At 69.5% G+C, this 56,514-nt stretch carries 57 protein-coding genes, 2 tRNA genes and 1 pseudogene (1 of these 60 cut by a window edge); 31 read left to right on the forward strand and 29 right to left on the reverse strand.

Annotated elements, in window-relative coordinates:
- Positions 1-43 precede the first annotated feature (43 nt).
- The gene (locus K0O62_RS23180) at positions 44-967 is read left to right on the forward strand and encodes an MPT63 family protein (RefSeq protein WP_097934255.1); all 924 of its coding nucleotides are present in this window, start codon (positions 44-46) and stop codon (positions 965-967) included.
- 77 nt (positions 968-1,044) lie between these two features.
- On the opposite strand, the gene K0O62_RS23185 is transcribed toward K0O62_RS23180, so the two are convergent.
- The 6 genes from K0O62_RS23185 to K0O62_RS23210 all read right to left on the reverse strand — a co-directional run bounded on the left by K0O62_RS23185 (position 1,045) and on the right by K0O62_RS23210 (position 5,981).
- Positions 1,045-1,695 (reverse strand): hypothetical protein, encoded by a 651-nt coding sequence (locus tag K0O62_RS23185; protein WP_073858073.1) that lies wholly within the window; start codon positions 1,693-1,695, stop codon positions 1,045-1,047.
- Positions 1,696-1,726: 31 nt separating this feature from the next.
- Positions 1,727-2,674: a Ppx/GppA phosphatase family protein gene (locus K0O62_RS23190; protein ID WP_165637015.1), complete on the reverse strand. Its 948-nt coding sequence runs from the start codon at positions 2,672-2,674 to the stop codon at positions 1,727-1,729.
- Complete coding sequence (locus K0O62_RS23195; protein ID WP_097934253.1) at positions 2,671-3,162, reverse strand: DUF501 domain-containing protein; 492 nt, start codon at positions 3,160-3,162, stop codon at positions 2,671-2,673. The genes K0O62_RS23190 and K0O62_RS23195 overlap by 4 nt, the downstream gene beginning before the upstream one ends.
- Positions 3,155-3,859, reverse strand: coding sequence for an FtsB family cell division protein (locus K0O62_RS23200; protein WP_220045474.1), 705 nt, complete (start codon positions 3,857-3,859; stop codon positions 3,155-3,157). The genes K0O62_RS23195 and K0O62_RS23200 overlap by 8 nt, the downstream gene beginning before the upstream one ends.
- Before the next feature lie 9 nt (positions 3,860-3,868).
- Positions 3,869-5,158, reverse strand: a complete 1,290-nt coding sequence (gene eno / locus K0O62_RS23205) for a phosphopyruvate hydratase (protein ID WP_073858858.1) — start codon at positions 5,156-5,158, stop codon at positions 3,869-3,871.
- Between the two features lie 94 nt (positions 5,159-5,252).
- Positions 5,253-5,981, reverse strand: coding sequence for a lytic transglycosylase domain-containing protein (locus tag K0O62_RS23210; protein ID WP_073858938.1), 729 nt, complete (start codon positions 5,979-5,981; stop codon positions 5,253-5,255).
- 277 nt (positions 5,982-6,258) lie between these two features.
- Here K0O62_RS23210 and K0O62_RS23215 point away from each other — a divergent pair, with 277 nt between their 5' ends.
- From K0O62_RS23215 to K0O62_RS23245, 7 genes are all read left to right on the forward strand, one after another.
- Positions 6,259-7,194, forward strand: a complete 936-nt coding sequence (locus tag K0O62_RS23215; protein WP_073858859.1) for an EfeM/EfeO family lipoprotein — start codon at positions 6,259-6,261, stop codon at positions 7,192-7,194.
- 10 nt (positions 7,195-7,204) lie between these two features.
- Complete coding sequence (locus K0O62_RS23220; RefSeq protein WP_073858860.1) at positions 7,205-8,443, forward strand: Dyp-type peroxidase; 1,239 nt, start codon at positions 7,205-7,207, stop codon at positions 8,441-8,443.
- Between the two features lie 45 nt (positions 8,444-8,488).
- Entirely contained in the window at positions 8,489-9,034 is a 546-nt protein-coding gene (locus K0O62_RS23225; protein WP_073858939.1) for a hypothetical protein, read from the forward strand.
- 106 nt (positions 9,035-9,140) lie between these two features.
- Positions 9,141-10,511, forward strand: coding sequence for a PepSY-associated TM helix domain-containing protein (locus K0O62_RS23230; protein ID WP_073858861.1), 1,371 nt, complete (start codon positions 9,141-9,143; stop codon positions 10,509-10,511).
- Entirely contained in the window at positions 10,504-10,971 is a 468-nt protein-coding gene (locus K0O62_RS23235; RefSeq protein ID WP_073858862.1) for a copper chaperone PCu(A)C, read from the forward strand. The genes K0O62_RS23230 and K0O62_RS23235 overlap by 8 nt, the downstream gene beginning before the upstream one ends.
- A complete protein-coding gene (locus K0O62_RS23240) occupies positions 10,964-12,154 on the forward strand; it encodes a Dyp-type peroxidase (RefSeq protein ID WP_073858863.1) in 1,191 nt (396 codons plus the stop codon). The genes K0O62_RS23235 and K0O62_RS23240 overlap by 8 nt, the downstream gene beginning before the upstream one ends.
- Before the next feature lie 381 nt (positions 12,155-12,535).
- Entirely contained in the window at positions 12,536-13,843 is a 1,308-nt protein-coding gene (locus K0O62_RS23245) for an HNH endonuclease signature motif containing protein (RefSeq protein WP_073858864.1), read from the forward strand.
- Between the two features lie 104 nt (positions 13,844-13,947).
- On the opposite strand, the gene K0O62_RS23250 is transcribed toward K0O62_RS23245, so the two are convergent.
- The 3 genes from K0O62_RS23250 to K0O62_RS23260 form a co-directional block, all read right to left on the reverse strand.
- A complete protein-coding gene (locus K0O62_RS23250) occupies positions 13,948-14,871 on the reverse strand; it encodes a nucleoside triphosphate pyrophosphohydrolase (RefSeq protein ID WP_073858865.1) in 924 nt (307 codons plus the stop codon).
- Positions 14,868-18,494 carry a transcription-repair coupling factor gene (mfd, locus tag K0O62_RS23255; protein ID WP_073858940.1) on the reverse strand — a complete coding sequence of 1,209 codons (3,627 nt, stop codon included), beginning with the start codon at positions 18,492-18,494 and terminating at the stop codon, positions 14,868-14,870. Before mfd ends, K0O62_RS23250 begins: the two co-directional genes overlap by 4 nt.
- A 114-nt stretch (positions 18,495-18,608) precedes the next feature.
- Positions 18,609-19,199, reverse strand: a complete 591-nt coding sequence (locus tag K0O62_RS23260; RefSeq protein ID WP_079244614.1) for a TetR/AcrR family transcriptional regulator — start codon at positions 19,197-19,199, stop codon at positions 18,609-18,611.
- Between the two features lie 86 nt (positions 19,200-19,285).
- Here K0O62_RS23260 and K0O62_RS23265 point away from each other — a divergent pair.
- From K0O62_RS23265 to pth, 8 genes are all read left to right on the forward strand, one after another.
- Positions 19,286-19,357, forward strand: a tRNA-Gln gene (locus K0O62_RS23265).
- A 149-nt stretch (positions 19,358-19,506) separates the two neighbouring features.
- Positions 19,507-20,898: a bifunctional UDP-N-acetylglucosamine diphosphorylase/glucosamine-1-phosphate N-acetyltransferase GlmU gene (gene glmU / locus K0O62_RS23270; RefSeq protein WP_234800266.1), complete on the forward strand. Its 1,392-nt coding sequence runs from the start codon at positions 19,507-19,509 to the stop codon at positions 20,896-20,898.
- Between the two features lie 90 nt (positions 20,899-20,988).
- Positions 20,989-21,969, forward strand: a complete 981-nt coding sequence (locus tag K0O62_RS23275) for a ribose-phosphate diphosphokinase (RefSeq protein ID WP_073858868.1) — start codon at positions 20,989-20,991, stop codon at positions 21,967-21,969.
- The gene (arsC, locus tag K0O62_RS23280; RefSeq protein ID WP_073858869.1) at positions 21,970-22,311 is read left to right on the forward strand and encodes an arsenate reductase (glutaredoxin); all 342 of its coding nucleotides are present in this window, start codon (positions 21,970-21,972) and stop codon (positions 22,309-22,311) included.
- On the forward strand, positions 22,308-22,982 hold the full coding sequence (locus K0O62_RS23285) for an LpqN/LpqT family lipoprotein (RefSeq protein WP_073858870.1): 675 nt from the start codon (positions 22,308-22,310) through the stop codon (positions 22,980-22,982). Before arsC ends, K0O62_RS23285 begins: the two co-directional genes overlap by 4 nt.
- Before the next feature lie 59 nt (positions 22,983-23,041).
- Positions 23,042-23,908 (forward strand): oxidoreductase, encoded by an 867-nt coding sequence (locus K0O62_RS23290; RefSeq protein WP_073858871.1) that lies wholly within the window; start codon positions 23,042-23,044, stop codon positions 23,906-23,908.
- 121 nt (positions 23,909-24,029) lie between these two features.
- On the forward strand, positions 24,030-24,680 hold the full coding sequence (locus tag K0O62_RS23295; protein WP_073858872.1) for a 50S ribosomal protein L25/general stress protein Ctc: 651 nt from the start codon (positions 24,030-24,032) through the stop codon (positions 24,678-24,680).
- 9 nt (positions 24,681-24,689) lie between these two features.
- Entirely contained in the window at positions 24,690-25,265 is a 576-nt protein-coding gene (pth, locus tag K0O62_RS23300) for an aminoacyl-tRNA hydrolase (protein WP_073858873.1), read from the forward strand.
- Between the two features lie 2 nt (positions 25,266-25,267).
- On the opposite strand, the gene K0O62_RS23305 is transcribed toward pth, so the two are convergent.
- The 8 genes from K0O62_RS23305 to K0O62_RS23340 form a co-directional block, all read right to left on the reverse strand.
- On the reverse strand, positions 25,268-25,930 hold the full coding sequence (locus K0O62_RS23305) for a DUF998 domain-containing protein (protein ID WP_073858874.1): 663 nt from the start codon (positions 25,928-25,930) through the stop codon (positions 25,268-25,270).
- Positions 25,931-26,000: 70 nt separating this feature from the next.
- Positions 26,001-26,237, reverse strand: coding sequence for a hypothetical protein (locus K0O62_RS23310; RefSeq protein ID WP_073858875.1), 237 nt, complete (start codon positions 26,235-26,237; stop codon positions 26,001-26,003).
- Positions 26,238-26,260: 23 nt separating this feature from the next.
- On the reverse strand, positions 26,261-26,710 hold the full coding sequence (locus K0O62_RS23315; RefSeq protein ID WP_073858876.1) for a hypothetical protein: 450 nt from the start codon (positions 26,708-26,710) through the stop codon (positions 26,261-26,263).
- A 115-nt stretch (positions 26,711-26,825) separates the two neighbouring features.
- Positions 26,826-28,463: a fatty acyl-AMP ligase gene (locus tag K0O62_RS23320; RefSeq protein ID WP_073858877.1), complete on the reverse strand. Its 1,638-nt coding sequence runs from the start codon at positions 28,461-28,463 to the stop codon at positions 26,826-26,828.
- 260 nt (positions 28,464-28,723) lie between these two features.
- Complete coding sequence (locus tag K0O62_RS23325) at positions 28,724-29,686, reverse strand: 4-(cytidine 5'-diphospho)-2-C-methyl-D-erythritol kinase (protein WP_073858878.1); 963 nt, start codon at positions 29,684-29,686, stop codon at positions 28,724-28,726.
- Between the two features lie 213 nt (positions 29,687-29,899).
- Complete coding sequence (rsmA, locus tag K0O62_RS23330; RefSeq protein ID WP_073858879.1) at positions 29,900-30,841, reverse strand: 16S rRNA (adenine(1518)-N(6)/adenine(1519)-N(6))-dimethyltransferase RsmA; 942 nt, start codon at positions 30,839-30,841, stop codon at positions 29,900-29,902.
- Complete coding sequence (locus K0O62_RS23335) at positions 30,838-31,965, reverse strand: resuscitation-promoting factor (protein WP_073858880.1); 1,128 nt, start codon at positions 31,963-31,965, stop codon at positions 30,838-30,840. Before K0O62_RS23335 ends, rsmA begins: the two co-directional genes overlap by 4 nt.
- A 98-nt stretch (positions 31,966-32,063) precedes the next feature.
- A complete protein-coding gene (locus K0O62_RS23340; RefSeq protein WP_073858881.1) occupies positions 32,064-32,921 on the reverse strand; it encodes a TatD family hydrolase in 858 nt (285 codons plus the stop codon).
- A gap of 24 nt (positions 32,922-32,945) precedes the next feature.
- Here K0O62_RS23340 and metG point away from each other — a divergent pair, with 24 nt between their 5' ends.
- The 5 genes from metG to K0O62_RS23365 all read left to right on the forward strand — a co-directional run bounded on the left by metG (position 32,946) and on the right by K0O62_RS23365 (position 39,253).
- Positions 32,946-34,505, forward strand: a complete 1,560-nt coding sequence (metG, locus tag K0O62_RS23345) for a methionine--tRNA ligase (RefSeq protein WP_073858882.1) — start codon at positions 32,946-32,948, stop codon at positions 34,503-34,505.
- Between the two features lies 1 nt (position 34,506).
- Positions 34,507-35,853 carry an NADP-specific glutamate dehydrogenase gene (gene gdhA, locus K0O62_RS23350; RefSeq protein WP_073858883.1) on the forward strand — a complete coding sequence of 449 codons (1,347 nt, stop codon included), beginning with the start codon at positions 34,507-34,509 and terminating at the stop codon, positions 35,851-35,853.
- 109 nt (positions 35,854-35,962) lie between these two features.
- The gene (locus K0O62_RS23355; RefSeq protein WP_073858884.1) at positions 35,963-37,126 is read left to right on the forward strand and encodes an NAD(P)/FAD-dependent oxidoreductase; all 1,164 of its coding nucleotides are present in this window, start codon (positions 35,963-35,965) and stop codon (positions 37,124-37,126) included.
- On the forward strand, positions 37,123-38,007 hold the full coding sequence (locus K0O62_RS23360) for an RNA polymerase sigma-70 factor (protein ID WP_073858885.1): 885 nt from the start codon (positions 37,123-37,125) through the stop codon (positions 38,005-38,007). The genes K0O62_RS23355 and K0O62_RS23360 overlap by 4 nt, the downstream gene beginning before the upstream one ends.
- Before the next feature lie 19 nt (positions 38,008-38,026).
- Positions 38,027-39,253: an aminodeoxychorismate synthase component I gene (locus K0O62_RS23365; RefSeq protein ID WP_073858886.1), complete on the forward strand. Its 1,227-nt coding sequence runs from the start codon at positions 38,027-38,029 to the stop codon at positions 39,251-39,253.
- Here K0O62_RS23365 and rsmI read toward each other — a convergent pair.
- Complete coding sequence (gene rsmI, locus K0O62_RS23370) at positions 39,209-40,081, reverse strand: 16S rRNA (cytidine(1402)-2'-O)-methyltransferase (RefSeq protein WP_234800260.1); 873 nt, start codon at positions 40,079-40,081, stop codon at positions 39,209-39,211. The two genes, K0O62_RS23365 and rsmI, sit on opposite strands and share 45 nt — an antisense overlap.
- Before the next feature lie 24 nt (positions 40,082-40,105).
- On the opposite strand from rsmI, the gene K0O62_RS23375 reads away from it, so the two are divergent.
- Positions 40,106-41,644 carry a dolichyl-phosphate-mannose--protein mannosyltransferase gene (locus K0O62_RS23375; protein ID WP_073858887.1) on the forward strand — a complete coding sequence of 513 codons (1,539 nt, stop codon included), beginning with the start codon at positions 40,106-40,108 and terminating at the stop codon, positions 41,642-41,644.
- Between the two features lie 76 nt (positions 41,645-41,720).
- Here K0O62_RS23375 and arcA read toward each other — a convergent pair whose 3' ends face one another.
- On the reverse strand, positions 41,721-42,920 hold the full coding sequence (arcA, locus tag K0O62_RS23380; RefSeq protein ID WP_073858888.1) for an arginine deiminase: 1,200 nt from the start codon (positions 42,918-42,920) through the stop codon (positions 41,721-41,723).
- A 34-nt stretch (positions 42,921-42,954) separates the two neighbouring features.
- Here arcA and soxR point away from each other — a divergent pair, with 34 nt between their 5' ends.
- Positions 42,955-43,386 carry a redox-sensitive transcriptional activator SoxR gene (gene soxR / locus K0O62_RS23385; RefSeq protein WP_073858889.1) on the forward strand — a complete coding sequence of 144 codons (432 nt, stop codon included), beginning with the start codon at positions 42,955-42,957 and terminating at the stop codon, positions 43,384-43,386.
- A gap of 31 nt (positions 43,387-43,417) precedes the next feature.
- Positions 43,418-44,056 (forward strand): alpha-ketoglutarate-dependent dioxygenase AlkB, encoded by a 639-nt coding sequence (locus tag K0O62_RS23390; protein ID WP_073858942.1) that lies wholly within the window; start codon positions 43,418-43,420, stop codon positions 44,054-44,056.
- On the opposite strand, the gene K0O62_RS23395 is transcribed toward K0O62_RS23390, so the two are convergent.
- Both K0O62_RS23395 and K0O62_RS23400 read right to left on the reverse strand, forming a co-directional pair.
- Complete coding sequence (locus K0O62_RS23395) at positions 44,053-44,709, reverse strand: DUF5642 family protein (protein WP_073858943.1); 657 nt, start codon at positions 44,707-44,709, stop codon at positions 44,053-44,055. The genes K0O62_RS23390 and K0O62_RS23395 overlap by 4 nt on opposite strands.
- A gap of 10 nt (positions 44,710-44,719) precedes the next feature.
- On the reverse strand, positions 44,720-45,388 hold the full coding sequence (locus tag K0O62_RS23400; protein ID WP_073858890.1) for a DUF5642 family protein: 669 nt from the start codon (positions 45,386-45,388) through the stop codon (positions 44,720-44,722).
- Positions 45,389-45,491: 103 nt separating this feature from the next.
- On the opposite strand from K0O62_RS23400, the gene lpqN reads away from it, so the two are divergent.
- The gene (lpqN, locus tag K0O62_RS23405; RefSeq protein ID WP_073858944.1) at positions 45,492-46,190 is read left to right on the forward strand and encodes an envelope biogenesis lipoprotein LpqN; all 699 of its coding nucleotides are present in this window, start codon (positions 45,492-45,494) and stop codon (positions 46,188-46,190) included.
- A 6-nt stretch (positions 46,191-46,196) separates the two neighbouring features.
- Here the strand turns inward: lpqN and K0O62_RS23410 are convergent, their stop codons facing one another.
- Together K0O62_RS23410 and pat are read right to left on the reverse strand one after the other, a co-directional pair.
- Positions 46,197-47,024: a shikimate 5-dehydrogenase gene (locus tag K0O62_RS23410; protein ID WP_073858891.1), complete on the reverse strand. Its 828-nt coding sequence runs from the start codon at positions 47,022-47,024 to the stop codon at positions 46,197-46,199.
- Positions 47,024-48,022 carry an acetyltransferase Pat gene (pat, locus tag K0O62_RS23415; RefSeq protein ID WP_073858945.1) on the reverse strand — a complete coding sequence of 333 codons (999 nt, stop codon included), beginning with the start codon at positions 48,020-48,022 and terminating at the stop codon, positions 47,024-47,026. The genes K0O62_RS23410 and pat overlap by 1 nt, the downstream gene beginning before the upstream one ends.
- A 131-nt stretch (positions 48,023-48,153) precedes the next feature.
- Between pat and K0O62_RS29045 the strand changes: the two are divergent.
- The 5 genes and pseudogenes from K0O62_RS29045 to K0O62_RS23435 all read left to right on the forward strand — a co-directional run.
- Positions 48,154-48,345: pseudogene (locus K0O62_RS29045) on the forward strand (helix-turn-helix domain-containing protein); the annotation flags it as partial.
- 15 nt (positions 48,346-48,360) lie between these two features.
- Complete coding sequence (locus tag K0O62_RS23420; RefSeq protein ID WP_308214470.1) at positions 48,361-48,801, forward strand: HAD family hydrolase; 441 nt, start codon at positions 48,361-48,363, stop codon at positions 48,799-48,801.
- A gap of 37 nt (positions 48,802-48,838) precedes the next feature.
- Positions 48,839-49,219, forward strand: coding sequence for a carboxymuconolactone decarboxylase family protein (locus tag K0O62_RS23425; RefSeq protein WP_073858893.1), 381 nt, complete (start codon positions 48,839-48,841; stop codon positions 49,217-49,219).
- Between the two features lie 29 nt (positions 49,220-49,248).
- Positions 49,249-50,151 (forward strand): NAD(P)-dependent oxidoreductase, encoded by a 903-nt coding sequence (locus K0O62_RS23430; RefSeq protein WP_073858946.1) that lies wholly within the window; start codon positions 49,249-49,251, stop codon positions 50,149-50,151.
- Positions 50,148-50,759: a carboxymuconolactone decarboxylase family protein gene (locus tag K0O62_RS23435; protein WP_073858894.1), complete on the forward strand. Its 612-nt coding sequence runs from the start codon at positions 50,148-50,150 to the stop codon at positions 50,757-50,759. Before K0O62_RS23430 ends, K0O62_RS23435 begins: the two co-directional genes overlap by 4 nt.
- Here K0O62_RS23435 and K0O62_RS23440 read toward each other — a convergent pair.
- On the reverse strand, positions 50,738-52,372 hold the full coding sequence (locus tag K0O62_RS23440; RefSeq protein ID WP_073858895.1) for an alpha/beta hydrolase fold domain-containing protein: 1,635 nt from the start codon (positions 52,370-52,372) through the stop codon (positions 50,738-50,740). The two genes, K0O62_RS23435 and K0O62_RS23440, sit on opposite strands and share 22 nt — an antisense overlap.
- A gap of 242 nt (positions 52,373-52,614) precedes the next feature.
- Between K0O62_RS23440 and K0O62_RS23445 the strand changes: the two genes are divergently transcribed.
- Positions 52,615-52,806, forward strand: a complete 192-nt coding sequence (locus tag K0O62_RS23445; RefSeq protein ID WP_131817461.1) for a hypothetical protein — start codon at positions 52,615-52,617, stop codon at positions 52,804-52,806.
- Here K0O62_RS23445 and K0O62_RS23450 read toward each other — a convergent pair.
- The 5 genes from K0O62_RS23450 to glp form a co-directional block, all read right to left on the reverse strand.
- On the reverse strand, positions 52,803-53,594 hold the full coding sequence (locus K0O62_RS23450) for a bestrophin-like domain (RefSeq protein WP_073858896.1): 792 nt from the start codon (positions 53,592-53,594) through the stop codon (positions 52,803-52,805). The genes K0O62_RS23445 and K0O62_RS23450 overlap by 4 nt on opposite strands.
- Positions 53,595-53,657: 63 nt before the next feature.
- Positions 53,658-53,730, reverse strand: a tRNA-Ala gene (locus tag K0O62_RS23455).
- Positions 53,731-53,781: 51 nt separating this feature from the next.
- Entirely contained in the window at positions 53,782-54,870 is a 1,089-nt protein-coding gene (gene sepX, locus K0O62_RS23460; RefSeq protein WP_073858897.1) for a divisome protein SepX/GlpR, read from the reverse strand.
- Between the two features lie 207 nt (positions 54,871-55,077).
- Positions 55,078-55,731: a GNAT family N-acetyltransferase gene (locus K0O62_RS23465; protein WP_073858898.1), complete on the reverse strand. Its 654-nt coding sequence runs from the start codon at positions 55,729-55,731 to the stop codon at positions 55,078-55,080.
- 133 nt (positions 55,732-55,864) lie between these two features.
- Positions 55,865-56,514 carry the 3' portion of a molybdotransferase-like divisome protein Glp gene (glp, locus tag K0O62_RS23470; protein ID WP_073858899.1) on the reverse strand. It continues 604 nt past the right edge of the window, so 650 of the gene's 1,254 nt are visible here — the last part of the coding sequence; its start codon lies off the right edge, out of view; it ends in the stop codon at positions 55,865-55,867.

Here is a 56,514-nt window from a genome sequence, read left to right on the forward strand (position 1 = left end):
CGGGGGGGACGCCGATTATCGGACGACTCAGGAGTGAAACACCGTGAATACCACCAAGATCGCGGCCGCGTTTGCGGCCGCGGCCATTGCCGCCGCGGGGGCGATCACCGCGGCCACCGCACCGACGGCGATTGCCGAACAACAGATCGCCGTGAACACCACCGAGCTCGGCAGCCAGGCCAAGCTCATCGACGGCGACGTCGTCCAGGGCTGGACGGTGACGGGGCTGCAGGTCAGCACCGACACCATCCCCCACGCGGTGCAGGGCACCCTGTGGGAGGCCACCGCCACCGATGAGGCCCTGCAGGGCAACGCCACCCCGATCGTGTCCAACTTCAACGCGCGGGCCGCCGACGGCCAGACCTACCGCGCGCTGTTCGGTGTCGCGACCCCCCAGGGCGTGAATCCGTCCACCCTGGCGCAGGGGCAGCAGACCAGCGGCAAGATCTACTTCGATGTCACCGGTGCCGCGCCGGACAGCGTCGTCTACGCCACCAACGCCAACGATCTGATCGTCTGGCTCACCCCGCCGCCCGCACCGAGCACCGGATCGGCGGTCGGCGAAACCCGCAGCTACCAGGAGCCGGCCGCCGAGACAGCGGAGACCACGACCACCGAAGCTCCCGAGACGCCGGCCGCCCCCGCCGGGGCCGAGGCGACCGCCCCGGAACCGACCGCGGTGCCCGCCGGTAGCCAGGGCACTCCGCTGCCCGAGGGTGCCCCCGAGACGGCCCCGGTCCCGGCCGGAAGCCAGGGCACCCCGCTGCCCGAGGGCGAGCCCGGCACGACCCCGGCCGGCATCCAGGAGGCTCCGGCCGCGGCGGCCGCTCCGGCCGAAGGCACCGCCCACGGACCGGAGGCGGCCCCGGCTGCGGAGGCCGCACCGGCCGAGGCCGGTAGCCAGGGCACCCCGCTGCCCGAGGGCGCGGCACCGACCACCACCCCGGTCGTCGCGCCGCCGGCGTAAGCACCGGTACCCGCGTCATACGAACATCGGCGCCCCGGTCCGCGACGGACCGGGGCGCCGATTTCGGCTCTGAGGCGTCAGGAGTGGGTGGACCACCAGGTGTACAGGTGGTCCAGCGTCGGCCCCGCCGGGCGACCCTGCACCACGGCGATCATCTGCTCGTCGATGTTGGTCCACGCCAGCATCGGGTTGTCGTTCTGGATGCCGCAGACCAGGGTTCCGGCGACCTCGTGCGGGGTGGCATTGCGCCGCCACGGACCCGGTGACTGGATCCGGCCGGGACAGTCGACCACGGTGGTTGTGGACGCCAGGTCCTCGATGGCCGCATTGAGCGCATCGGATCCGGTCAGCAACGAATAGGTCGCCGACATCGGTCCGCCCGGATCCTTGTTGACGGTGCAGGCGATGGTCGACATCGCACCGGCCAATCTGGCCACCGGTTCACACGCCCCGGCCGGATAGCCCTTCGGGATCGCCTTCATCAGCCGGGAATTCGGATTGTCGGCATCCGACTCGGCGGAAGTGGTTTCCGCCGTTGCTGTTTCGGCCGCCTGCTGCTGCGCGGGTTCGTCCGGCGAGGACGGCCGCAACACCAGATACGTCGCCCCGGCGCCGATCGCCACCACGGCGGCGGCGATCCCGACGATGAGGCCGACGTTGGGCCCCCGCTTCGCCGGGGGACGCGGGACGACGGGCGGCGGGCCCCCACCCTGATTCCAGGTACTCACGCCACTCCCTCCTGAGGTGTCCCGCTCTACGCTAGGTGATGGACAGTGCAATACCGTCCAGGATGTCGTGCTCACTGACCACGAGTTCGTCCAGGCCGGCCCGCTGCGCCATCACCCGGGCAAGTTCCTCCACGATGATCGCCCCACCCGGGATGACGTCCGCACGCCCCTCGTGCATGGGCCCGAGCGCCGAGCGCTCCGGTCCGGTCATCGAGATCAACTCCGCGCACACCGGCAGCAGATCGCTGAAGGCAGTACGGGACAGGTGAATCGCGGCCGGATCGTAGACCGGCAGCCGGTGCGCCAGCGCGGCCAGCGTGGTGAAGGTGCCCGCCACCCCGACCCAGGTGTGCGCACCGTCCACCGGCACCGCCTGCAGCGCTTCGGCCAACCGCTCACGCACGACCGCACGGGCGGCGGCGATCTCGGTCTCGGTCGGAGGGTCCGAATGCAGGCAGCGCTCCTTGAGCCGCACACATCCGATGTCGGCGGAGAAGGAGGCGGTCACCCCGGGGTGCCCCGGCCCGCCGCCGAGCACCAACTCGGTGGATCCCCCGCCGAGATCGACCACCACGAAAGGCGCTGCGGCAGAATCCAGTTCGCCGACGGCTCCACGGAAGGACAGTTCGGCTTCCTCGGTACCGGTGATCACCTCGGCCACCGCGCCTGCCGACACCGTGCCCAGCAGCCGGGCTGTCATCGCGAAGAACTCGTCGCGGTTGCCGGCGTCACGGGCCGCCGAGGTGGCCACCATGCGCACCTTGTCCACCCCGTGTCCGTGCATCAGGTCGACGTAATCGGACAGCGCAGCCTCGGTGCGCGCCAACGCTTCCGGCGCGAACTCACCGGTCGCGTCCACGCCCTGGCCGAGCCGCACGATGCGCATCTCGCGGTGCACGTCGCGCAGTCCGTCCGGGGTGGGTTCGGCGATGAGCAACCGGATGGAATTGGTACCGCAGTCGATGGCGCCGACGGTCACGTCCACACCTCGGGGTCCAGGATGCCGACCATCCCGGGCTCGGCCGCCAACACCGCGAGTGCCTCGTCACCGAACGGGTTCACCCCCGGCCCCTTGGCCAGCGAGTGCGCGATCACCACGTGCAGGCATTTCACCCGGTCCGGCATGCCGCCACCGGTGAAGGTGGTGCCCAGCGGTTCGATGGCGTCCCGCTCGGCCAGGAAGGACTCATGGGCGCGCAGATAGGCGGCGGCCAGTTCCGGATCCTGCGCCAGCCGTTCGGTCATCTCCCGCATCAGTCCCGAGGACTCCAGCCGGCTCGCCGCGGCGGTCAGCGCCGGGTGGGTCAGGTAGTACAGCGTCGGGAACGGGGTGCCGTCTGGCAGCTTCGGCGCGGTCTTCACCACGGCGGGCTCGCCGTTGGGGCACCGGTACGCGATCTCCAGGACGCCGCGCGGTTCACGCCCGAGTTGGCGGGCGACGGCGTCCAGGTCCTCCGGCTCAACCACCGGCGGGCGGGGTCGGCGGGGCGGGCGGGGGCGGAGCATCCGGCGCGGGCGGGATGACAGGAGAACGCGGGTGCGGGGCATCGGCGATGGTGTGCCACAACGAGGTGTACCACGGGTCGGTGGAGACGGCCGTGGGTGCTTGCGGACCGGCCTCCGGTTCGGCGGCGGCCCCCGGCGGCAGCTGCACCTGATACGGGATGTCGCCGGGCATCACGAAGCCCAGCCGTTCCCGGGCCTGGGCGGCGATGAACACCGGGTCGGCCAGCTTGATCTTCTGCTGCTCCAGATCGGCGATCTGCGAACGCAGTTGTGCTTCAACCATTTTCAACTGATTCATCTCGGTTCGCTGGGCGAAGTAGGTGCGCACCGGGCCGGCGATGGTCAACGTCAGGACGCACACCACCGCGGCCAGGATCGCCGCCCGCCGGGCCGCCGACCCGAACCGCTGATCGGCGTGCTGTTCGCTCGCTTCGGTGACCGACCTGCGGATCGCCGCGGCGACGGTGTCCGGTCCGGAATCCTCGGCGCCGGTCTCGGCCGCCTTGGCGGACTCGCGGGCCTGTTTACCCTCTCGGCTCTCGATCGCCCGGGGCTCGCGGCGCGTCGACGCACCCCGCGGACGGCCCGCCGCGCCCGCCTTGCCCGGCCTGGGGGCAGGGCCGCGGCGGCGCGGATCGGGCCGTTTCGCGTCGGGCATGAAACGAAACTACTTGCTCTCCACCGCGTACCGCGGGAAGGCCAGGTCACCGGCGTACCGGGCGGCGTCGCCGAGGGCCTCCTCGATGCGCAGCAGCTGGTTGTACTTGGCCACCCGCTCGCTGCGGGCCGGCGCACCGGTCTTGATCTGGCCGCTGCCCACCGCCACCGCCAGGTCGGCGATGGTGGTGTCCTCGGTCTCACCGGAGCGGTGGCTCATCATGGTGCGGTAACCGCTGTTGTGCGCCAGCGCCACGGCGTCCAGCGTCTCGGTCAGCGTGCCGATCTGGTTGACCTTCACCAGCAGCGCGTTGGCGGCACCCTTGTCGATGCCCTCCTCCAGGCGCTCCGGGTTGGTGACGAACAGATCGTCGCCGACGAGCTGCACCCGGTCACCGATGGCGGCGGTCAGCGCGACCCAGCCATCCCAGTCGTCCTCATCCAGCGGATCCTCGATGGAGACCAGCGGGTAGGCGTCGAGCAGGCCGGCGTAGAACTCGGCCATCTGCTCGGCGGTGCGGGTCTCGTTCTCGAACGCGTAACCGGTTCCCTTGGTGTGGAACTCGGTGGCCGCCACATCCAGCGCCAGGGCGATATCGGTGCCGACCTTGAAGCCGGCCGCCTCGATGGCGGTGCCGATCAGATCGAGTGCGGCCGTGGTGCCCGGCAGGTCCGGGGCGAAGCCGCCCTCATCACCGAGGCCGGTGGACAGACCCTGCTTCTTGAGCACCGCCTTCAGCGAGTGGTAGACCTCCGCACCCCAGCGCAGCGACTCCTTGAACGTCGGCGCACCGATCGGCGCGATCATGAACTCCTGGACGTCGACACCGGTGTCGGCATGCGCGCCGCCGTTGATGATGTTCATCATCGGCACCGGCAGGATGTGGGCGTTGGGTCCACCCAGGTAACGGAACAGGGGCAGCCCGGCACTGTCGGCGGCGGCCTTGGCGACCGCGAGCGAGACGCCCAGGATCGCGTTGGCGCCCAGCCGGGACTTGTCCGGGGTGCCGTCCAGGTCCAGCAGAGCCTGGTCGACGAGCCGCTGGTCGTCGGCGGACTGGCCGATGACCGCGGGCGCGATCTCGTCGAGAACCGCCTCCACGGCCTTCTCGACGCCCTTGCCGCCGTACCGGGTACCGCCGTCACGCAGTTCGACGGCCTCGTGCTCGCCGGTCGACGCGCCCGAGGGCACCGCGGCCCGGGCGATCGTTCCGTCGATCAGGGCCACCTCGACCTCAACTGTCGGGTTACCACGAGAATCGAGGATCTCGCGGGCTCCGACCTGTTCGATGATGGGCACGGGCTCCTCCTAGAAACACGACGATGAGATGACGGGTCTGACGCTCGACCAAGAGCCTAAGGGTTGGCCAACGCGGGGGTGCGTTCAGCGTGAGCTACCGCGGGCGTCCCTCGGCGTAGGCAGTGGCCCAGTCCCGGACGTTGCGTGCGTACTGATTGGACAGGTTGTAGGCGCGTAAAGCTTGCATCCAGCCCTTCGGCGTGGACAGGTCCTTGCCCCGCCAGCATAGATAGCCCGCCGCCGACAGCGCGGCGTCGTCGAAGTTGTCCGGGCTGATCTCGCCGTCGTTGTTGGCGTCCACCCCGTACAGCCGCCAGGTCTCCGGGATGAACTGCATGGGGCCCATCGCCCGGTCCAGCTGCGCGTCACCGTCCAGTTCGCCGTTGTCGGTGTCGAGGATCTCCATGTTGCCGCGGGTGCCGTCGAGCTGCACGCCGCGGATCAGCGGTGTGATGTCGCCGTTGGCGGCGATGGCGGAGCCGTGATAGGTGCCGTGGTGGCTCTCGATCATCCCGATACCGGCCAGCGTCGTCCAGGCCAGGTTGCACTTCGGGTTGACGACCTGGGCCACCCGGGCGGCGTAGGCATAGGCCTCCAGCGCCTTGGCCGGGATCCCGACCACCGGGGACAGGTCGGCGGCCCACTCGCTGAGCGCATCGGCGGGCCGGCCGGTGGCGTTGGTGTCGATCTCGGGGACCGGGGCGCCCGCCGGAGGCGGCACCCCTTCGGGGATCGGATTGCCGGTCTGCCAGGAACAGCTGGACGCCAGCAGGAGCAGCGTGGCGACCACGACGGCGGTCACTCGCAGCCAGCGGGCCCGCATCGGATGCGGTTCGGTGGGCGTCGCCGACTGCACCGGGGGCGCCGAGGCTACTGCGGGAACGGTCGACGCCGGGGACGACACACTCCCTACGTCGGACAAGGCACTCCCTCAAAACCCCGCGCTTCTGATATCGAAGCGGCCGTTCAACCCCGCTCAAGAGTAACGGGGCGACGGGGGCCCGCACCGGATCGTGGCCCGCGATCCCCCGATTAAGGCAGGTATGCCTATCCAACCTTGATCGAACGGGTACTGTGCACCCAGCCACCTAGGAGGTTCGATGAAACGGCATTTCGCCTGGCAGATCCCGGTTGTCGCAGCAGCACTCGCTCTCAGCGGATGTTCGGGCAGTGGCTCCGACGGCGAGTCGGACACCGCAACCGCCACGACGACCTCGGGCGCGTCGGCCACCACCTCGGCGGCCGCGGCGGCCAACCCGCTGACCGAGAAGGCGGCCGTCGAATACAAGGCCTACGCCACCGCCCAGATCGACCGCCTCGTCGCCGACGTCAAGGTGTTCACCGACGCCGTCCGGGCCGGCGATCTGCAGGCCGCCCAGGACGCCTACGCACCGTCACGCGCGCCGTGGGAACGCATCGAACCGCTCGCCGGGCTGGTCGAGGAGATCGACGGCAAGATCGACGCCCGCGTCGACGATTTCGCCGGCGTCGACGACCCGGCATTCACCGGCTGGCACCGCCTGGAGTACCTGCTGTTCGAGAAGAACACCACCGAGGGCGGCGCGCAGTTCGCCGATCAGCTCGACGCCGACGTCGCCGCGCTCAAGGAACAGTTCCCCGCGGTCGAGGTGAAGCCGGTCGACGTGTCGACCGGTGCGGCCGAACTGATCGAAGAGGTCTCCGAGGGCAAGATCACCGGTGAAGAGGACCGCTACGCCAAGACCGACCTGTGGGACTTCGACGCGAACCTGCAGGGTGCCCGTGATGCGGTCAACAAGCTGAGCCCCGCGTTGGTGGAGGCCGATCCGGCGCTCCTGGGCAAGATCGAGGCCGGCATCAACTCGGTGTTCGAGACCCTGGGCCCGCTGCGCCGCGGCGACGGCTGGGTGCTGTTCTGCACCGAGAACGACCCGTACCCGTCCGCGCGCTGCCCGCAGGTGACCGTCACACCCCAGGTGATCGACACCCTCAAGGCCCAGCTGGCGGGGCTGTCGGAGAACCTGTCGCAGGTCTCGGGAGTACTGAAGCTGCAGTGAGCCAGCCGCAATGAGCCGTGGCATTTCCCGGCGCGGATTCGTCGCCGGGGCGTTGAGCGCCGGGGCAGCAGTCGGAGCGGGAGCGGTGGCGGGCTGCAGCCCCGAGCCGCAGGTTCCACAGCCGACCGAACGATTCATCGACTTCGAGGGTGCGCACCAGCCCGGGATCACCGCGCTGCCGATCCCCGAACAGGGCCTGGTCGCGTCGTTCAACGTGCACGCCAGGAACCGCGCCGAACTCGCCTCGACGCTGCGCGAACTCACCGACGAGATCCGCGGGCTGATGGCCGGCAAACCGCCGGAGACCCGCGACCCGGCCTACCCGCCGGTGGACTCCGGGATCCTCGGCGAGAAGCCACCTGCGGACAACCTGTCCATCGTGGTCGGCGTCGGCGCCTCCCTGTTCGACGACCGGTTCGGGCTGGCCGACCGTAAGCCGCGCGAACTGATCACCATGCCGTTCCTGGCCAACGACCGCCTCGACCCCAAGCTGTCGCACGGAGACATCTCGGTCATCTTCGAGGCCGGCCACAACGACACCATGCAGTTCGCGCTGCGCCAGTTGATGCGGCGCACCCGCAGCGACCTGGTGCTGCGCTGGATGATCGACGGGTACGCCCGCGGCATCGGGGCGGGCGCCGTGTCGGAGGCGGCCACCCCGCGAAACCTGCTGGGGTTCAAGGACGGGACCTCCAACCTCGACGTCTCCGACGACGCCCTGCTCGACCGGCACGTCTGGGTGGGGCCCGATGACGACGAGCCGGACTGGACGGTGGGCGGGACGTATCAGGCCGTGCGCATCATCCGGAACTTCGTCGAGTTCTGGGACCGCACCCAGCTCGTCGAGCAGGAGGCACTGATCGGCCGCGCGAAGGTCAGCGGCGCCCCGCTCGGCATGGCCGGCGAGTTCGACGAACCGGATTTCGCCGCCGACCCCGACGGTCAGCGGATCAAACTCAACGCCCACATCCGGCTGGCCAACCCGCGCACCCCGGAGTCCGAACAGAACCGCATCCTGCGCCGCGGGTTCAACTACTCCCGCGGGTTCGACGGCGCCGGACGACTGGACCAGGGCCTGGCCTTCATCTCCTACCAGCGCAGTCTGCAGAAGGGCTTCCTGGCGGTGCAGGCCCGGCTCAAGGGTGAGCCGCTCGAGGAGTACATCATGCCGGTCGGCGGCGGGTTCTTCTTCGTGCTGCCCGGGGTGATGGGCCATGACCGGTTCCTCGGCGATGAGCTCGTGGACTGATCGGTCTACTAGGACCGGTAGTAGACACCCGGTAGAGTCCGGTTGGTGACCTCGCCGACCACACGCGCGCGCGGCCTGCGCGCTGCGCTGGTCGGCGTCAGCGCGGCGGCGGGCACCACCGGCGCGCACGCGGCGGCCTCGGGCTCCTTCCCGCACGGCGCCGCCCTGATGGCCGCACTCCTGGTGTGCGCCACCGCCGGTGCGGCGGCGGCCGGCATCCGGCTGCACAACCGGCACGCCCAGCGACTCGGTCTCATCGCCGCCCTGGGCGCCGCCCAACTGCTCGGGCACCTGACCCTGGCGATGACCGGCGGCCACCACGGGTCACCGGGCCTGGACATGAGCCCGTCGATGCTCGCGGCGCACGCCGCCGCGGCGGTGGTGCTCGGAGTCGCCATCGGCGCCGTCGAACACCTGTACCTGGTCTGCTCCTCGGTGCTGCGCTGGCTGCGACTGTTCGCCACGCGCACCCCCCGCCCGGCGCCCAAACGGATCCGGCGGCACACCAACAACGTTGTCGCACAGTCACTTCTGTGGCACACCGGGCTGGGCATGCGCGCCCCGCCGATGGGTGAGCGCGCGACCGCTTAGCGGTCGTCTGCTCTCACGATGCCGCGGCCCGCCGGTCGCGGCCGTCCGCACGTCCGCGTCCTGCGGCGTCGCGTCCATCTGCCACATCTCAAGCCGAAGGCTGTCCATGTCCCTTCCCGATGACACCATCGCACCTCCACCCACCGATCCCCATCCCCCGCGGCGCAATTGGCGTCCGTTCGTGATGCGCCTGCACTTCTATGCCGGCGTGCTGATCGCACCGTTCATCCTGATCGCCGCGGTCACCGGCGGCCTGTACGCGCTGGCGCCGAGCATCGAACGCGTCGTCTACGGCGACATCCTGACCGTGCCGGCGGCCGAGCGGCCGCTGTCCCTCGGCGACCAGATCACCGCCGCGCAGAACGCGTTCCCGCAGCTGAGCATGACCGGGCTGCGACCGCCGGCGGCACCCACCGAGTCCACCCGGGTGTACTTCGCCGACCCGGCGCTCGACGACGAGCTGCAACGCGCGGTGTTCGTCGACCCGTACACCGGCCGGGTGCTGGGTGACGAGACCAGCTGGCTGGGTTACCTGCCGGTGAGCACCTGGCTCGACGGTTTCCACCGGCACCTGAACCTCGGCGAGCCGGGCCGGATCTACAGCGAACTCGCCGCATCCTGGCTGTGGGTGGTGGCCCTCGGCGGCGTGGCGTTGTGGCTGAGCAGGACGGCCGCCCGGCGTGGCCGCGGCCGCCCGGGCAGCCGGGCCCGCACCTTGAACCGGCACGGCGCCACCGGGGTTTGGCTGCTGGCCGGCCTGCTGTTCCTGTCGGCCACCGGCATCACCTGGTCGACCTACGCCGGGGCACACGTCAGCGATCTGCGGGCGGCGATGCAGTGGCAGCGTCCCCAACTCGACACCGACCCGCACTCCGGTCACACCGGTCACGCTGCGCCACCGGCTTCGGGCGCATCGGGGGTCATCGACTTCGAGGCCGTGCTGCGGGCCGCGGCGACGGCCGGGGTGCAGGCGCCGCTGGAGGTGACGCTGCCCGCCGGGCCCGGCCAGGGTGTCACGGTGGCCGAGATCGACAAGGCCTACCGGCTGACCACCAACGCCGCATCGGTCGATCCGGTCACAAACTCGGTGACCGGTGAGATCGACTACTGGCGTGACTATTCGGGCGTCGCCAAGCTCGCCGACTGGGGCATCCGGGGGCACATGGGCCTGCTGTTCGGGCTGCTCAACCAGCTGCTGCTGCTCGGTGTCGCCGTCGCACTGATCGGGGTGATCATCGGTGGCTACCGGATGTGGTGGCAGCGCCGCCCCACCCGCGGATCGGCGTGGGCGGTGGGTCGCCCACCCATACGCGGTGGGTTGAGACGGTTGCCCCCGGCCGCGATCGGTGCGCTGGTGCTCGCCGCGGTGGCGGTGGGCTGGTTCCTGCCGCTGCTGGGGATCTCGCTGGCCGCCTTCGTGGTCCTGGACCTCGCGATCGCCGCGGCCAAGCGACGCAAGGAGCGCACCGATGCGTAGAGTGCTGATACTCCTTGCCGTGCTGGTACTTTCGGCGTGCGGCTCCCCCGCCGACCAGCAAATGGCCGAGTCGGTGTCCATCCACGACCAGTGGGCCTCGGCCGGTGACGGGCAGATGGCCGCGGTGTTCGGCACGCTGGTCAACGACGGCCCGCGCGAGGCCCGCATCGTGTCCGGCAGCTCCCCGGCGGCCGGCATGGTCGAGGTGCACGAGGTGGCCGGGGCGACCGGCGCGAAGACGATGCGCCCCAAGGCCGGTGGGCTGGTGCTGCCGGCCGGCGGCAGCCACGACCTGGTGCCCGGCGGGGACCATCTGATGCTGATGGATCTCACGGCGCCGCTGTCCGCGGGGGCCGACATCGAGTTGACGCTCCAGTTCGAGGACGGCTCCACGCTGCCGGTCACCGTGCAGGTGCGCGACTTCGCCGGGGCCGGCGAGAACTATCAGCCCCATGGTTGACGTGAACCGGCGGCGCCTCCTGACCGGGGGCGCCGCCGCGCTGGCCGCCGGGGCGGCCGTCACCCAGTGTGGTGCCGCCCAGTCCGCGACCCCGGCCGGTTTCGGCCACACGGTCGAACCGTATTACGGGGAGCATCAGGGCGGGATCGCCACACCCGCACAGGCCCACGCCCTGTTCGTGGCACTCGACCTGGTCCCGGAGGGCGGCCGCGGCGCCCGGGAGACGCTCGCCGCGGTGCTCAAGCTGTGGTCGGCCGATGCGGCCCGGCTCACCCAGGGCCGCCCGGCACTGGCCGACACCGAACCCGAACTGGCACACCGTCCGGCCCGGCTGACCGTGAGTGTCGGGCTCGGGCCGGCGCTGTTCGAGCGGATCGGGCTCGCGCACCGGCGCCCGCCCACGGCGATCGATATGCCCGCGTTCCGCACCGACCGGCTGGACCGGCGCTTCTGCGGGGGCGATGTGCTGCTGCAGATCTGCGCCGACGACCCGATGGTCGTGGCGCACACCGCCCGGGTGTTGCTCAAGAACGTGCGGGCGATGACCGTACAACGCTGGCGGCAGAGCGGTTTCCGCACCGCGCACGGAGCCGACGGGTCCGGGGCGACGATGCGCAACCTGATGGGTCAGGTGGACGGCACCTCGAATCTGCGCACCGCGGCCGAGTTCGACCGCTTCGTCTGGGATGACGGGGCCGGGCAGCCGTGGTTCGCCGGCGGCACCATCCTGGTGGTGCGCAGGATCCGCGCCGAGATGGACACCTGGGACGAACTCGACCGGGCGAGCAAGGAATTCGCGATGGGCCGGCGCCTGGACACCGGTGCGCCGTTGACCGGGACCCGTGAATCCGACCCGCCGGATCTGCAGGCGCAGGTCAACGGGATACCGGTCATCCCGCCGAATTCGCATATCGCGCTGGCCCGTCCGGTGCACGAGGGCGAGCGGTTCCTGCGCCGGCCGTACAACTACGACGATCCGCCGGCGGCCGGGGCGACCACCGACAGTGGGTTGATCTTCGCGAGCTACCAGCGTGACCCGGCCCGCCAGTTCGTCCCGGTGCAGCAGCGGCTGGCCGGAGCCGATGCGATGAACCCGTGGATCACCACCGTCGGGTCGGCGACGTTCGCGATGCTGCCCGGCGTCGCCGAGGGCGGCTGGCTGGGGCAGGGACTGTTCGGCTAGACGGGCGGTCCCGGCCATCATCAATAGCGTTGCAGGACATCGTCTCGGAGGTCGCGACATGGGGCGGAGCACGCACTCGGTGGCATCGAGTCGCGTGCATGCTGTCGACACCGGGCCACACTGGACGCGGCCAATGACTTGACGCATACCGCATCTAGCCACCCGAACTGCCACCGATGTCCTGGGAGATGACACTTGCGCGGCGGTTTGAACCCGCGTAGTATCGAACACACGTTCGAATGCGACGTGGCTCCCATCGCTCCACGGTGAGCTTCAGACCGCGACTCCGGTCGCCGAGAGGTTCTTCTGTCCCGCGGGACTGGTCGAACCGCCTTGCCTGATCGTGCCGTTGTGCACCTTCTGTGAAAGTCGGTATCCGTCATGGACGCCACCCATCTCGAAACGTTCATCGGTGCGTTGATCGACGACCTTGCTGTTGGACCTCCGGATGAAGACGGCGAACGCAGACTGTTTCATCTGCTGGACTGTCCCCGCCGGGTCTTCGATGAGCAGCCCCTGCTCGCGGTGCTGGTGGCCGCAGTCACCGCCCGCAATCTCCTTGATCATGTGATCGCCCAGGCGACCGCGGCCACCGAGCGACTCGGGATCCCGGCCCGCAAGCACCTGCACTCGGGAGCCGATCTGCTGACCAGTTGCGGCGTCTCTCCAGGCGCGGCACACCGGGCGGCGCGGGTCGGCCGGGCTGCGCACACCCTGCCGGCCCTGACCCAGGCCCAGCGCCTCGGCGGGGTCGGCATCGAATTCGCCGACGCCGTCGGACGCGGCGTCACCCACATCAACGCCAGAGTGCCCTTGTCCGAAGAAGACCGGTCCAAGGTCGTCACCAAACTGATGATCCAGACCACCCCGGCGCAGGTGGCCGAGAAGGCCCGCGAGATCGCCATCGACAGAGCCGGGGTACAACCCGAAGACGATCAGTCGGTGCCGGTCGCGGAAAACGCCGACCTCAACGAGATGACGCTCGTCGTCAACGACGAAGGACGCGTTGCAGCCACCCTGGACCTCGATGCACTCACCGGCGAAGAACTGCTCACCGCATTGGACCCGCTGTGCCGGCCCGTCCCGCTGCCGGACGGCTCACCGGACCCGCGCCCTGTCGGTCAGCGTCGCGCGGACGCCCTCGGTCAAGTCGTGCGAACCTACCTGTCGAACTCGCGGCGCCCGACCTCCGGGGGCGTGCTCCCGCACGTCACCCTTATCCGGCCCCAGCCAACAGGGTTCGTCGACACCCTCGGATTCACCGGCCCCATCACCGCCACCACCGCCGACCTGATCACCTGCGACAGCACTGTCGGGGTAGTGACTGTCGATGACGCGGGAGCGCCACTGAATGTGGGGCGCAGCGAGCGACTGTTCCCACCCACAATTCGTCAAGGGTTGGCAGCACGCGACCGTGGTTGCGCACACCCGGGCTGCGGGCGACCGGTGTCCTGGTGCGACGCCCACCACATCACCCCATGGAGCAGCGGCGGCACCACCTGCCTGGACAACGGTGTGCTGCTGTGTCGACGCCACCACACCGCGATCCACCACGGCGGCTGGCAGGTCTACCTCGGCCCCGACCGCCACCCCTGGTTCATCCCGCCCCACAAACCCAATGAAGCAGAACCGGCGCACCTGCGCTCCCACGCACGACGCACCATGACCGACCTACCCACCGCCGCGTAACCAAACCCTCCGCGCACCTTGACAACTACACAGAGAACGCCGAACCAGCGGCGGGAACCGGCACACACGAACGAGCCGGACCCGCCACGACGCCTTGCGTCCGACTAGCCTGGCCAGTGCGCGCGCCACTCGTCGGCGCTGATGGCCTCCGGCGGCGTATCCCCGATCGGGCCGCCGCCGCGGGCGGCCGCGACCGCCTTCTCGGCCGCGCGGATCGTGTCCATGAACTCCAATGTCGCTGTTCGCAGCACATTCTCGATATCGGAGTCCACCGTGATGCGCACCTCGCGCAGGCTGTCCGGCACCAGGTCGTCGGGCAGCCCCGCGGCCGCGGCACGCTCGAGCACCTTCTGGGTCAGCGCGAGCGCGGGCTGACCGGTGGCCACATCGTCCATACAGGAGGCCCGCACCTTCTCCAGCGATTTGCGCTCCTCCCACTGGGCGAGCTGCTCTTCCAGCGAGATCGACTGGCCGGCAAGCACACCGGCGGCCCGGTTGCCCAGTTTGCGCACCAGTGCGTCGGCGACATCGTCGATATCGAACGGGTGCACGGGCGCGTCCTCGGCGATGCGGGCATGGAACAGCACCTGCAGCAACACATCTCCGAGTTCCTCACGCAGCTCCGCAGCGTCACCGCCGCGCACCGCGTCGAACAGCTCGTAGGTCTCCTCCAGCAGATACCGCCGCAGCGAATCGTGGGTCTGCTCGCTCTCCCACGGGCCGTCGGTGCGCAGCTTGTCCATGATCGCCACCGCGTCGACGAGTCGTTCACCGGGCTGCGGGCCGGGCGCGGCGATCAGCGTCGCCCCGGCGCCCAGCCGGGCCCGCACCGCGGGGTGCTCCGGGTCCGAGGACAGCAGCACGGCGGCCGCGTCGTCATCACCGGGCAGATACGGCCGAGCCGACGGCAGCGACCACGGCACCTTGATCGGCATCTCCTCGGTGTACCGCACGTCACCGGCGAGCAGACCGACCGCCTCCACCGGAACCAGCGAGGGCCGGCGCGGGTCGACGAGAACGACTGTCATTGCGCGCCACCTCCAACTCCCAGGTCGGTTATATCAACCTCGTTGACCGGGCGACCGTCCAATGCGAGCAACAGCCCCGCAACCGCTTGCAGCAGTTCGAGATCACGGATGCGCGGGGCGCCCACCCCGGTGCCGGCCCGCGGGATCGGGATCTGCACCGTCGAGGTGGTGGCACGGTAGTTCGCTCCCGGGTACACCCGCTTGAGCCGCAACTGCCCGGAGTCCAGCAGGGTCAGCGGCGCGACCTTCAGCGTGGAATCCGACACCGTGGACACCTCGGTGACCCCGTACTCACGGCACAGCAGCCGCAGGCGCGCCACCGCGATCAGGCGTTGCGCCGGTTCGGGCAGCGGACCGTACCGGTCCACCAGTTCCTCGATGACGCGGTCCACACCGGCACCGTCGGAGGCGGCGGCCAGCCGCCGGTAGGCCTCCAACCGCAACCGGTCGCTGCCGATGTAGTCCGGCGGCAGGTGCGCGTCCACCGGCAGGTCGATCCGCACATCCTTGGGTTCCTCAACGGCGGCAACGGTTTTGCCGTCGACGGCGGCGCGGTAGGCCTCCACGGCCTCGCCGACCAGCCGCACGTACAGATCGAAGCCGACACCGGCGACATGCCCGGACTGCTCGACGCCCAGCACGTTGCCCGCGCCGCGAATCTCCAAGTCCTTCATGGCCACCGCCATACCCGCGCCGAGCTCGTTGTTCTGCGCGATGGTGGCCAGCCGGTCGTGCGCGGTCTCGGTGAGCGGGTTCTCCGGTGGATACAGGAAGTAGGCATAGCCGCGCTCGCGGCTACGCCCGACCCGGCCGCGCAACTGGTGCAGCTGGGACAGACCGAACGTGTCGGCACGCTCCACGATCAGGGTGTTGGCATTGGAGATGTCCAGGCCCGTCTCGACGATGGTGGTGCACACCAGGATGTCGAAGTCGCGGTTCCAGAAGCCCTCGACCGTCTTCTCCAGCGCCTCTTCGGGCATCTGGCCGTGCGCCACCACCACCCGGGCCTCGGGCACCATGGCCTGCACCCGCGCGGCGGCCTGATCGATCGACTTGACCCGGTTGTGGATGTAGAACGCCTGCCCGTCACGCAACAGTTCACGGCGCAGCGCCGCGGCGACCTGCTTGTCATCGTGCGGGCCGACGTAGGTGAGCACCGGGAAGCGCTCCTCGGGCGGGGTGAGGATGGTCGACATCTCCCGGATGCCGGCCAGGCTCATCTCCAGGGTGCGCGGGATCGGCGTGGCGCTCATGGTCAGCACGTCGACGTGGGTGCGCAGACTCTTGATGTGTTCCTTGTGCTCGACGCCGAAACGCTGCTCCTCGTCGACGATCACCAGGCCGAGGTCCTTCCAGCGCACCGCGGTCTGCAGCAGCCGGTGGGTGCCGATGACGATGTCCACCGAGCCGTCGGCCATGCCCTCCAGGGTGGCCTTGGAATCGGCCGGATCGGTGAACCGGGACAGACCCTTCACGGTGACCGGGAAGCCGGCGGTGCGCGCGGTGAAGGTCTGCAGATGCTGGTCGGCCAGCAGCGTGGTGGGCACCAGCACCGCCACCTGCTTACCGTCCTGCACCGCCTTGAACGCCGCCCGGACCGCGATCTCGGTCTTGCCGTAGCCGACGTCGCCGCAGATCACCCGGTCCATCGGGACCGGTTTCTCCATATCGGCCTTGACCTCGGCGATCGCGGTCATCTGGTCCATGGTCTCGGTGAAGCCGAAGGCGTCCTCCATCTCGGCCTGCCACGGGGTGTCCGGACCGAACGCGTGCCCGGGCGCGGCCTGACGCTTGGCGTACAGCGACACCAGCTCACCGGCGATCTCGCGAACCGCCTTGCGCGCCTTGGTTTTCGTGTTCGTCCAGTCGCTGCCGCCGAGCCGGCTCAGGGTGGGCGCCTGCCCGCCCACGTAGCGGGACAGCTGATCGAGGGAGTCCATCGGCACATACAGCTTGTCGGTACCGCCGCCGCGTTTGGCCGAGGCGTACTCCAGCACCAGGTACTCGCGCCGCGCGCCGCCGATCACCCGCTCGGTCATCTCGACGAACTTGCCGATGCCGTGCTGATCGTGCACCACCAGGTCACCGGCGGCCAGTGCCAGCGGGTCGACGACGTTTCGCCGTTTGGCGGCAAGCCGTTTGCCATCGGTCGCGGCCACCCGGTTACCGGTGAGGTCGGTCTCGGTGATGATCACCAGGTTTGCGCCCGGCACCACGAGACCGTCGTGCAACGGGCCCTTGAGAACACCGACGACGCCGGCCGCCGGCTGCGCTCCGGGCTCCAGAATGGTTGCCGGAGTGTCGGATTCGCCGAGCTGCTCGACGACGCGGTGCGCGGTTCCGGCGCCCGGGGTGACCACCGCGGCGAACCCGCCGGTCAGCACGTGGGCCCGCAGCATCGCGAAGATCTCCTCGACGGCGTGCTGGGTGCGCGCCGACGGGGCGGGGCGCACGTCGAGTTCCACTGCGGATTCGTCGTTGAGCTGACTGAGTGTCCACCAGTGCTCGGCGGCCGCCCGGACCTCGTCGAGTTCGCGGAAACCCGAGCCGCCGAGCGCCTCGACGTCGACCGGGGCGGCGCCGCCGATCGCGGCCACCGACCAGGACGCCTCCAGGAACTCGCGGCCGGTGCGGATCAGGTCGGCCGCCCGGGAGCGCACCTTCTCCGGGTCGCACACCAGCACCGGGGTGCCCTTGGGCAGATGGCTGGTCAGCAGGGTCAGCTCGTCGGGCTGTAGCACCGGCAGCAGCGCCTCCATGCCGTCGGCCGGGATGCCCTCGGACAGCTTGGCCAGCATGTCCCCGATGGACCCGGCCACGGTGTTGTCGGTCTGGGGCTGGGCGTCGACGAGTTGGCGGGCCCGTTCCTTGACCGCCTCGGTGAGCAGGATCTCCCGGCACGGGACCGCGACCAGGTGGCTGACCTCGATCTCGGTGATGGACCGCTGGTCGGCGACGGAGAACATCCGCATCTCCGAGACCTCGTCGCCCCAGAACTCGACGCGCACCGGATGCTCGGCGGTCGGCGCGAAGACGTCCAGGATGCCGCCGCGGACGGCGAACTCGCCGCGTTTGGCGACCATGTCGACCCGGGTGTAGGCCAGCTCGACCAGCCGGGCGATGGTGGCGTCGAAATCGGCCTCGACGCCGACCGTCAGCGTGACCGGTTCGAGGTCACCGAGCGCGGGCGCCATCGGCTGCAGCAGCGAGCGGGTGGTGGTGACCACGACCTGCAGCGGCGGGCCGAGGTGTTCGTCATCGGGGTGTGCGAGCCTGCGCAGCACCATCATCCGGGCGCCGACGGTCTCCACGCCGGGCGAGAGCCGTTCGTGCGGCAGAGTCTCCCAGGACGGGAACAGCGTGACGGCCTCCCCGAAGACGGCCTTCAGTTCGGCGGTCAGGTCGTCGGCCTCCCGGCCGGTGGCGGTCACCACCAGCAGCGGGCCGGTACGCGCCAGCGCCGCCGCGACGAACAGCCGGACGCCGGCCGGGCCGACCATCGCCAGCGTGTCCGGACGGGCCTGCGCGCGGTCGATCAGATCGGTGAAGGTGGGCGAGCTCAGCGCCAGGTCGACGAGTCCCGCGATCGAATTTTGGACATGAGTGTGCCCGGGTGCGGTCATGATGCCCCCCATCTTAGGTGGCGGCCCGGGGTGACCTGCCTCGCGCCGGAACGAGCGGGAAAATCGGCGCCGGGGACAAGCGCGGGGCCCGCGACGCCGCGCCCCCGTCCTGAATCAGTCCTCCAGTTCGGGATTGGCTTCCAGGTGTGTCAGCCCGTTCCAGACCACATTGACCACGTGCGCGGCCACCACCTCCTTGGGCGGCTCACGCACGTCGAGCCACCACTGGGCCGTCATCGACACCGACCCGACCAGCGCCTGGGCGTAGAGCGGGGCCAGATCCGGGTCCAGCCCACGCCGGGAGAAATCCCCGGCCAGAATGGAGGCCACCTGGTTGACGGCGTCGTTGAGCAGGGACGCATAGGTGCCCGAGGTGATCCCGGCCGGCGAGTCCCGGATGAGGATGCGGAACCCGTCGGTGCGTTCCTCGACATAGGTCAGCAGCGCCATCGCCACCCGCTCGATGCGCACCCGGGACCGGTTCTCGGTCAGCGAGGCGGTGATCCGGTCCAGCAGCACCGACATCTCCCGGTCGACGACGACCGCGTACAGCCCCTCCTTGCCACCGAAGTGCTCATAGACCACCGGTTTGGAGACATTCGCGCGCTGCGCGATCTCCTCGATGGAGGTGGCATCGAACCCGCGCTCGGCGAAAAGCGACTTGGCGACCTCGATGAGCTGCTGGCGGCGTTCGCTACCGGTCATGCGGGCGCGCGGCGCACGACTCTCTTTATCGGGTGCTGCCACGATGAGGAGCCTAACGGGTTCGACTAGAGTCTCGGGTTGATCGGTCCGTCGTGGTGTAATCGGCAGCACCTCTGATTTTGGTTCAGATAGTTCAGGTTCGAGTCCTGGCGACGGAGCTCAACAGCTGCTCAACCGCGCGAGTGACCCCACACCGACAGCGTCGACGGCGTGTCCTCGTACAGGCACTCCTCGTTCGCGGAGGAGGAGAATCGTGTCCACCACCGACATCGCCGTGATCGTCCTGGCCGCCGGGGCCGGCACCCGGATGCGGTCGGCCACCCCCAAGGTGCTGCACCCCCTCGGCGGGCGCAGCATGCTGGCCCACGCCCTGCACACCGCCACCGCGGTGGAACCCCGGCACATCGTCGTCGTCGTCGGCCACGGCCGTGAGCTGGTCAGCCCCGAGGTGGTCCGGATCGCCGACCGCGCGGGCAGCGACATCACCACGGTGGTCCAGGAGGAACAGCTCGGTACCGGGCACGCCGTCAAAATCGGGCTGAGCGGTCTGCCGGCCGACTTCGCGGGCACCGTGCTGGTCACCTCCGGTGATATCCCGCTGCTGGAGTCGACGACGTTGGCGGCGCTGGTCGACACCCATGACGGCGCCGGGGTGACCGTGCTGACCACGACCCTGGCCGACCCGACCGGCTACGGCCGCATCGTCCGGGACGCCCACGGTGCGGTGGCAGCCATCGTCGAACACGCCGACGCCGACGAAGCACACCGCGCCATTCGTGAGATCAACGCCGGTGTCTACGCATTCGACGCGGTCGCCCTGCGGTCCGCGGTGACCCGGCTGCAGAACCACAACGCCCAAGGTGAGCTCTATCTCACCGACGCGGTGGCCATCCTGCGCGCCGACGGGCACGCGGTACTCGCCCAGCACCTCGACGACGCCGTGCAGGTCTCCGGCGTCAACGACCGCGTCCAGCTCGCCGCGCTGGGCGCGGAACTGAACCGCCGCACCATCGTCGCCCACCAGCTCGCCGGGGTGACGGTCACCGACCCGGGCACCACCTGGATCGACGTCGACGTCGAGATCGGGCCCGACACCGTCATCGCGCCGGGCACCCAACTGCTCGGCTCGACGTCGATCGGCACCGGCTGCACCGTCGGTCCGGACACCACGCTGACCGACGTCGAGGTCGGTGACGGCGCATCCGTCATCCGCACGCACGGTGAGGCGACCGTCATCGGCGCGGGCGCCACCGTCGGACCGTTCACCTATCTGCGGCCGGGCACCCGACTCGGGGCGGACGGCAAGCTCGGCGCGTTCGTCGAGACCAAGAACTCGGTGATCGGCGCGGGCACCAAGGTGCCCCATCTGACCTATGTCGGGGACGCCGACATCGGCGAGCACAGCAACATCGGCGCCTCCAGCGTGTTCGTCAACTACGACGGGGAGACCAAGCGGCGCACCACGATCGGCTCCCACGTCAGGACCGGTTCGGACACCATGTTCGTGGCGCCGGTCACCGTCGGGGACGGCGCGTACACCGGCGCGGGCACCGTGCTGCGCGAAGACGTTCCGCCCGGCGCGCTGGCCGTTTCGGACAACACTCAACGCACCATCGAGGGCTGGGTACTTCGCAAGCGCCCAGCAAGTGCGTCCGCCGACGCCGCCCGCCGCGCCGGGGCACCCGAACCCGATGCCTGATGTTGGCAATCTGGTAACCCAGGGACGCCGGGCAGTTACTGGCCCGTACGATTGGCCCGTATCGATCCCCGAACGGCGAAGGCACAAGAGATGGCCCACGAATGGACCGACAACCGCAAAAATCTGATGCTCTTCTCCGGCCGGGCGCACCCCGAGCTGGCCGAGCAGGTGGCCAAAGAACTCGATGTGCCGGTGACCGCGCAGACCGCGCGTGACTTCGCCAACGGTGAGATCTTCGTCCGCTTCGACGAGTCCGTTCGCGGCTGCGATGCGTTCGTGCTGCAGAGCCATCCCGCGCCGCTGAACCAGTGGCTCGTGGAACAACTCATCATGATCGACGCGCTCAAGCGCGGCAGCGCCAAGCGCATCACCGCGATCCTGCCGTTCTACCCGTATGCCCGGCAGGACAAGAAGCACCGCGGCCGCGAGCCCATCTCCGCGCGCCTGGTCGCCGACCTGTACAAGACCGCCGGCGCCGACCGCATCGTCACCGTGGACCTGCACACCGACCAGATCCAGGGCTTCTTCGACGGGCCGGTGGACCACATGCGCGCACAGTCGCTGCTGTGCGGCTACATCGCCGACAAGTACCGCGAATCGGACATGGTCGTCGTCTCCCCCGACTCGGGCCGTGTCCGGGTCGCCGAGAAGTGGGCCGACTCCCTCGGTGGCGTCCCGCTGGCCTTCATCCACAAGACCCGCGACCCGCTGGTGCCCAACCAGGTGGTGTCCAACCGCGTGGTCGGCGATGTGAAGGGCAAGACCTGCATCCTCACCGACGACATGATCGACACCGGCGGCACCATCGCCGGCGCGGTCAAGCTGCTCAAGCAGGACGGCGCCGGTGACGTCATCATCGCCGCCACCCACGGCGTGCTGTCCGACCCGGCCGCTCAGCGGCTGGCCGACTCGGGTGCGCGCGAGGTCATCGTCACCAACACCCTGCCGATCACCGAGGACAAGAAGTTCCCACAGTTGACGGTGCTGTCCATCGCGCCGCTGCTGGCCAGCACGATCCGCGCCGTCTTCGACAACGGCTCGGTCACCGGACTGTTCGACGGATCCGCCTAGATGGCGGCCCGCATTTTCCACAACCCGAAGTGCTCGACCTCGCGCAAGACCCTGGATCTGTTGCGCGAGAACGGCATCGAGCCGGAGATCGTGCTGTACCTGAAGACCCCGCCCACCCGGGATGAGCTGGTCGCGATGATCACCGACGCCGGCATCGATGTGCGCACCGCCGTGCGCAAACGCGAATCGCTTTATGGCGAACTGGGTTTGGCGGATGCCACCGACGACGAACTGCTCGACGCCATGGCGGAACACCCGATCCTGATCGAGCGGCCGTTCGTGGTCACCGACAAGGGCACCCGGTTGGCGCGCCCGATCGAGAACGTCAACGAAATCTTGTGAGCAGGGCGCTGCTGGCGGTTCCGCTGCTGACGGCGGCGCTGCTGTCCGGTTGCGGCGCCGCCACCCCGGATTACCAGTCGTTGCTGGCGACCGCCCCGGCGCGGCCGACGGCGGCGTCCGCGCAGGAGTCCGTGTCGCTGTCGGCGTACCTGGAGAGCGTCGGGGTCGAGGGCCGACCGGTGGCCCCGGAGAAACTCGCCGATCTGACCGTGACCGTGCCCCGGCCCGAGGGTTGGCGCGACTACACCAACATCAATCTGGCGCCCGGCACCCGGGTGATCGCCGACGGCGAGACCTACCCGACCGCCATGCTGATGGTGTTCACCCTGGACGGTGACTTCGACGTCGCCGAGGCGCTCAAGCACGCCGACGTCGACGCCGAGATGTCGCAGAACTTCAAGAAGCTCAACGGTTCTCGCGAGGACTTCAAGGGATTCCCGTCCTCGATGATCGAGGGCACCTATGACCTGAACGGGCAACGCATGCAGGCCTACAACCGCATCGTGTTCGCCACCGGCTCGAAGCCCAAGACGCCGGACAGCACGCCGCAGCGCTACCTGGTGCAGCTGACCGTCACCAGCTTCGCCGACGACGCCGAGTCCAAGGGCCCGGCCATCGAGAAGATCATCTCGGGGTTCGACGTCGCAGGTAAACAACGAGCCCCGAAGTAGGTCCGGGCACGTTTCCCGTCCCGGGGGTGCGGCTCGACGATCCGGCTACTGGTGCTGACATGCCTTCCTGGACCGCCGCGGATCTGCCGTCCTTCGCCGGCCGTCGTGTCATCGTGACCGGCGCCAACAGCGGGCTGGGCCTGCACACCGCCCGCGAACTCGACCGGGCCGGCGCGTCGGTGGTGCTCGCCGTCCGCAACCTCGACAAGGGGCAGGACGCGGCCACGACCATGACCGGCGATGTGCAGGTCCGCAGGCTCGACCTGCAGGATCTGGCCTCGGTGCGCGCCTTTGCCGAGGAGACCGACTCCGTCGACGTCCTGATCAACAACGCCGGCATCATGGCGGTGCCCTACGCCCAGACCGTCGACGGCTTCGAGAGCCAGATCGGCACCAATCACCTCGGGCATTTCGCGCTGACCAATCTGCTGCTGCCCAAGATCACCGATCGGGTGGTGACGGTGCCCTCGATGATGCACCTGCTCGGCACCATCAGCTGCGCGGATCTGAACTGGAAGGCCCGGCCCTACTCGGCGTGGCTGGCCTACGGCCAGTCCAAGCTGGCCAACCTGCTGTTCACCAGCGAGTTGCAGCGCCGGCTCCGCGCGGCCGGATCGCCGGTGCGCGCGGTCGCCGCCCACCCTGGGTATTCGGCCACCAACCTGCAGGGCCAGACCGGCAACGCCACCGGCGACGTGTTCTGGAAGGCCGCGAACCGGGTCGCCACCGACGCCGCGTTCGGCGCCCGCCAGACCCTGTACGCGGCGTCCGCGGACGTGCCCGGGGACAGTTTCATCGGACCCCGGTTCGGCCAGCTCGGCCCCACCGGCCCCAGCCCGCGCAGCCCGCTGGCCCGCAACACCAGGACCGCATCCCGACTGTGGGAGCTGTCCGCCCAGCTCACCGGCACCGAATTTCGGATCTGAGGTCCCCCTGGGTTAGCCTGGTGGGCATCACGGCGAGGGTGGCTCGACCACCGTTATCGACGGGAACCTGTTTGTTCTTCCCTGGCCGTGCGTTTCCCATACCGGCACAGGAGTAGAGAACATGGCCAAGACCTCGGCCCCCAACAAGCTCACCGCGACCGTGCGTACCCGCACGGGCAAGGGCGCCTCGCGCCAGGCCCGCCGCGACGGCCTCATCCCCACCGTGCTCTACGGCCACGGCACCGAGCCGCAGCATCTGGAGCTCAACGCGCGCGATTTCGCCGCCGTGATGCGCCACGCGGGCACCAACGCCATCCTGACGCTGGACATCGAGGGCAAAGAGACGTTCGCGCTGACCAAGGCGCTGGACATCCACCCGGTGCGCCGCAACATCCAGCACGTCGACCTGCTCGTCGTGGTGCGTGGCGAGAAGGTGCACGTGGACGTCAACGTCGTCGTCGAAGGCGAGGCCGCCCCCGGCACCCTGGTCACCCAGGAAGCCAACACGATCTCCATCGAGGCCGAGGCGATGTCCATCCCCGAGGAGCTGACGGTGTCGGTCGAGGGCCTCACCGCGGGCACCCAGATCACCGCCGGCGAGGTCGAGCTGCCCAAGGGCGCCAGCCTGGTCGTCGACGCCGAGACCCTGGTGGTCAACGTCGTCGCCGCGCCGACCGCTGAGGACCTGGAGAGCGAAGGCGCCGGCGAGACCGCCGAAGCCGCCGCGCCGGCCGAAGCGCCCGCCGAGGACGAAGCCGAAGCCGCCGAGTAACAAGTCACCGTGGCCGAACCGTTGTTGGTGGTCGGCCTGGGCAATCCCGGGCCGAACTACGCCAAGACCAGGCACAACCTCGGTTTCATGGTCGCCGACATCCTGGCCGAGCGCATCGGCTCAGGGTTCAAGGTGCACAAGAAGTCCGGAGCGGAAGTCACCACGGGCCGACTGGGAGGTCGGTCCGTGGTGCTCGCCAAGCCCCGGGTCTACATGAACGAGTCGGGCCGCCAGGTCGGCCCGCTGGCGAAGTTCTATTCGGTGGCCCCCGCCGACGTCGTGGTTCTGCACGACGAGCTCGACATCGAGTTCGGCCGGATCCGGCTGAAGCTCGGCGGCGGCGAAGGCGGGCACAACGGGCTGCGCTCGGTGGCAGCCGCGTTGGGCACCAAGGATTTTCAGCGCGTCCGCATCGGAGTCGGCCGCCCGCCCGGGCGCAAGGACCCGGCCGCCTACGTGTTGGAACCGTTCAATTCGATCGAACGGCCCGAGGTGCCGACCATCTGCGAGCAGGCCGCCGACGCGACCGAGTTGCTCCTGCAGCTCGGTGTCGAGGCCGCGCAGAACACCGTGCACGCCTGGTAGCTTCAGGCCGTCTCCGGCTGCCGGTCCGGCCGGAACTGTCCGCGGATCAACCACACCCCCAGCGCGATCACCGCGCCCACCTCGAACGCGACGATGCCGCGCTCGACCAGTCCCAGCGGGATGATGCGCCACCAGGACAGGTCGGTCACCATGCCGACCGCGATGGCGCCGAACAACACCCCCAGCCAGCCCAGCGAACCGTAGGCCAGCCAGACCGCGGGCCGGGCGCCGCGGTGTCTGCGCGCGATCGTCAGGACCGCGGCCGGGAGCGATACGAACGCCAGCAGGGTGGCGATGCGGTGCACGGATCCGCTTGTGCTGGGCCCGATCTCCCAGTTGCGCTTCGGGAAGGCCGCCACCCCCAGCAGCCCGATCACCCACAGCGCCATCAGGATCGAGCCGACCGACAGCGGCTGCACCAGCCCGGCACTGATCAGGCCGAGCAACAGCAGCGTCGACCCCAGCGCGAGCGCCAGCACCCCGGTCAGGAAGGCCCACCCGCCGTCGGTGTAGACGTACTCGGAGATGGTGGCGCGGCGCAGGGTTCGGCCGGGCCGATGGGATTGGCCGCCCAGGATCGCGTCCAGGGTCAGGATGGCGACCACCGAGATGACAGCACCGAGCACGCCGAGCCAGCCGAACAGCGCGTGCGAAAACCGGTCCATCCGACCAGCGTACGGACCTCAACAACGCTACCGACCCGGTCGACGGTCCGCGCGCTCGCGGCAGACCGGGTCACCAGGACAGGATGATGCCCGACCTGTTGTTGCCGCGCGGGATGGACTCGGCCACGTTGGGAGCTCGGGTCCCCGGCACCGCCTTGATCGACACGCTGCCGTTGGTCTGGCACCGCGTGACGCTGCCGGCGTCCTTGCAGGTCGGCACGGCGGCGGCGACCGGAGCCGAAATGAGTGCAGCCGCAACACCACTCGTCACCAGGATCAATATCGGGTACTTCGCACGATGGGTCATGGCACCTTCCACTGCGGGGATTCTCACGGGCACGACGACGCCAGTACCCGGGCGGCCGGGTCGAGATTCACGCCGGCCCGCACCGCATTTGAAAACGCATCGCCTCGGGCTTCTTCCACTGTTGCGCCGGCCCCGCCTGCGACGATGCCGCTGCCGTCGTCGGCGCCCACCGTCACCACGCAGAAGATGTCGTTGGTGACCTCGTCACTGCTGCACTGTTCGGCACCGGCCTGTTGGCAGACCGACACCACAGCAGCCGCGGCCGCCTCGTTGGTGGGTCCGGTGGCGGTGTATCCCGCCAGTAGTCCGCCCGATAAGCCGGAGCCCACAGCTCGCGAGACGACAGTGTCCTCGACGACGCCGCCGGGGCCGCCGGCCACCGCCGGACTGGCCCCGTACAGCGTGGCGGTGACACCCAGTGCCGACGCGGCGGCCAACAACACGCCTGCCGAAACTCCGCGGATCACAACCACACTGCCTCCTCCGAGAGAACGATCTCCGGAGCATAGGACGAGATGGCGGCGTGATGAGCCACTCAGAACAGATGTCCCCCGAAAAGGGGACCGCCCAGCAGAGGCGGGGAGCAGGTCAGCCGGTGACCAGCGCGACCGAATTGGCCCGGCGCAGCTTGCCCGACGGGGTCTTCGGGATGGTGCCCGGCCCCAGCACGACCACATTGCGCGGACGCACGTCCACCTCGGTCACCACTTCGTGGGCGACCTGGTGCTCGATGCGACGCACCGCGGTGGGATCCTGGTACTGGTTGGATTCCACTGCGACGGCGAAGGTTTCGCGGGAGTGACCGGCATCCAGGCGAACCGCGACGGCGCAGCCCGGACGGACACCCTCGACGCGGCCGGCGGCACGCTCGATATCGGTCGGGTAGATGTTGCGGCCGGCCATGATGATGACGTCCTTCACCCGGCCGCAGACGACGATGTTGCCCTCGTCGGTGATGTAACCCAGGTCGCCGGTGTCATACCAGCCGTTCTCGTCCTGGGTCGGCAGGAAGCCGGCCATGGTGATGTAGCCGGGGGTGACCGATTCGCCGCGCAGCTGGATGACACCGACGCCGCGGGTCGGCAGCACCGCGCCGTCCTCGTCGACGATGCGGGCCTCCAGGTCCTGCAGCAGCGGGCCCAGCGAGGCCAGCCGGCGGGTGTTGCCCTTGCTGGCGGGCACGGCCCGGCGCAGCGCGGCCAGCAGGTCGGCGTCGACCTCGTCGACCACCAGACCGGCGTTGCACGGCGAGAACGACACCGCCAGGCAGGTCTCGGCCATGCCGTAGGCGGGCAGGATCGCCGAGGACGGCAGCCCGAACGGCTTACCGGCGTCGAGCAGATCCTCCACGTCGGCCGGCTCGACCGGCTCGGCGCCCGACAGCGCGAAGCGCAGCGTGGACAGGTCGAACTCGCCCGGCTTGGCCTGGCGGCGCAGCCGCTTGGCGAACAGCGCGTATGCGAAGTTCGGGGCCGCGGTCATGGTGCCCTTGTACTTGTCGATCAGCCGCGCCCACAGCAGGGTGTCGCGCAGGAAGTCCATCGGCGTGACCTTGACCAGTTCGGCGCCGAAGTACATCGGGATGGTGAGGAAGCCGACCATGCCCATGTCATGGAAACAGGGCAGCCAGCTGACCATGACGTCGGTGTCGACGTCGTACTGCGCGCCGACGAACATGGCCTCGGCGTTCGAGTAGATGTTGCGGTGGGTGATCTGCACCGCCTTCGGGGATCCGGTGGATCCCGACGTCAGCTGCATCAGCGCCAGATCGTCCTCGCCGGTCTCGACCGGGTCGATCGGATCGGAGGCCAGCAGATCGGCCACCGTGAGGACCTTGATGCCCTTCTGCTCCAGCACCGGGATGGCCACGATGAAGGGTTCGGAGACGATGACGGCCTTGAGTTCGATCATGCCGATGACGGTCATGGTGTCCTCGGCCCATACCGCGAGGTCGGTGCGCGGGGTCGGCTGATGCAGCATCGTCAGGCTGCCGCCGCGCATCCACACGCCCTGGGCGGTCGGGGCGATCTCGACCGGGAAGCCGGCCAGCACGCCGACCGAGTCGCCCGGACCGATGCCTGCCGCGGCGAGTCCGCCGGCCACCCGACGAGCCCGCTCGTGGACTTCGAGCCAGGTGTGGCGGACGGGCTCGTAGGGTTCGCCGGTGACCATGCCCCGCGCGCTCTCATGGGCGCTGCGGTACATCTTGTCGGTAAATCGGCTCACGGCAACCTCCTGGGTGTCTGGGGCCGGGTCGGCTGCGACGCCGACCCCAGGTTCATTGCGCGTTTCCCTATATTCCGCCTGCTGGTGCCCTCTCCAGGAGAGGCGCGCACACACAATTGGGAAGCATTTGTGTCTCGAAACGGTGGTCACCGACCGGTTACCCGGCCAGTTTCCACCGTCGACCATCTTAAGAGACCCTTAAGTAACTGCCAAACGCTTGGGCCGATTGAGGCATGTGTCACAACGCAGTGCTGGCCGGCTCAGCGCATCGGGTCGGGCACCACTCGGGCCCCGTGCACCGGGCCGCTGGCCACCCGCACCGTGCGGCACACCCCGGCCCCGCTCAACGCCGTCCCGACGTCCACAGCGTCCGCCGCCGACGCGCAGAGGAAGGCACAGGTGGGGCCCGAACCGGACACGATCCCGGCCAGCGCACCGGCCTCTTCCCCGGCGCGCAGGGTGCGGCGCAGATCGGACCGCAGGCTCAGCGCGGCCGGCTGCAGATCGTTGCCGAGCAGCGGCGCGAGCTCCTGCGGGTCACCCGAGGCCAACGCGGCCAGCACGGGTTCGACGTCCGTCAGGCGTGGCGGCAGCCCGCGGTCGGGGCTCTCCCGCAGCCGGTCGATCTCACCGAACACCGCGGGTGTGGACAGGCCCTGCTGTGCGAAGGCCAACACCCAGTGGAAGGTGCTGCGGGCCAGCACGGTCGCCAGCTCCTCGCCGCGCCCGCTGCCCAGAGCGGTACCGCCGTGCAGGGCGAACGGCACGTCGCTGCCGAGCTTCGCCGCCAGGGCGTGCAGATCGCGGCGCGGCACGCCCAACTCCCAGAGGTGGTTCATGGCGACCAGCACCGCCGCGGCGTCCCCGCTGCCGCCGGCCATGCCCCCGGCCACCGGGATGGACTTCGAGATCGAGATGGCCACGTCGGGTGCCCGGCCGACGTGATCGGCCAGCAGTTCGGCGGCCCGCCAGGCCAGGTTGCGCTCATCGGTGGGCAGGAACTCCGACCCCTCGCCGGACATCTCCAGCGACAGCACGTCGGCGGTGCGCACGGTGACGTCGTCGAACAGCGAGACGGCATGGAAGACGGTGCAGAGTTCGTGATAACCGTCGGCGCGCAGGTCCCCGACCGCCAGATAGAGGTTGACCTTCCCAGGAACGCGCACCGTCACCGAACCGGTGGGCACCCACTCGGTTGCGGTATCACCGCCGGATGCAGACACCGGACGACACTACCGCCACGCCGGAGATGTCGACCAGTCGAGCTCCGACCAATGAGCGTTGAGATACCCCTCGTCAGATCCCGCCGCCGGAAACCCACGCTAATGTTTGCCGCCACGATGTGTCAAGAATCACACCGATGTAAAACGTGCGGGTTTTCCAGCGGCGACATGATTCGCCACCGGATCAGGCCGGATAACCGGGTTTGCTTAGGCTCAGCTCAGTGCGGAATCGCTGGCGCGCTCGGCCGGCGCCTCGACCGCCTCGGGCTCCGGCTCGGCCGTGTGCGACCCCGCCAACTCGCCGGACCGCTGCAACAGCCGGACGAAGTCGGCGATCCCGAGGGTCTCGCCACGTCGCGCCGGGTCGATGCTGGCCGACAGCAGACGCTCGGCCGACTCGTTGCCCGAACCCGCCCACTCGGCGAAAGCATTGCGCGACGTCTTGCGGCGCTGCGCGAAACCGATGTCGATGAGCTCGAAGACCTGCTCGCGGAACGCCGCGTCGGTCGGCCAGGGGGACGCCTCGTAGCGGTCGATGCGGACCAGACCGGAGTAGACCCGCGGGATCGGCCAGAACACCGTCGGCGACACCATGCCGTACCGGCGGACCTCGCCGTAGAAGCGCACCTTCGCGCTGGGGATGCCGTAGTCCTTGCCACCGGGCTCGGCGGCGAGCCGCTCGGCGACCTCGGCCTGCACCATGACCATCACGGTCTTGATGGACGGGAACTCGGCCAGCAGGTGCAGCAGCGCGGGCACCGCGATGTTGTACGGGAGGTTCGCGACCAGCGCGGTCGGCATCTCGTCGAGATCCTCGGACTTCAGCGTGAGGATGTCGCGGTTCAGGACGGTCAGCCGGCCGATCTCGCTGTGCGAGTGGTTGGCGATCGTCTTGGGGAGCTGGCGGGCCAGCACCGGGTCTATCTCCACCGCGGTCACGCGGGCGCCCCGGTCCAACAGCCCCAGAGTCAGCGAGCCGAGGCCGGGACCGACCTCGATCACCGAGTCTTGCCGGTGGATACCCGATGCGGACACGATGCGGCGCACGGTGTTGGCATCGTGGACGAAGTTCTGTCCAAACGCCTTCCGCGGCCGGAAATCGATCTCCCGGGCAAGGTGCCGAATCTCGGTCCGCCCGAGCAGTCGGATCGTCACGATGACCCCAATCTCGCGCTACATGTTGGCCAGGCACCCCAGCCCTGGCGTGCCCTCGTCACTTCAGCAATCGCGATTTGTTCTTCGCGGGTCGCCAAATCTGCTCGCTGAGCATACCTCAGACCGCCCTGCCGCTCCCAGGTGTTTTGATCAAATTGAACACCACCGAAATATCCGTTGCCGGTATTGATGGCCCAATTACCACCCGATTCGCACCGGGCAAGGGCATCCCAGACGTGTCCCTGCGATACCGGCGGCACCTCGGTGCCCGGTTTGGTGCCCACTCTCAGCACAGCTTCACGAGCCGGATTCAGAACGACATTGGCTACTGGCAGTCTGCCGGTCTCGACGCCGTTCACCTCCGCGACAGCAAACGTCACATTCTGCAATCCCGGCGTGCCGGGGTCCTCGACCACCTGACGGCTCATGTTCAGCGTCGGATCCTCGATGCGGGTGCCGGCCGGCGGCAGCGGCAACTGCTCGGTGACCTTCTGGATCCGCACCCGGGTCACATCGATGCGCATACCCTCGATGACCGGCGACGATGCCGCCGGGACCACGGTGTCGCGCTGCTGCAGCGGCACCCCGGCGGCCTCCAGCAGGCCGCCCACATTCGGGGCCGCCAGCCGCACGGTACGCGCCTGGCCGGCGTCGTTCAGCTGCACAGTTTTGGCGCTGACCACGGGCAATGACATCCCGGCCAGGGGCACGCGGCTGCCGCGGGAGGCCGCGGCGGGGGCGGTGTCGGTCATCGCGAGCTGGGCCAGCGCCTCCTGCACGGTGCTCGCGGTCGTCCACACCTCGGTGCTGTTCTGGCCGTCCCGGGAGATCTGCAGCGGGCGGCTGCGCCGGAGCACGATGGAGTCCGCCTCGGCCACCGACGCGTCGGCCGCCGGGAACAGATCGTCGCGGTCGCCCACGGTGAAACCGTTCTCTTCGATGACGTCGATGACCCGCGATTTCATGGTCGCGACCTGCACCTCGGTGCCGTCGACGTTCAGCGTGACGGTCTTGTGCGAGGCCACCGCGACGCCACCGGCAAACACCAGGGTGAGCAGTAGCGCACCCACCACCAACCGCAGTGCCGGCGAGCGCGTCTCATGAATCTTGTTCAGAACATTCAAAGCTGTGGTCCCAGAATTGTGAACGCGGCACCGGTGAACGGTCGGGTTGACCGGCTCAGGCAATCCGGGTTCGATAACAGGACGGTAACGAATATCCGCTACGCGCGCCAACCCGACACGGTACCCAACCTGTAGGCGCGAACCGCATTCGCCGAGGTCAGCTCGGCGACCTCGGTGGCATTGCGGTCCAGGATGTCGGCCAGTGCGCGCACCGTGTACGGCAAGCAGTACGGCTCGTTGGGTGCGCCGCGGAACGGGTGCGGGGTGAGGAACGGGGCATCCGTCTCCACCAGCAGCAGCTCCTCGGGTACCACGGCGGCGGCCTCGCGCAGGGCGTGCGCGTTCCGGAAACTGACCGTCCCGGACAGGCTGACCAGCCAACCGTTCCCTGCGCAAGTACGCGCCATCTCGGCGTCAGAGGAGAAGCAGTGGAAGATCACCGTCTCGGGCGCCCCCTCGGCGGCCAGCACGTCGAGCACCTCGGCGTCGGCGTCCCGGTTGTGGATCATCAGCGGTTTTCCGGTGCGCTTGGCAAGGTCGATGTGCCAGGCGAAAGCCTCGCGCTGCTCGGCCGGGTCGGCGCAGCCGTCCAGATTGCCGGGCCAGTACATGTCCATCCCGGTCTCGCCGACGGCGACCACCCGCGGGTGCCCGGCCAGCCGCTCGAGCTCGGCTTTCGCGGCGTCGTCCAGAGCATTGGCCCGGGTCGGGTGCAGTGCCACGGCGGCGTACACCCGCGGATCCCAGTCGGCGGCCGCAGCGGCCCAGCGGGCCGCGTCCAGATCGTCGGCGATGGTGACGACGGCCTGCACCCCGACCGCCCCGGCCCGGTCCAGGATGGCCGCGACGTCCTCGGCGGTTTCCGCCCCGCAGGCGTCCAGATGAGTGTGCGCATCGATCAGCGGAGCCAGCGGCTCGGGGGCGGGTGGCTTCTCCCGGCGTTTTTTCGAGCTCACCGCAACACCATAAGGTGAGACCAAATGACTGAGTCTTCTGTGTCCGCCGCACCGCGCGCGTTCTACGTCACGACGGCCATCGCCTACCCCAACGGCGACCCGCACATCGGGCACGCCTACGAGTACATCGCCACCGACGCGATCGCCCGGTTCAAGCGCCTCGACGGTTACGACGTCCGCTACCTGACCGGCACCGACGTGCACGGCCTGAAGATGGCCGAGACGGCCGCCAAGCTCGGTATCACCGCCGCGGAGCTGGCCAAGCGCAACTCCGATGTGTTCGAGCGGATGCAGGAACGCCTCGACGCCTCCTACGACCGTTTCATCCGCACCTCCGACGCCGACCACTACGCGGCGTCCAAGGAGATCTGGCGCCGGATGAACGAGGCCGGCGACATCTACCTGGGCAGCTATCAGGGCTGGTACTCGGTGCGCGACGAGCGGTTCTTCGCCGAGGACGAGACCGAAGTGGCGCCCGACGGGACACGCACCGCGATCGAGACCGGCACCGAGGTGACCTGGACCGAGGAGCAGACCTACTTCTTCAAGCTCTCCGAGTACACCGACCGGCTGCTGGCCCACTACGAGGCGCATCCGGAGTTCATCGGCCCCGATGTGCGGCGCAACGAGGTGGTCAGCTTCGTCTCCGGCGGCCTGCGGGACCTGTCGATCTCACGCACCACCTTCGACTGGGGCGTGCCGGTACCGGATCATCCCGACCACGTCATGTACGTGTGGGTGGATGCGCTGACGAACTATCTGACCGGCGTGGGTTTCCCGGACACCGCCTCGGAATCGTTCGAGAAGTACTGGCCGGCCGATCTGCACATGATCGGCAAGGACATCATCCGGTTCCACACGGTGTACTGGCCGGCGTTCCTGATGTCCGCCGGAATCCCTTTGCCACGAAGGGTTTTCGCGCACGGGTTCATCAACGTCAAGGGCGAGAAGATGAGCAAGTCGCTGGGCAACGTGGTGGATCCACTGGTGCTCGTCGACACCTTCGGTGTGGACGCGGTGCGGTATTTCTTCCTGCGCGAGGTGCCCTTCGGCCAGGACGGCAGTTACAGCGAGGAAGCCATCATCGGGCGCGTCAACGCCGATCTGGCCAACGAATTGGGCAATCTCGCGCAGCGTTCACTGTCAATGGTGGCCAAGAACCTCGACGGCGTGGTGCCGGAGCCGGGCCCGTTCACCGCCGAGGACGAGGCGCTGCTGGCCGCGGCCGACGCGCTGCTGGAACGGGTGCGCGCGTGCTACGACGAGCAGGCCATGCACCTTGCGCTGGACGCCATCTGGTCGGTGCTCAGCGCCGCCAACAAGTACTTCTCCGCCCAGGAGCCGTGGGTGTTGCGCAAGACCGACCCGGCGCGGATGGCCACCGTGCTCTACACGACGCTGGAGACCGTCCGCATCGCCACGCTGCTGAGCCAGCCGGTGATGCCCTCCTCCACCGCCAAACTGCTCGACCTCCTGGGCCAACCGGCGGATCGGCGGGACTTCACCGCCATCGGTGCCCGCCTGAGCGCCGGGACCGCTTTACCCACCCCGGAAGGGGTGTTCCCGAGATACCAAACGGAGTGAGATGACCGGCATGCACCAGAAACTGCACGACCTCTATGACGAAGTGGCCCAGCGCAATCCGGGCGAGACCGAATTCCACCAGGCGGTCTACGAGGTCCTCACCAGCCTCGACCCGGTCGTCACCAAGCATCCGGAGTACGCCGACAACGCCGTGGTCCGCCGGCTGTGCGAACCCGAGCGGCAGATCATCTTCCGGGTGCCCTGGATCGACGATTGCGGCGCCGTGCAGATCAACCGGGGCTTCCGCGTCGAGTTCAACTCCGCGCTCGGACCTTTCAAGGGCGGCTTGCGTTTCCACCCCTCGGTGTACCTGGGCATCGTGAAGTTCCTGGGCTTCGAGCAGATCTTCAAGAACTCGCTGACCGGCCTGCCCATCGGCGGCGGCAAGGGCGGCTCGGACTTCGACCCCAAGGGCCGCTCGGACAACGAGATCATGCGGTTCTGCCAGTCCTTCATGACCGAGCTCTACCGCCACATCGGTGAGTACACCGATGTCCCGGCCGGTGACATCGGCGTCGGCGCACGCGAAATCGGTTACCTGTTCGGCCAGTACAAGCGGATCACCAACCGCTGGGAGGCCGGCGTGCTGACCGGCAAGGGACTGACCTGGGGCGGCTCCCAGGTCCGTACCGAGGCCACCGGGTACGGGACGGTCTTCTTCGTCGACGAGATCCTGCGGGCCAGATCCGACTCCTTCGACGGCAAGCGCGTCGTGGTGTCCGGCTCGGGCAATGTGGCCATCTACGCGATCGAGAAGGTGCAGGCACTCGGCGGCACCGTGGTCGCCTGCTCGGACTCCAGCGGGTACATCGTGGACGACAAGGGTGTCGACCTGAACCTGCTCAAGGAGATCAAGGAGGTGCGCCGCGGCCGGATCACCGAGTACGCCGATGCCCGCAGCCATGCGCACTTCGTGACCGGCCGCAGCGTGTGGCAGGTGCCCTGTGACATCGCGTTGCCGTGCGCCACCCAGAACGAACTGTCCGGCACGGACGCGACCGCGCTGATCGAATCCGGATGCCTGATCGTCGCCGAGGGCGCCAACATGCCGTGTACCCCCGACGCGGTGAAGTATTTCGCCGAGGCCGGGGTGACGTTCGCACCGGGTAAGGCCGCCAACGCCGGCGGGGTGGCGACCAGCGCGCTGGAGATGCAGCAGAACGCCTCCCGCGACTCCTGGACCTTCGAGGAGACCGAGGCCCGGCTGGCCGAGATCATGGGCCGCATCCATGACAACTGTCTGACCACCGCCGATGACTATGGTCAGCCGGGCAACTACGCGGCCGGGGCCAACATCGCCGGGTTCATCCGGGTGGCCGACGCGATGCTGGCGCTGGGCCTGATTTAGCCGCCGTGGGCCCCGATCCAGTGATCTGGGCCACAATTGCGGGTGCGGTGTCACACTCCGGCCGGTGCCGGTGTCTTGAGGGCATAGCGATCTCAGACAGGAGAGCACCATGACCGAGAAGACCCACGTCATCGTCATCGGCGGCGGCTACGCCGGCGTGCTGGCCGCCAACCACCTGCTGCAGCGGGGGGACCTCGAAGTCACCCTGGTCAACGCCCGGCCGGAGTTCGTCGAACGCATCCGGCTGCACCAGCTCGCGATCGGGACTGACGACGCCGTGGCCGACTACGCCGAACTGCTCGGGGAGCGGGTTCGGCTGGTGGTCGACAAGGCCACCCGCATCGACACCGCCGCCCGCCGCCTCGAGCTGGCCTCCGGAACCGCCCTGGACTACGACTACCTGATCTACGCGGTCGGCAGCACCAGCGGCGCGGCACCCGAATCCGCTTACCGCCTCGGCGAATTGGAGGATGCCCGCCGCCTCGCCGCACGCCTGCAGGACGTCCCGGTGTCGGCACCCGTGGTGGTGGTCGGCGGTGGGCTGACCGGCATCGAAGCGGCTTCGGAGTTCGCCTCCGAGTCCGCCGGGACACGGCCGGTGACCCTCGTCACGGGCCCGATCCTCGGACCGTCGCTGAGCGGGCCGGGCCGCAAGTCGGTCGCCAGACAACTCGCCGAACTGGGTGTGACCGTCATCGAAGGCCCGACCGTGACCGGCGTCGACGCCCACGCGGTCACCCTGTCCGACGGGCGCACGCTGGCCGCCGAGGTGACCGTGTGGACGGCCGGATTCGGGGTGCCCAAGCTGGCCGCCGACAGCGGTCTGCGCACCGACGAGCTGGGCCGGCTGCTCACCGACGAGACACTGACCAGCATCGACGATGCCCGGGTGATCGCCGCCGGCGATGCGGCCGCACCGTCGGGGCTGCCGCTGCGGATGAGCTGCCAGGCCGCCCTGCCGCTGGGCGCCCAGGCCGCCAACACCGTGCTGGCACGGCTGGCCGGAACCGACCCCGCCCCGGTCAACCAGGCCTTCACCGGGCAGTGCATCAGCATCGGCCGGGACGGCGGCACCATCCAGCTCGCCCGCACCGATGACACTCCGATCCCGCTGTACATCGGCGGCCGCACCGCGGCGCTGATCAAGGAACAGGTGTGCAAGGGCACGCTGTCGTTCCTGCGCAAGGAGGCCCGCAGGCCCGGCGCCTACTTCTGGCTCAAGGGCGGCAAGCGGGCCCGGCGCCTGGCCGGCACCGAGGCCGTCCGGGCATGACCGAGCACACCGACCGGTTCACCGCCCTGCGGCCGCTGCTGTTCACCATCGCCTACGAAATCCTGGGCTCGGCAACCGAATCCGACGATGTCCTGCAGGAAAGCTATCTGCGTTGGGCAGAGGTGGATCTGGACACGGTGCGCGACACCAAGTCCTATCTGGCCCAGCTGGTGACCAGGCAGGCCCTCAACGCGTTGCGCGCGGCGGCGCGGCGGCGGGAGGAGTACGTCGGCCCCTGGCTGCCCGAACCGCTGCTGGTGGACGCGCAGGACGCCGGCTCGGACGTGATCCTGGCCGAGTCGGTGTCGATGGCGATGATGGTGGTGCTGGAGACGCTGAGCCCCGATGAACGCGCAGTGTTCGTGCTGCGCGAGGTGTTCGGGTTCGGGCACGACGAAATCGCCGCGGCGGTCGGCAAGTCCACCGCCGCGGTCCGCCAGTTGGCCCACCGCGCCCGCGAGCACGTGCACGCCCGGCGCAAGCGGTTCGAACCGGTGGACACCGCAGTCACCGAGGCGCTCACCGCCCAGTTCTTCATGACCGCCGCCACCGGCGACGTCGACGCGCTCATCGCCATGCTGGCCCCGGATGTGGTGTGGACCGCCGACAGCGACGGCCGGGTCAGTGCCGCGCGACGCCCGGTGCACGGCGCGGACCGGGTGGCCCGGCTCATCCTCGGGCTGTTCCGGATGTCCGGCGAGGACGGGCGCGTCGAACTGGCCAGCTACAACAATGCGCCCGCGCTCAAGCTCTACCTCGGCGACAGTTTCGAGGGCATCATCACCGTCGAGATCACCGACGGCCGGATCTCGCACTTCTACGCGATGCGCAACCCGGAGAAACTCGTCACCGCGACCATCCCCCGCGCGATCAGCCGCTAGCTTCTGACACGCTAGGTCGGTGCGAATCGACCGACTCGGCCCACTCGGGGACGCCCCCGGGGTGTTGCGCTGGGTCGCCGACGCCGCACGCCGCCACGGCGTGGCGGGCCCGGCCGCGTTGATCGGTGACTGGTTCGGGTCCAAGGCCGTCATCGCCCCGTCGCTGGACGCGGTGTCGGGCACCGACGTGTTCGACGTGCCGCCCGGGGAATCGGCCGCTGTCGGCGGCGGCTGGTTCGGCTACCTGTCCTACCCGGACGGCCGCGGCGCGCCCCGCATCCCGGAGGCGGCGGGCGGTTGGTCCGATGCGGTGCTGCGACAGGACGCCGACGGCCTGTGGTGGCACGAAAGCCTGTCCGGGGCAGCCCTTCCCGACTGGCTGTCCGGCGTCGGCGAAGCCCGGCCCGGGCGGTACTCGATGGACTGGACCGCACCCGACCGGGACGCCCATCTGGCCGGGGTGGCCGCCTGCCTGGAGGCGATCGCGGCCGGTGAGGTGTACCAGGCGTGCGTGTGCACCCAGTTCCGCGGCCGGATCACCGGTGACCCACTGGACTTCTTCGTCGACGCGGTGGCCCGGACCGCCCCGGCCCGGGCCGCCTACATCGCCGGTCGCTGGGGTGCGGTGGCCTCGCTGTCCCCGGAGTTGTTCCTGCGCAGGCGCGGCGAGTCGGTCATCTCCAGCCCGATCAAAGGCACGCTGCCCCTGCATGAGTCGCCGGCGCGGTTGCGCGCCTCGGTCAAGGACGTCGCCGAGAACATCATGATCGTCGACCTGGTGCGCAACGATCTGGGCCGCCTCGCGGTCACCGGGTCGGTCACCGTGCCGGAACTGTTGCGGGTGCGCCCGGCGCCGGGCGTCTGGCATCTGGTGTCGACGGTCGCGGCCCGCATCCCGGTGCAGGTGCCGATGGCCGAGGTGCTCGACGCCACCTTCCCACCGGCCTCGGTGACCGGCACCCCGAAGGGCCGCGCGCGCGAGCTGCTGCTGGACTGGGAACCGCAACGGCGTGGAATCTACTGCGGCACCGTCGGTCTGGCCTCGCCCAGCGCCGGTACCGAATTGAACGTGGCGATCCGGACCGTCGAGTTCGACGCGCACGGAGCGGCGGTGCTCGGGGTGGGCGGCGGCATCACCGCCGACTCCGATCCGCTCGCCGAGTGGCAGGAGTGCCTACACAAGGCGGCACCCACCGTGCAGCTAGCCTCTGGCGCGCAGGACGGCGTCGTAAAGCTCGCGCTTTGACGGTGCCCCCGGATTGGCGGCGATCACCTGCGCGCACGCGTCCTTGACCCGGGCCCCGTCGGCGGACAGCTCCAGCACCTGCGCCACCAGGGTCGCCACGTCCGCCTGCGGTACCGCCCCGGCCAGCACCACGGTGATCTCGCCGAGCACCCCGTCGGCCGCCCAGTCGGCCAGCTCCCCGAGGGTGCCCCGCTTGATCTCCTCGTGCGTCTTGGTCAGCTCGCGGCAGACCACCACCGCGCGCTGCGGGCCGAGCACCTCGACGGCGTCGCGCAGAGTGTCGGCGAGCCGGCGCGGCGACTCGAAGAACACGCAGGTCCGTTGCTCCCGTGCCAGCTCGCTCAGCCAGCCGCGCCGCGCGGACTGCTTGCGCGGCGCGAAACCCTCGAAGCAGAACCGGTCGGTGGCCAACCCCGACACCGCCAGCGCCGTCGTCACCGCCGACGGGCCGGGCAGACAGCTCACCGTCAGGCCGGCCTGCACGCACGCGGTCACCAGCCGGTAGCCCGGATCGTTGATCAGCGGCATGCCCGCGTCGCTGATCAACAGCACGGTGGCGCCGGCGCGGATCTCGTCGAGCAGATACGGCACCCGGGAGGCTTCGTTCTGGTCGAACAGGCTCAGCACCCGGCCGGCGGGCGTGACGTCCAGCGCCGCGGCCAGCGTGCGGGCCCGGCGGGTGTCCTCGGCCGCGACGATGTCCGCCGTCGCCAACGCCTCGACGAGCCGCTTCGAGGCGTCCCCGGGCTGGCCCAGAGGGGTGGCTCCCAGGAGCAGTCGGCCGTCTTGTTTCGGCGGGCCGGAGCGCAGCGACTCGGGGTCTGACACAGGGAAAGCCTACGATCGTCGGTGATGACCGCTCCCGACACCGTGCTTCCGGAGCGCGCCGCACCCGTGATCAGCCCGGGACCGCTCGTGCCGGTGCCGGACTTCGGGCCCGTCGACCGGCTGCAGGGCTGGGTCATGACGGCCATCATCGGCGCGCTGGCTGCGCTGACCCGTTTTCTGAACCTGGGCTCGCCGACCGACGCCGGCACCCCGATCTTCGACGAGAAGCATTACGCGCCGCAGGCCTGGCAGATGCTGGGCAACGGCGGTCTGGAGGACAACCCCGGATACGGGCTGGTGGTGCACCCGCCGCTGGCCAAGGGGTTGATGGCCGTCGGCGAAGCGATCTTCGGCTACAACGGGCTGGGCTGGCGGTTCTCCGGGGCGGTGTGCGGGGTCGTCATCGTCATCCTGGTGGCCCGGATCGTGCGGCGGATCTCCCGCTCGACGCTGGTCGGGGCGATCGCCGGGCTGCTGCTCATCGCCGACGGAGTCAGCTTCGTCTCGGCGCGGACCGCGCTGCTCGACGTCTATCTGGTGGTGTTCGTCGTCGCCGCGTTCGGCGCGCTGATCGTGGACCGCGATCAGGTCCGCGAGCGCATGCACGTCGCCCTGATGGAGGGCCGCATCGCCGAGACACCCTGGGGGCCGCGGCTCGGGGTGCGCTGGTGGCGGTTCGGCGCCGGCGTGCTGCTCGGTCTGGCGTGCGCCACCAAGTGGTCGGGTCTGTACTTCATCGCGTTCTTCGGGGTGATGACGCTGGCCTTCGACATCGCGGCGCGGCGTCAGTACCGGGTGCCGCGGCCATGGCTGGGCGCCCTGCGCCGGGACGCCGTGCCGTCGGTGTACGCCTTGGTGCTCATCCCGTTCGCGGTGTATCTGGCCTCCTATGCGCGCTGGTTCGCCTCCGAGACCGGGGTGTACCGGCATGAGGTGGGCCGCAGCATCGGTGAGGGCGGGCTGTTGCCGGACGCCATCCGCTCGCTCTGGTACTACACGTCCTCGGTGTACAAGTTCCATTCCGGGCTGACCAATGCCGCGGGCAACCACCACCCGTGGGAGTCCAAGCCGTGGACCTGGCCGATGTCGCTGCGGCCGGTGCTGTACGCGATCGACCAGCAGAACGTCGCGGGCTGCGGCGCGGAGTCGTGCGTGAAGGCGGTGATGCTGGTCGGCACACCGACCATGTGGTTCATCGCGGTGCCAGTGCTGGTTTGGGCGTGCTGGCGGACCTTCGTGCGTCGCGACTGGCGGTATGCCGCAGTGCTGGTGGGGTATTCGGCGGGTTTCCTGCCCTGGTTCATCGACATCGACCGGCAGATGTACTTCTTCTACGCCACCGCGATGGCGCCGTTCCTGGTGATGCTGATAGCGCTGATCCTCGGCGACATCCTGTACCAGCCGCGGCAGAATGCCGAGCGCCGGACGCTGGGCCTGATCGCGGTGAGCTGTTATGTGGCGCTGGTGATCACCAACTTCGCCTGGCTGTACCCGATCCTGACCGGGCTGCCGATCTCGCAGAGCACCTGGCAGATGCAGATCTGGCTGCCGTCCTGGCGGTAGGTGCCCGCCGTTTTCTATACCAGGGCGGCGATGGAGCGGGATCCGCGACCCGGACGTAGAAACCGGCGACCGGAAACTACACCGGGTCCCGGGCCGCCGGGCAGCTCATACACCGCGGGCCGCCGCGGCCGGTGCCCAACTCCGAGGCCGCGATGGTCAGCACCTCGATGCCCGAGTCCGCCAGCCGCGCATTGGTCTGCGAGTTGCGCTCATAGGCGACGACGACGCCCGGGGCCAGCGCCAGGGTGTTGTTCCCGTCGTCCCACTGCTCGCGTTCGGCGGTGACCGGGTCCAGGCCGGTGTCGATGACGCGCAGCCGGTCGATGCCCATCGCGTCGGCGGCGGCCCGCACGAACGGTGCCTCGTCATCGATGCGCACCCCACCGGCGGACCGGCGGATGGTGAACGCGGACAACGAGTCGACGATGTTCGGGTACATCACCACCGCGTCGACGTCGACCATGGTGCACACGGTGTCCAGGTGCATCTGGGCGCGCTCCTGCGCGATCGGCACCGCCAGCACGGTGTGCGCCAGTTCATCGTCGAACAGGCTGCGCGCCAACGCCTCCGCGCCGGCCGGCGTGGTGCGCTCCCCCACCCCGACCGCGACCACACCCGGGGCCAGCAGCAGCACGTCGCCGCCCTCCACCGGCGCCGACCGCGACTCGTAGGCCCGTCGCACCCCGAGGAACCGTGGATGGTGCGCGTAGATCAGATCGGTCAGCGAGGTCTCGCGCACCCGGGCAGGCAGGGACAGCGACGGGATCGCCACCCGCGGGCCGATCCAGAACGAGGAGTCGCGGGTGAACATCAGATTCGGCAGCGGGTCGATGACGAAGTCACCGCCGTGGTGCATGCGCCGCACCAGCGAGAGCTCATCGGCCGCGAACGGCAACTCGGTGAACGTCATCCCCGCCATCAACACGTGCGCCAGGCCGGCTGGCTCCAGCGTGCGCAGGTAGGCCGAAAGCTCTTGGGCCAGCGGCACTCCCAGTCGACGCGCATCGACGGCCGCGGAGATGCCGTGCATCCGTGCGGCGCCGGAGGCCAGCGCCTGCGCCAGCAGATCCCCGAGCAGCAGCACCTCGACCCCGCGCGAACGCAGCAGCCCGGCGAACGCGTCGTGCTCCTCCTGCGCCCGGCCCACCCAGGGCAGCCCGTCGAACAACAGCGCGTCGTTGTTGCGCGGCGTCAGCCGTTGCAGTTCGGCGCCGGGCCGGTGCAGGATCGCCACGCGCAGCGTGCCGACCTCGGAGTCGGAGCCCAGAGCAACCATCCTGGCAACGGTATCTCAACTATGGTTGAGGTGAATGGAGACGCACGATCTGACACCGGGTGAGATGTCACTCCGAAGTGGAGTGGCGGTATCGGCGCTGCACTTCTACGAGCGCGAGGGCCTGATCAGCTGCCGGCGCACCTCCGGCAACCAGCGCCGCTACCCGCGCGAGACGCTGCGCCGGGTCGCGTTCATCCGGATGTCGCAGCGTCTCGGCATCCCGCTGGCCCGGATCCGCGACGCCCTGGCGACGCTGCCGCAGGACCGGGTGCCCACCAGCAAGGACTGGGCCCGTCTCTCGGCGGGCTGGCGTCAGGACCTCGACGACCGGATCCTGCACCTGCAGCGACTGCGCGACAATCTCACCGGCTGCATCGGCTGCGGCTGCCTGAGCCTGAAGGCCTGCCAGCTGGCCAATCCCAGCGACGTCCTCGCCGATCACGGACCCGGTGCGGCCAACCTGTAGAAATCGAACGCCTGTGCGATACCCTGGTGTGGTGTCTCTGGCCGTTCAAGGGTCGCTCTTCGACCTCGAAGAACGTCGTGACCTGGGCGCAGGCGCCTGGATCGACGTACGCGCCGGCTGGCTGAACGGCTGGCTGGACGGACAGGCGACGCTGTTCGACGAGCTCATGACCGCCATCCCGTGGCGCGCCGAGCGTCGGCAGATGTACGAGCGGGTACTCGACGTCCCCCGCCTGGTCAGCCACCACGACCTCACGGCGGGCCCGGCGCCGCACCCGGCGCTCGCCCGGCTGCGCCGACGGCTCAACGACATCTACGCCGGCGAACTCGGTGAACCGTTCACCAGCGCCGGACTGTGCCTGTACCGCGACGGCGCCGACAGCGTGGCCTGGCACGGCGACACCATCGGGCGCAGCAGCACCGAGGACACCATGGTCGCGATCGTCAGCCTCGGCGCGCGCCGCACGTTCGCGATGCGCCCGCGTACCGGCGGAGGTTCGCCGGAGCCGCCCGGCCGGCGACATCGGTCCCTGCGGCTACCGCAGGGGCACGGGGACCTGCTGGTGATGGGCGGATCCTGTCAGCGCACCTGGGAGCACGCCGTCCCGAAGACGGCCCGCCCGACCGGTCCGCGGATCAGCATCCAGTTCCGGCCGCGCGACGTGCGTTAGCCGCGCACCGCGGCGACCGCCGCGGTGAGCAGGTCGCGCGCCCGCTGAGTGTCCACCGGCGCCACCGGAGTGTTCGGCACCACCAGCGGGTTGGCCGTCACGATCACCAGATACGAGCCGAAACTCGCGACGTAGTTGAACAATTCACCGCTGTGCGGCTTCCCGTCGACCACGGTCTGCACCACCCGGTGGGTCCCCAGCGTGCGCACACCGTCGATCTGCGGGGATTCCACCACCTCGACCAGACCACGCACCCCGGGCCCGCCGAAGCCGACCTTCTGACAGTCCGGTCCGGGATCGTTGGCCGGGACCGGCTCGGAGGTCTCCACCGCGATCGCGATGAAGCGGTTGCCCTTGCCCTCGGCGGTGGTGGCCGCCATGTTGCCCTGCGCTCCGGCCGGGATGGCAAGTCCGGCGGCGAATTTCGCGCAGCCGGCGGGCTCGACCTTGACCCCGGGCGGCACTGTCTGGGGCGCAAGCAGTTTCGGGTCGATGCCGGTGGGTCCGGTGGTGGTCACCTGGAACTCGTCGCCGAACGTCGGCTTCACCTCGAAGACACCGGTGATCCCGGCGTCGGCGTCCGGTTCGGCTGCCGTGCACGCGGTCAGCGCGGCAACGCAGGCGGTGAGGGCGAGCACCCGTGGGACAGACATCGCCGCCAATCTACCGGCCTGCCCCACGAATCTCGGTGACGGTCTGCGCCAGTAGGCGCGCGGCGACGTCGGGCCCGAGCGCCGGCAGCGCCGACCCGGGATCGGTCACCACCGTCACCGACGCGACGTATCCCGAGTCCAGATAGGCGCTGACGGTGTCGGCGTGCGAGCGGGTCTCGGTGCCGCCCTCCACCACCGTGGTGGCCACGGTGCTCATCGCGACCGTCGGCGTGTCGTCGATCGCCGGTGGCGGCACCGCGCTCACCTCGGCGGTGGTGCGCCCACCCGTCAGCGTCCACGCCTCGCAGCCCTCGGGCAGCGCCGCGTGCGTCCCGGGCCCGGTCACCGTGGCGTAGACGATGCCCCCCGGCCCCGAGGCCGACCAGCCGCGCACCGCGGCGCCCGGGCCCGGGTCGGCCAGCACGCCGCACTGCTCGGGCACGGCGGTCCAGTCCGGTTTCATACCCCAGAACGACGCCGGGGCAGCATGATCCGCGAGGTCGCCCACCTCGTAGCCGGGCGGCAGCTCGCTGCGCACCCGCGCCACCGCGGCCGGGTCGATCACCGCGGAGCCCGCCGCGACCGAGCTGCCCGCCGTGGCCGGCGGTGCATCCGGTTCCGTCCCGGCGCATCCGACGACGGTCAGGACGGCCCCCAGGACGATCACGTAGCCGCGCATAGCCTGTGGTACCACACGCGGGCTCGCAGAAGCCCGGACAACCCGCCGGGCCCGGCACCGACCGGTAACCTCGCGCACAAGATCGCCCACGACAGGAGACGTGATGAACAAGCAGACGACGGTGCGCGGTGTGGCCGCGGCGGCCGCGGCGCTCAGCCTTGCCCTGGCCGGCTGCGGCTCGGACACCAAGACCGAAGCCGACGGCAGCGCCGAGGAGACCACCACCACCTCCGAGACCTCGGCCGCGGCGGAAACCAGCGCCGCCGCCGAGCCCGCCGGTGAGAACTACACCATCGCCGAATACATCAAGGACAACAACATCACCGAGGCTCAGGTCAAGCGCGGTGACCCGGACGCCCCCACGGTGAATCTGCCGATGCCGCCGGGATGGGTGGACGCCGGCCCGGGGACCCCGGCCTGGGCGTTCAGCCAGATCGTGTTCACCGACCCGTCGATGCCGCCGCCGCCCCCGACCATCACCGCCATCATGTCCAAGCTCACCGGTGACGTCGACGGCGCCAAGATCCTGGAGTTCGCGCCCGGCGAACTGCAGAACCTGCCCGAGTACGACGGCGGCAACGAGGGCCAGCCCGGCAAGCTCGGTGGGTTCGACGCCGTCCAGGTCGGCGGCACCTACGTCAAGGACGGCAAGAACCTGCTCGTCGCGCAGAAGACGACGGTCATCCCCACCGACGACGGCGTCTACGTGCTGCAGATCAACGCCGAGGGCAGCGAGGAACAGATGGGCCCGCTGATGGACGCCACCGCCGCCATCGACGACGAGACCACGATCCTGCCGTAGGCGCGGCTAGGCCCGCGAGATCGCCGAGGCGGCGGCGATCTGCTCGGCCGTCGGCCGGACACCGGTGTAGCGCTCGAACTGTTCGGCCGCCTGCAGGGCGATGACCTCGGCGCCGGTGATGACCTTGGCCCCCGCCGCGCGGGCGGCGGTGATCACCGGGGTTTCCGAGGGCATCGCCACCACGTCGAACACCACATCCGCGGCGCCCACGGCGTCGTCGTCGAAGGCCCGCTCGCTCTCCTGCGGGGCTCCGGCCATCCCGATCGGGGTGACGTTGACCAGGATCGGGGCGCGGCGCGCACCGACCTCGGGGGCGTGATCCCAGCCCACCCGGTCGGCCAGCGCCCGCCCGGCGGCGCCGTTGCGGGCCACGATGGTGCCGGCGCCGAATCCGGCGCCGGCGAAGGCCGCGGCCACCGCACTGGCCATCCCGCCGCTGCCCCGGATGATGACCTGGTCGCCGGGGTCCAGCCCGTGCTGCGCGATGAGTGCCTGCACGGCGAGGTAATCGGTGTTCGACGCGGTCAGCCGGCCGTCGTCGTTGACGATCGTGTTGACCGACTCGATGACCCGCGCCGAGGGTTCGATCTCGTCGACCAGCGCCATCACGTCGAATTTGAACGGCATCGACACCGAGCACCCGCGGATACCCAGGGCCCGCACTCCCCCGATCGCCCCGGCGATATCGGTGGTGGTGAACGCCTTGTAGATGAAGTCGAGGCCGAGTTCGTCGTACAGATGGTTGTGGAACCGGGTGCCGATATTGCTGGGCCGCGCCGCCAGCGAGATGCACAACCGGGTGTCCTTACTCAGCGGCGGCCGGCGGCCCGGCATCAACTCACCGTCCGCATCACGCGCCGGGCCATATCGGCGACCTGCTGGTACACGTCGGGGCTCATCGTCAGCGCGTCGCGCCCGGGCACGTCGACCTCGGTGATGACCACGTTCAGATCATCGCGCACCCAGTGCGCACCGGCCCGGTTCATGATCGAGCGCATGCTGTAGTTGTCGCTCAGCACCCGTGCGGTGAAACGGGCGACGCCGCCGACGTGCGCGGCCACCGCGAGCGCCTCCAGCAAAAAGGTGCCGATGCCGTGGCCCTGGTAGATGTCGGCGACCAGGAACGCGACCTCCGCGGTGGTGACCCCGTGGCCCTCCCGCACGAAGCGGGCGTCGGCCACCACCGGTCCGTCGGCCCCGGCGGTCATCACCCATACGAAGTGATCCACATAGTCCACCTCGAACAGGTAGGCCATCAGCGCGGGCGCCGGCGCGCGGGTGCTCTGGAAGCGGCGGTAGAGGGTCTCGGCGGAGAACTCGATCGGCCCACCCACGGTGCGCACGTTGTCCCCCGGCAGCACCGGCCGCAGATGCAGCACCAGGTGGTCGCGCAGCGCGATCTCGATGGGTGTGATGTAGGTGGCCAGCCGCTGGCGCGCGGTGCGCACCAGCCGCTCCATCACCTTGGGCAGGTGCAGCATCTCCGCGAACGCGTCCCGGTTGCCGACCCATCCGGTCAGCTCGCTGCCCGCCACCACCGTGGCGCTGCGCGGCCGGTCGCGCAGCAGGGCGATTTCACCGACGACGTCACCGGCGCCGAGGTGCGCGACGGACTCTTCCCCGTCGTCGCCGATATGGGTGACCGTCACCTCGCCGGCGGCGATCAGCAGGAAGGTCAGGGCCGCATCCCCCTGCCGCATGAGCACCTGCCCGGGCGACGCAGCCAACGGTTCGACCTGCGCGGCGAGGGGTAGCAGGGTGGCCGCGGGGCAACCGGCGAAGAACTCCAGTGCGGCCAGTTCGTCGGCGCGGACAGCGGTCACTCCGGACACCACACGAGGCTACGGCGGGGAGGTCAGGGGTGGCAACAACCTCGTTCCTGGCATTTGCTATGTAGTCGTGAAAACAAGCACTTCGGGGGGTTTTCTACGCATGAGTCAGATCGGTGTGGCAAACTCCGCGTATGACACATTCGCTGCGCCGCACTCGCGGGCGACCCCGAGCAGCTAACGGTGCTGAAACCCGTGAACGGATAATCTCTGCTGCCCGGCAGGTTTTCAGCGAACTTGGCTACGACGCCTCGACGTTCCAGGCGATCGCCGAACGCGCAAATCTCACCCGTCCGGCAATCAACCATTACTTCACCAACAAGCGGGATCTTTACAGTCATGTGCTGGCAAGCACCAGCACGGTGATGTTCGAGGCCGGCGTGGCCGCCGCAGCGAATGAGACGAGTCTGCTCGGCAAACTGTCGTCCTTCATGAACGGGATGCTCGCCGCCCACCGGGAGTCCGATTCGGCGGCCGCGTTCCTGGTCACCTCCATGCTGGAGTCCTTCCGGCACCCCGAACTCAAGAACGACGACTACACCCCCCGCGAAGATGTGCGCCAGTTCCTGAGCACCGCCGTCAGCGAGGCCGTCGCCAACGGCGAGCTCTCCGACGAAGCCGACGCCTCCGCACTGGTCGAGATGTTGCTGGTGCTGATGTTCGGAATGGGTTTCTACGCCGGATTCGTGGGCACCGACACCGAAGTCTCCGCGGTACTGGATAAGTTGCAGAGGTTGTTGTCCAACGAACTGTGGCAGCTGCAGGAGCCCGCCGCGAGCTGACGCCATCGGGCCCGCCGACTCGAAGGGTGGACCCGGAATGGACCAGCAGACCTACGACAGGGGTCGCGAGATCCGCAGCGCGGTACTCGGCACCGAGTACGTCGAGCGCGCAGCGCAGACCGCCGACGAGTTCTCCCGCCCGCTGCAGGATCTGGTCACCGAGTACTGCTGGGGCGCGGTGTGGGGCCGCGACGGGCTGGAACTCAAGACCCGCAGCATGCTCAATCTGGCGATGATCGCCACGCTGAACCGCCCGCACGAATTGCGCACCCATATCCGCGGCGCCCTGAACAACGGGGTGAGCCGCGAGGAGATGCGCGAGGTGTTCCTCCAGGTGGCCGTCTACGCCGGGGTGCCCGCCGCGGTGGACAGCTTCCGGATCGCCCGAGAGGTCTTCACCGAACTGGACGAGCAGTGAGCGACGCTTGCGAGCGAACCATCAGCCGCGTGACCGTCGGCTTCATCGGCCTCGGGAACATGGGCCTCCCGATGGCACGTCGCCTGCTCGACGCCGGGCATCCGCTGACGGTGTTCGACACCCGGGCCGAGGTGCTCGAGCGCGCCGCCGGGCTGGGCGCGACGCCTGCCGCCTCCCCGACCGAGGTCGCCGATCGTGCCGAGACGGTGCTGACCAGCCTGCCCTCGCTGCAGGCCGCCGCCGAGGTGGCCGCCGCCGTGGCCGGCGGCTCCCGCATCACGCACTATGTCGACCTGTCGACCGTCGGCGCCCAGCAGGCCGCCCGGAACCACTCGCTGTTGGCCGCCGCCGGGATCGCCGCGCTGGACTGCCCGGTCAGCGGCGGGGTGCGCGGCGCCCAGAACGGCACACTGGCGCTGATGGTGTCCGGGCCGCGGGATGCGTTCGACACGCTGCGCGCGCTGCTGGAGCGCCTGGGGCGACCCATCTTCATCGGCGAGCAACCCGGCGCGGCGCAGACCATGAAGCTGGCCAACAATCTGCTGGCCGCCACCACCCTGGCCGCCACCGCCGAGGCGGTGGTGCTCGGCGTGAAGGCCGGTCTGGACCCGAACGTGATGATCGAGGTGTTCAACGCGGGTTCGGGCGCCACCCACGCCAGCCGCGACAAGTTCCCCCGCGCCGTCCTGCCGCGCACCTTCGACTTCGGCTTCGCCACCGGCCTGATGGTCAAGGACCTCCGGCTGTGTCTGCAGGAGGCCGCCGATCTTGGTCTGGACCTGCAGGTGTCCGAGGCCGTCGGGCAGGCTTGGGAGACCGCCCTGGCCGATCAGGGCGCCGACTCGGATTTCACCACCATCATCCGGCCGATCGAGGACGCCGCAGGTGTCATCGTCGACGGCCGCCACGACGAGAGGAACGGCCGTTCATGACCCGCGTTGAACCGCTGCGAACCAAACACTGGCCACCACAGATGCGCGACGCCCTGGCCGCGATGAACCCGCCGGTGCGCCGTCATCCCCCGTTGCCGACCGAGGGGCGCCCCAAGGGTCTCAACGTGCTGGGCGCGATGGCGTATCACCCGGAGCTTTCGCGGGCCTTCTTCACCTTCAACGGGCATCTGCTGGGGGCCACCACGCTGACCCCACGCCAGCGCGAGCTGTTGGTGTTGCGTACCGCGGTGCTGCGGGAGTCCGAGTACGAGTGGGCTCAGCACGTGGTCATCGCCGGGGACGTCGGCATCTCCGGCGAGGAGGTCGCCGAGATCGAGGTCGGGCCGCAGTCACCGATCTGGTCCGACGCCGACGCCGCGCTGCTGCGCACCGCCGACGAACTCGTCGGCGACGGGGTCATCGGGGAGGCCACCTGGGCCACCCTGACCCAACACCTGGACACCCAGCAGATCCTGGACGCGATCTTCACCGTCGGCGCCTACGAGACGCTGGGCTGGATGCTGCGGTCCTTCGGCGTCGAACTCGACGAGGACGTGCGGACGTACCTGGCCGAGAAGGGATTCGGTCAGGCGATCAAGCCGAGCTGACGGAAGATCGCCTTACGCACCTTGGGCGCCTGCGAGTTGATCGGCAGCCCGCCGATCGGCCAGTCGTGGTACTGGCCGACGCCGACGACGGTGGACACCGACGCGCCCGCCGCGACGGCCCGCTGGTGGAACAGCAGCGTATCGGGCAGCACGAACTCCAGCGACCCGACGTAGATCGTGGTCGGCGGAAGTGCCGCCAGCACTTCCTCTTCCAGGAACAGCGGGCTGATCATCGGGTCCCGGGGATCCAGTCCGTCACCCCAGTGGTTCACGCCGGAGTAGAACTCCAGATTGTCCAGATCGAGGATGGGGTCGTCGATCTCGAACGCGGCCGGGTTCGACAGCGACAGATCCGGGGTGAACGAAATGAGCACCATGCTCGACGGCAGTTCGTCACCGCGCAGCACCATCTCGCGGATGGCGCCCAGCGCCAGGTTCGGGCCCGCCGAGTCCGCGTAGATGCTGACGTTCTCGGCGCCGTCCGCGGCGATCCGGGCGGCGATGAAATCCGCCATGCCCGGCACGATGTTCACCGCGGCGCCGCGTTCGGTGGTGGCCAGCGGATAGAGCGGGACCACCACCGTCGCCCCGGTGCGCCGCGCCATGTCGGCGTAGTCGATCCAGTGCAGGGCGATCGGTTCCAGGATGAACCCCCCGCCGTGCACCGCGATGACGGTCTTGCCCGACGGCTCCCGGGGCGTGAATTCCCAAACCTTCCAGGCGTTTCCGGGCGCAACCTCGAATTCGGTGCGTTTGACGTCGAGCCCGAACCTGGCGAAGAACGGCGGGTTCGAACTGGCCATCGCCTTACCGAGTTGGCCGTACAGGTTCACCCCGAGGAACTTGGACACCTCGCGGATCACTCGCAGTGCCACCACCGCGACCCGGTCGAACAGGGTGGGCCCGGCGGTGTAGGTGACGGTCCCGGGCGCCGCCGCGGGTACCACCGCAGACTTCTGCACCTCGGCGGCAGCGGGCGTGGCCGCCGATCTCGGCTCCAGATCGCGGCGGGCGAAGGCCGCCAGGGTCCACAGTTGCGGCCCCACACCCGGCAGGCGTTCGGATGGACCGGCATCGGGACCCAACGATGCACGGGCCGAGGCTCTCTCGACTCGCGCGGACGGCCCGGCGGTGGCGTGCACCTCGGGTGTGACCGACCGATCCCGAGGCGCGGTCGATCCCGATACGGGCACCGGTTCCGGTGCCGCGGGCGCCGCGTCGGGCTTCGCCTGTGCGGGTTCGGGGTCCGCGGATTTCGGTTTCTTCGGTGGTGCGGGTGCGGCGACCTGTTCGTCCACGGTCGAGCGCTCATACCCACGCCGCGGGCGATCGGCGCGTGTGACGGTGCGCCCCTTCAGCGGCTTCGCCTCCGCCTCGTCCTGCACGGCGGTGTCCTGCGGCTCCGCCGGCTTCTCCGGTTCGTCGGGTTTCTCCGGCGTGTCGTCGGGCGTCGCCGAACCCGGAGATTCCGCGGAACTCGGCGACGAATCGGTGGCCGTGGCGCCACCGTCGTCGGCGTGGGCAACCCCGAAGCCGGACCCCGCGATGGCCGCGCCCACCCCCAGCGCTACCGCAAGTGCACCGACCCGACCGATGTATCTCTCGACCCACATGCCTACATCCCTAGCGGATCGAGTTCCGTTGCGTGGCCGGTTTCCCGATTTGCCCGAGAATCCATCTCTGCAGGCAGCGATGTTCGCGTCAATTAGCGGCGGCCCATGGTTCGATATGCGCACGAGCATATCGCTGGACATGGCTCTCATACCCCGGGTGGAGCCCGCACCTCCCGGAGTCGCAGATCAAGATCGCCCCCGGGCACGATGCCCGGGCGGCGCCGGATTCGTAGCGTCGAATCATGACACAGGCGCAACCCCTACGAGGGTCTCCGCTCAGTTCGATACCGTTACCGCGCATCAGTTCTCAGCGCTGGCGGGCACGCCTGACCGAGTCAGTGCGCCGGTGGCGGCGCGACGCCGACCACCGGGCCGTGAAGCGGGAGACGTTCATGCAGGACGCCGCCATGGCCCGCGAGATGCACCGGCTCTAACCGCCGGGTTGTTCGAGCACCCGGACGAACTCGCGGAGCGGATCGGGTGAGGTGGCCGCGTCGCCGACGAACGGGTGGGCCAACTGCAGGATCAGGAACAGGTTGGTGGCCACCAGGACGCCGACGATCGCCACCATCGGATAGTGCAGGGACGGCTTCTCCACGCCGTAGATGATGGCGGTGCCCAGCACCAGCGCACTGGTCAGGAAGATGACCGCCCACAGCGGCCAGGGCGCGCCGTCGTCGCCGCGGGCCTGCAGAATCCGCACCGTCCGGGCCTGACCGACCTTGTCGAGGTTGGTCAATGACGTTGCCAGACGCGCCTTCTGAGTGTCCGTCACCGGCGTGACCTGTTCGTAGGCCCGGTAGAGGTCGGACAGCGCACGATCCGCCTCCGGGCTCCGGTGACCGCCCGTGCCGGGCCATTCCGCCAGCGCCGCCTTCCCGTAGGCCAGCAGCGCGCCGCGCAGGCGCCCGGCGTCCTGATCACTGAAAACGGCGGTGTCTCTTGCCAACTGCACCGCCGTCGCACCCTCGGCGCGGACGTTGGCGTCGGCGGTGTTGATGTGGCCCCACATCGCCGAGACGACGAACCCGATGAAGAACGCGTAGACGAAGCCGATCACCCCGTAGGTGAACCGGGTGACGTCGTTGTGCTCCTCACCTGTCAGCTGTGGGAACCGGCGACGGACGACGCGCTGCAGCAGCACCGCCCCGCCGGCCACCGCGACGATCAGGATGACGAGAAGCCAGCCGGCCGGGATGTGGCTGACCAGCCAAGCACTCATGGGCAGACTGTAGCGGGACAAAACACAAATGGCAGACCAGTTGCCTGGTCTGCCATTTCACTGTGGAGCTAAGGGGAATCGAACCCCTGACCTTCTCGATGCGAACGAGACGCGCTACCAACTGCGCTATAGCCCCTTGAACGAATAGCAGGCTACCAGTACCACCCGCCCCAGCCGAAACCGGCCGCTACTGGCCCGCCGCGCGCGGCAGATCGTAGGCGCGGGCGAACCGCGCATACGCCAGATGCTCGAACGCCGGGTCCTCGTCGTCGATATCCAGCACGGCCGCACCCGGACGGCGCAGACGCGACGGCACCACGTCGAACTCGCCGTCACCGGTGTTCTCCACGCCGAGCCGGGACCGCATCACGCGCTGGGCGCGCCGGCGCCGCAACTGCTCCTCGATCCGGGTCTGACGACGCAGGTAGGCCAGGTACAGCACGGTCACCGCGACCACCGCGCCGACCAGCCACCACAGCGCCGGCGACACCACGGCGGCCAGCACCGCGGAGAGCACCATCGCCACGGCCATCGACATCAGCACCCGCTTGCGGAAGGTGTACTTGCGCGCGCTCACCGCCTGCGCGGTCTTGGACTCGTATCGGTTACGCCGGGCCGAGGCCATCGAGTCGGCGAGTGCCGGCTCGTCGGGGTCTTCGAGGCCGTCCTCGAGGCCGTCCTCGGCCTCCAGACCGGACGTGTCGTCGACGTACTCGTAGTCGTCGGCCTCATCGGCTTCGTCGGCTTCCTCGCCCTGGGCGACCTCTTCGGTGGCCTCCTCCGCGGCGTCCTCGGTGACGTCGTCGAGGCTCTCCTCGGTGGCCTCGGCCACCGGCTGCGAGGCCGTCTCGGGCTCCCGCTCGTCGAAGTCGAGGGTCAGCTCCTCAGGCTCCTCGGCCTGGGCCTGCCGCTGGAAGGACTCACCGATCGGCAGCGCGCCGGAGTCCTCGTCGACGACGTCCACGTCGAGGTAGGGCGATTCCTCGACCTCCTCGACCGCGGCGGCCAGTACCACCGACCGCGGGCGATCGTCTTCATCGAAGTCGGGTTCGTACTCGTCCTCGGCGGGCCGCCAGTCCGGATCACTGTGATGCCCGGCCGCGGCACGGGGGCGCCGGAGCCTGGCGTTGCGCCCGGAATTGAGCACCCGGGTCGCCAAGGCGACATCGCTTGTGCGGCGGACATTGTCGCGTTTGCTCACCAGCATCGGCACCAGCACGAAGAGCCACAGCACGACGAGGGAGATCCACAACAGAGATTGGGGGATGCTTGGCATGATGCCTTTCCTTTCCCCTTAGGCTAGGTCTGTGACCAGCGCATCCGTCCGCGGCGCGCCGAGGTCAATTACACACCTGTAATTCACCGGATACAAGCACCATCAGCCACATAAGTCACACGAGTAACAATTGGTGTCGCCGAAACACGCAAAATGGCGGTATTCGGGGCCGTTCCGACAACCGGTACGCGAGTTTCGCCAGAAAATTCAGGTCCAGCTGGCCCGGCCCGAGCGCACCAGCGCGGCGGCCACCGAACCCTGGACCTCCTCGACGGTGATCGCCACCAGCAGGTGATCCCGCCAGGCGCCGTCCACATCGAGATACCGCTTGAGCAGGCCCTCTTCCCGGAAACCGGTCCTGGCCAGCACCGCGCGGCTCGGCGCGTTCTCCGGCCGCACCGTGGCCTCCACCCGGTGCAGCATCACCGGCCCGAAGGCGTGGTCGAGCCCGAGCGCGAGCGCACCGGTGGCGACCCCGCCCCCGGTGAACTGGCGGGCCACCCAGTAGCCGATCCACGCCGAACGCAACGCGCCGTGGGTGATGTTGCCGATGGTGATCTGCCCGGCGAACTGCCCGTCCACCTCGATGACCAACGGCAGCATCCGCCCGCGCCGCGCCTCGCCGCGCAGGCCCGAGCACACCGTCGGCCACGAGGAGAGCGCGTGACGCATCTCCCAGGTCGCCTCCGAACTGGGCTCCCACGGTTCCAGGTGCTCACGATCGGCCAGGCGCAGCCGGCTCCACTGTGGGCCGTCGCGCAGCCGCACCGGGCGCAGCCCCACCATGCCGCCCGGCATCCGGATGGGCCCTACCGGGACCGGCCACCCCGGGTGCGCCGGGCTGGTGCGCCAGCGGCTCATGCGGCACCCTCGCAGGCTCGGCTCCCGCATGCCGACTCTCGGTTCGCTCCGCAAGCGTCGCTCACGCGGCACCCTCGCAGGCTCGGCTCCCGCATGCCGACTCTCGGTTCGCTCCGCAAGCGTCGCTCACGCGTCAGCCGCGTTGAGCCAGGAAGGCGACATCGACGACCTCGCCGGTACGGACCTGTTCGGCCTCACTGGGAACGATCACCAGGCAGTTGGCCTCGGCCAGGGTGGCAAGCAGGTGCGACGAGGCGCCCGGCGCGCCACCGAGCGCCTGCACGAGGTACTCGCCGGTGTCCTGATCGCGCATCAGTTGACCACGCAGGTAGCCCTTGCGGCCGGCCACCGAGGTGATCGGGGCCAGGGTGCGGGCCTGGATGATCCGGCGCATCGGCTGACGCTTCCCCAGCGACATCCGGATCAGCGGCCGGACCATCACCTCGAACACCACCAGCGCGCTCACCGGATTGGCGGGCAGCAGGAACACCGGCACCCCGTCGCGGCCGAGCTGGCCGAAGCCCTGCACCGACCCGGGGTGCATGGCGATGCGCACCACTTCCATCTCGCCGAGCTCGGCGAGCACCCCCCGCACCGCCTCGGCGGCGGCGCCGCCGACCGCTCCGGCGATCACCACGACTTCCGAACGACTGATCTGCCCCTCGACGACCTCACGCAGCTTGGCCGGGTCGGTGTCGACGATGCCCACCCGGTTCACCTCGGCGCCGGCATCGCGACCGGCCGCGGCCAGCGCATAGGAATTGACGTCGTAGACCTGGCCGT

This window comes from Mycolicibacterium diernhoferi, assembly GCF_019456655.1.
Taxonomy (GTDB): domain Bacteria; phylum Actinomycetota; class Actinomycetes; order Mycobacteriales; family Mycobacteriaceae; genus Mycobacterium; species Mycobacterium diernhoferi.

Excerpts from the sequence above, each read along its gene's own strand:
- K0O62_RS23400 (WP_073858890.1), bottom strand. The coding sequence starts at position 45,388 with ATGCGCGGCTACGTGATCGTCCTGGGGGCCGTCCTGACCGTCGTCGGA.
- K0O62_RS23395 (WP_073858943.1), bottom strand. The coding sequence starts at position 44,709 with ATGTCTGTCCCACGGGTGCTCGCCCTCACCGCCTGCGTTGCCGCGCTG.
- K0O62_RS23310 (WP_073858875.1), bottom strand. The coding sequence starts at position 26,237 with ATGACCCATCGTGCGAAGTACCCGATATTGATCCTGGTGACGAGTGGT.
- K0O62_RS23240 (WP_073858863.1), top strand. The coding sequence starts at position 10,964 with ATGGTTGACGTGAACCGGCGGCGCCTCCTGACCGGGGGCGCCGCCGCG.
- K0O62_RS23275 (WP_073858868.1), top strand. The coding sequence starts at position 20,989 with ATGGCCCACGAATGGACCGACAACCGCAAAAATCTGATGCTCTTCTCC.
- lpqN (WP_073858944.1), top strand. The coding sequence starts at position 45,492 with ATGAACAAGCAGACGACGGTGCGCGGTGTGGCCGCGGCGGCCGCGGCG.
- K0O62_RS23410 (WP_073858891.1), bottom strand. The coding sequence starts at position 47,024 with ATGCCGGGCCGCCGGCCGCCGCTGAGTAAGGACACCCGGTTGTGCATC.
- metG (WP_073858882.1), top strand. The coding sequence starts at position 32,946 with ATGACTGAGTCTTCTGTGTCCGCCGCACCGCGCGCGTTCTACGTCACG.
- K0O62_RS23230 (WP_073858861.1), top strand. The coding sequence starts at position 9,141 with ATGTCCCTTCCCGATGACACCATCGCACCTCCACCCACCGATCCCCAT.
- K0O62_RS23375 (WP_073858887.1), top strand. The coding sequence starts at position 40,106 with ATGACCGCTCCCGACACCGTGCTTCCGGAGCGCGCCGCACCCGTGATC.
- K0O62_RS23435 (WP_073858894.1), top strand. The coding sequence starts at position 50,148 with ATGACCCGCGTTGAACCGCTGCGAACCAAACACTGGCCACCACAGATG.
- K0O62_RS23450 (WP_073858896.1), bottom strand. The coding sequence starts at position 53,594 with ATGAGTGCTTGGCTGGTCAGCCACATCCCGGCCGGCTGGCTTCTCGTC.
- K0O62_RS23465 (WP_073858898.1), bottom strand. The coding sequence starts at position 55,731 with ATGAGCCGCTGGCGCACCAGCCCGGCGCACCCGGGGTGGCCGGTCCCG.
- K0O62_RS23210 (WP_073858938.1), bottom strand. The coding sequence starts at position 5,981 with ATGCGGGCCCGCTGGCTGCGAGTGACCGCCGTCGTGGTCGCCACGCTG.
- sepX (WP_073858897.1), bottom strand. The coding sequence starts at position 54,870 with ATGCCAAGCATCCCCCAATCTCTGTTGTGGATCTCCCTCGTCGTGCTG.
- K0O62_RS23360 (WP_073858885.1), top strand. The coding sequence starts at position 37,123 with ATGACCGAGCACACCGACCGGTTCACCGCCCTGCGGCCGCTGCTGTTC.
- K0O62_RS23215 (WP_073858859.1), top strand. The coding sequence starts at position 6,259 with ATGAAACGGCATTTCGCCTGGCAGATCCCGGTTGTCGCAGCAGCACTC.
- K0O62_RS23260 (WP_079244614.1), bottom strand. The coding sequence starts at position 19,199 with ATGACCGGTAGCGAACGCCGCCAGCAGCTCATCGAGGTCGCCAAGTCG.
- K0O62_RS23305 (WP_073858874.1), bottom strand. The coding sequence starts at position 25,930 with ATGGACCGGTTTTCGCACGCGCTGTTCGGCTGGCTCGGCGTGCTCGGT.
- glmU (WP_234800266.1), top strand. The coding sequence starts at position 19,507 with ATGCGGTCGGCCACCCCCAAGGTGCTGCACCCCCTCGGCGGGCGCAGC.
- K0O62_RS23355 (WP_073858884.1), top strand. The coding sequence starts at position 35,963 with ATGACCGAGAAGACCCACGTCATCGTCATCGGCGGCGGCTACGCCGGC.
- arcA (WP_073858888.1), bottom strand. The coding sequence starts at position 42,920 with ATGGTTGCTCTGGGCTCCGACTCCGAGGTCGGCACGCTGCGCGTGGCG.
- K0O62_RS23250 (WP_073858865.1), bottom strand. The coding sequence starts at position 14,871 with ATGACAGTCGTTCTCGTCGACCCGCGCCGGCCCTCGCTGGTTCCGGTG.
- K0O62_RS23445 (WP_131817461.1), top strand. The coding sequence starts at position 52,615 with ATGACACAGGCGCAACCCCTACGAGGGTCTCCGCTCAGTTCGATACCG.
- K0O62_RS23290 (WP_073858871.1), top strand. The coding sequence starts at position 23,042 with ATGCCTTCCTGGACCGCCGCGGATCTGCCGTCCTTCGCCGGCCGTCGT.
- gdhA (WP_073858883.1), top strand. The coding sequence starts at position 34,507 with ATGACCGGCATGCACCAGAAACTGCACGACCTCTATGACGAAGTGGCC.
- K0O62_RS23425 (WP_073858893.1), top strand. The coding sequence starts at position 48,839 with ATGGACCAGCAGACCTACGACAGGGGTCGCGAGATCCGCAGCGCGGTA.
- arsC (WP_073858869.1), top strand. The coding sequence starts at position 21,970 with ATGGCGGCCCGCATTTTCCACAACCCGAAGTGCTCGACCTCGCGCAAG.
- K0O62_RS23235 (WP_073858862.1), top strand. The coding sequence starts at position 10,504 with ATGCGTAGAGTGCTGATACTCCTTGCCGTGCTGGTACTTTCGGCGTGC.
- K0O62_RS23245 (WP_073858864.1), top strand. The coding sequence starts at position 12,536 with ATGGACGCCACCCATCTCGAAACGTTCATCGGTGCGTTGATCGACGAC.
- K0O62_RS23220 (WP_073858860.1), top strand. The coding sequence starts at position 7,205 with ATGAGCCGTGGCATTTCCCGGCGCGGATTCGTCGCCGGGGCGTTGAGC.
- mfd (WP_073858940.1), bottom strand. The coding sequence starts at position 18,494 with ATGACCGCACCCGGGCACACTCATGTCCAAAATTCGATCGCGGGACTC.
- K0O62_RS23200 (WP_220045474.1), bottom strand. The coding sequence starts at position 3,859 with ATGCCCGACGCGAAACGGCCCGATCCGCGCCGCCGCGGCCCTGCCCCC.
- K0O62_RS23295 (WP_073858872.1), top strand. The coding sequence starts at position 24,030 with ATGGCCAAGACCTCGGCCCCCAACAAGCTCACCGCGACCGTGCGTACC.
- soxR (WP_073858889.1), top strand. The coding sequence starts at position 42,955 with ATGGAGACGCACGATCTGACACCGGGTGAGATGTCACTCCGAAGTGGA.
- K0O62_RS23440 (WP_073858895.1), bottom strand. The coding sequence starts at position 52,372 with ATGTGGGTCGAGAGATACATCGGTCGGGTCGGTGCACTTGCGGTAGCG.